This is a genomic window from Adlercreutzia aquisgranensis (assembly GCF_943193145.1).
Taxonomy (GTDB): Bacteria; Actinomycetota; Coriobacteriia; order Coriobacteriales; family Eggerthellaceae; genus Xiamenia; species Xiamenia aquisgranensis.
In genome coordinates this window covers 1-57,671 of the sequence record NZ_CALPDA010000013.1, presented here as the reverse complement: position 1 = coordinate 57,671, position 57,671 = coordinate 1, and the positions used below count along the sequence as shown (strand labels likewise).

The following is a 57,671-nucleotide window of genomic DNA, read 5'->3' as shown; positions in this document are numbered from 1 at the left end:
CGTCCGAACGGCCCAGCGGGCACGAGGTCCGCGTCGGGGTGCATCTCGTCGAGGACCGGCTTCACAGGATAGCGCCGGTGCTGATCGGAGTCGTCCTGTGCTGCTCGCTTGTGCCTAATGCGATATCGCTTATCGTCGATAGTCCCTACGGAAGTCGGGGGCCGGAAGGATACTCCGAGGGTCGGCGACCTGTTTCCTCGGTCCTGGGAGAGGGTTGCACCATTCCCCCCAACAGTACGGTGGCATGTTTCGTGGACGCTCCGTCCGGCCTCGCCTATTTCGTGGCACTGTACGAGACGGAGGGAGCTGTGGTTCAGCTGACCTCGCAGGACGAACCAGCTGCGGCCACCGGAGCGCTCGAACGGTGCCAGTACCTTGCGTTCCTGGGCGAGGACTGGGATGCGTTCGAAGCGTTCATAGGGGAGTGTGGCGCCTCGTTTACCGAACCGCCGAACCCCGATCGGCGGTGTTTCCGGATCTCCGTCGAGGATGGGGGGATGAGGCTGGCGCCGGTATAAGGGTTGCATCTTGCGTTGTCGACATATCAACGCCCCGCATATTTGCCAATCGGTGGTTTAGGATGCCTCGTGCGCCCGAATGATGCCGGAAGTCGCTCGGCCCAATCGCGGCGAAGTAGGCCGTGGCGCTACAGAGTGTGCACTGCTTGAGTGCGTTTTTGTGTTAATATTGCACTCAAGTAGTGCAATATGGGAGGCGGTGAGCCGATGCAGCGGCTTTTCGAAACGATGCAGCGCATGGTGGATGGAGTCCCTACCGGCTTCAAGCGATATCTTTATCCGCAGATAAATTGGGAAAACAAGATGCTTGGCCTGGTTGGGCCGCGGGGTGTGGGGAAGACCACCCTCTTCCTCCAGCGCATCAAGGAGCGCGGTTCTGCCGAGAAGCCGCTCTTTGTTTCCGCCGACAACCTCTACTTCGCGGATCATACGCTCTACGACACGGCCGAAGGGTTCCTCAAGATGGGAGGGACCCATTTCTTCATCGACGAAGTCCACAAGTACCCCGGTTGGTCCCGGGAGCTCAAGATGATGTACGACATGCTTCCGGGCCTGCATGTTTTTTTCACGGGCTCGTCGGTGCTTGATATCGAGAAGGGCGAGGCCGACTTGAGCCGGCGTGCCCCGCGTTACTTGTTGCAGGGGCTGTCATTCCGAGAATATCTGGCTATGCGCCATGGAATAGAGATGGAGCCGTTGTCCCTTGACGAGATACTGGGACAGCAGGCGCTCTTGCCCGGGATCGACCACCCTCTGCCTCTTTTCCATGATTACCTGCGGACAGGCTATTATCCGTTCGGCGTAGACCCTGATTTCGATATGGAGCTGGGGCAAGTGGTGGTGCGAACCCTCGAGGTCGACATCCCTTCCTTTGCCTCCATGACGGTCTCGACAGGGCGGAAGCTCCGGAAGCTCATGGCGTACGTGAGCGTCCTTTCGCCGTTCAAGCCCAATTTCGCTCAGCTAGCCGGTCAGGTCGGCGTGAGCCGCAACAACGTGGAGGAGTATCTTCTGCTCATGGAGAAAGCCGGCATGATCGCCCAGTTGCGGACGAAGGTTACGGGGCTGAACTCGCTCGGCAAGGTGGAGAAGGTCTATCTGGACAACACCAACATTCTGTACGGTCTCAGTGACGGCTCCGAGAACGTGGGTTCTGTACGGGAGACGTTCTTCTTCAACCAGATGCGTGTGAACCACAAAGTGACCGCCTCTCCTTTGGCCGACTTCGAGATCAACGGCATCACCTTCGAAGTGGGCGGTCGAAGCAAAGGGCAGCGCCAGCTCGCGGGGGCCGCACGTGGTGTGGTGGTGAAGGACGACATCGAATATGGGTTCGGCAACACAGTGCCCCTGTGGGCGTTCGGGCTGACCTACTGATAGTTCCCGACGGACGCTTCTGAATCCCGCATAACCGCATGCTCGCAAGCCTCTCTTGCGCCAATCTGTCGATTGTGCGGGATTGGGCGGGTCACGGCTGTGCCGTGCGGGGCGCTTTTGCCTGCTGCCGCTGTGGAATTCGACCTTGCGGCGAAGAATTGCGTTAACATACGTTGTTATCGAAAAAACCAGGACGGACGGTGCTCCCGTGCGTTCTGCGCATTCGGGCGGACGACGGAAGGGCAGTTAGCATGGCCATTGCAGAGGAAGTAGCGGCGCTGCGCGACAGCACGCTGGCGGCGGTTGCGGGAGCGGCGGACACGTCTGCGCTCGAGCAGGTGCGCGTGGCGGTTCTGGGCAAGTCCGGGACGCTCACGGCGTATCTGCGCCAGATGGGGCAGGTGCCGAAGGAGGAGCGGGCGGCTGTTGGCAAGGCCGTCAACGATGCGCGCGTGGCGGTGGAGGAGGCCCTGGCGAAGGCCAAGGAGTCCCTGGCTGCCGCCGAGCTGGAGGCGGCCATCGACGCCGCGGCCGTGGACGTGACGCTGCCCGGGCGTGCCCAGCAGATGGGCACGCGCCATCTGATCAGCCGTATCACCGACGAGATTGCCGAGGTGTTCTTGGGGTTGGGCTACACCGTGGCCAGCGGCCCGGAGGTGGAGACCGACTACTACAACTTCACGGCCCTGAACGCCCCGGCCGACCACCCCAGCCGTTCCATGCAGGACACCTTCTACGTGCGCGACCTGTCCGGAGACGAGGCGGCGGTGCGTGGCGAGTCCGACGTGCTGCTGCGCACCCAGACCTCCGGCGTGCAGGTGCATGCCATGGAGGACCAGCCTCTGCCCATCTACATCATAGCCCCGGGCAAGGTGTACCGCCGCGACGTGGCCGACCCCAGCCACTTGCCCCAGTTCCATCAGATCGAGGGCTTGGTGGTGGACGAGGGTATCACCTTCGGAGACCTGAAGGGCACTCTCGACTACTTCTGCAAGGCCATCTTCGGGCCTGAGCGCAAGACCCGCTTCCGCGCCCATTACTTCCCGTTCACCGAGCCCTCGGCCGAGGTGGACGTGAGCTGCGCGGTGTGCCACGGCGAAGGCTGCCGCATGTGCAAGGGCACCGGGTGGCTGGAGCTTCTGGGCTGCGGCATGGTGGACCCCAACGTGCTTTCCATGTCGGGCATCGATCCCGAGAAGTACTCCGGGTTCGCCTTCGGCATGGGGGTCGAGCGGGCCGCTTGCCTGAAGTACAACGTGCCCGACCTGCGCATGCTCCTGGAAGGCGACATGCGCTTCCTCCGTCAGTTCTAGTTCCGCGGCCCGCGCAAGAGCAAGAGAGAGACAGATATCATGAGAGTATCGTTGAAGTGGCTTTCCGAATACGTGGCGGTGCCGAAGGATACGAAGGCGTTCTGCGACAAGCTTGACCTGACGGGTACCGGCGTCGAGGGCGTGGAGACCGTGGGCGAGGGGCTTGGCGGCGTGGTGGTGGGCTTCGTAGAAACCTGCGAGCCGCATCCCGACAGCGACCACATGCACGTGGTGACCGTGGACGTGGGCGCCGGCGACCTGGTTCAGATCGTATGCGGCGCCCCCAACATCGCCGCCGGCATCAAGGTGCCCGTGGCCTGCGTGGGCGCGGTGCTGCCCGGCGACTTCGCCATCAAGAAGAGCAAGCTGCGCGGCGTTACCAGCTGCGGCATGTGCTGTTCGAAGCGCGAGCTGGGCTTCGGCGCCGACCACAGCGGCATCTGGGTGCTTCCCGAAGACGCGCCGGTGGGCATGGCGATCGCCGAGTACCTGGGCCTAGGCGACACCGTGCTCGACCTGGAGATAACCCCGAACCGCCCCGATTGCCTGTCCATGGTGGGCATGGCGCGCGAGGTGGGCGCCATGTACCAGGAGGACGCAAAGAACCCGCTTGGGGCCATGGCCGCCAAGCTTGCGGACGTGACGGCTGGTGCGCCTGTGGCCGATACGGTCTCCATCGACATCATGGATGCCGACCGCTGCCCGCGCTACACCGCCCGCATTATCGACAACGTGAAGGTGGGGCCCAGCCCCGAATGGCTGGTCGAGCGCGTGACGGCCGCCGGGTGCCGCTCCATCAACAACGTGGTGGACGTCACGAACTACATCATGTTCCTGTTCGGCCAGCCCCTGCATGCCTTCGATGCGGACCGTCTGGCCGAGCCCGACGGGTCGGTGCGCATCGTGGTTCGTCCGGCTGCCGACGGCGAGCGCTTCACCACGCTGGACGGCCAGGAGCGCGTGCTTAGCGCCGACACCACCGTCATCGCCACCCCCGAACGCGCCGTGGCCCTGGCCGGCGTCATGGGCGGTCTTGAGACCGAGGTGGAGGACGGCACCACCTGCGTGCTGCTGGAGGCTGCCGCTTTCAACCGCTCGCACACCTCGCGCACCAGCCGCAACCTGGGATTGATCAGCGAATCGTCCATGCGTTACGAGCGCGGCGTGGACGACAACCCGGTGGAGGAGATCTCGCAGGCTGCCGCGGCGCTTCTGGCCGAGGTGTCCGGCGGCACCGTGCGCCCGGGCGTGGTGGACGTCTGGGAAAGCCGCACCATGCCGGCCGAGCTGACGTTCCGCATTTCGCGCTTCAACGCCATGATGGGGGCGAGCATTCCCGCCGAGTTCATCGTAGACATCCTGGGCCGTCTGGGCTGCAAGGTGTCGGCTACTAGCGACCCCGCGGTGCTTTCGGTGGTAGCCCCGACGTTCCGTCCCGACCTGGAGCGCGAGATCGACCTTTACGAAGAGGTGCTGCGCCTGTGGGGCATGGACCGCATCGAGCCTACGCTGCCCGGCGGTCGCGGGCGCGTGGGCACCCGCTCTGCGCGCGAGCACGTGGTGGACGTGGTCAACCACACCCTGCGCGCCAGCGGCATGAACGAAACTATGACCTATTCCTTCGCCGAGCCGGGCGATATGGACCGCCTGCGCATGACCGGCGAGGAGGCCGGCAGCGCGGTGGAGCTTCTGAACCCGCTGAACTCCGAGCAGTCGGTGATGCGTCGCAGCATCATCCCCGGGCTTCTGCGCTCCGTGGCCTACAACCAGAGCCGCGGCGTGGCGAATGTGCAGCTCTACGAGGTAGGCACCGTGTTCTTCGCCCGCGAGGGCAAGAAGAGCCCCAAGGAGCGTACCTACGTGGCCGGCGTGCTGGCCGGCGCTATGGGGCAGGAGGGCTGGAACGCCCGCCCCGAAGCCTTCGACTTCTTCGACGCCAAGGGTGTTGTGGAAAGCCTCGCCCGCGAGCTGGCGCTGCCGAAGCTGCGCTTCAAAGCGCTCGCTGCCGACGAGGCGCCGTGGCTGCAGCCGGGCCGTGCCGCCCAGGTGCTTTCCGGCGGCACGGTGCTCGGTTGGGTGGGCGAGTTGCATCCCCTGGCCGTGGCCGCCTTCGAGGCCCAGGCTCCCGTGGCCGCCTTCGAGCTTACGCTGGACGCCCTGCAGAAGAGCGCCCGTCCTGCTCGCGACTACGTGGAGGTGCCCACCTTCCCGGCCGTGAGCGTGGACGTGGCTTTCGTGGTGGACGAAGGCGCCAGCCACGAGAAACTGATGCAGTGCATGAGCAGCGCCGGCGGTAAGCTTTTGGAGGATGCGCGTTTGTTCGACGTCTACCGCGACGATGCGCGCGTGGGGGCCGGCAAGAAGTCCATGGCCTACGCGCTCACCTACCGTGCCGCCGACCGCACTCTGTCCGGCGACGAGGTGGAGCGGGCCCACGAGCGCCTGGTCAAGAAGGTGAGCGCCGCCACGGGTGCCGAGGTGCGCGGCTAGACGACGGCGCCGTCTGCGGGCGGCGGCTGGCGAGATTCGTTCGGGGCGGTGCCGGTGCGCGCCGCCCTTCTTCAGGAAGGAAGCGAAGTCCATGTACGACGGCGAAGGGCGTCCGGGCCGCAACGACGAGTGCTGGTGCGGTAGCGGCAAGAAGTACAAGAAGTGCCACCTGGCCGAGGACGACCGGCTGCAGGCGCTCTACGAGGCCGGCTTCGAGGTGCCGGCCCGCGGGCTGTTGAAGACGGCGGAGGATGTGGAGGGTATCAAGCGCTCGGCCGCCATCAACGTGGGCGTGCTCGACATGGTGGGGCAGCGCATCGGCCCCGGCGTGACCACCGAGGAGATCGACCGGTGGATCTACGACTACACCATCGAGCACGGGGCCGTTCCCGCCGATTTGGACTACGAGGGCTACCCCAAGAGCGTATGCACCTCCATCAACGAGGTGGTCTGCCACGGCATCCCCTCGCCTGACGACGTGCTGAAGGAGGGCGACATCGTCAACGTGGACTGCTCCACCATTTTGGACGGATACTTCTCCGACAGCTCGCGCATGTTCTGCATCGGCGAGGTGTCGCCCGAGCGCCGGCGCCTGGTGGAGGAGACGAAGCGCGCCATGGAGGCCGGTCTTGCGGCCGTGAAGCCCTGGGGGCTTCTGGGGGATGTGGGCGCGGCGGTGAACGAGTACGCGAAAGCCCAGGGCTACACCGTGGTGCGCGAGTTCGGCGGCCACGGCATCGGGCTGGAGTTCCACGAGGACCCGTTCGTGAGCCACGTGTCCGAACCGGGCACGGGCATGGTTCTGGCGCCGGGCATGGTGTTCACCATCGAGCCCATGGTCAACGCCGGCGGCTGCGAGATCGACATGTCCGACCCCAACGGCTGGACCGTCCGCACCGCCGACGGCTCCGACACCGCCCAATGGGAGATTCAGGTCCTGGTAACCGAAGACGGCGCCGAAGTGCTGTCCTGGTAGGAGCGCCGCCGCCGGCGTTGGCCGACGAGACCGCCGCCGCAGGGGCTACCTTACGCCGTCGTGTGCAGGCGCGACTTCCTCGCCGTATTCGTAGACGGCGTCGCTTGGCAGGTCGATTTCGTCGTTCCAGAACACGCAGGTCCGGCTTTGGTCGAGCTGGACCTGGCCGAAAAGCCCCGGGACGGTTTCAAGCGGGGCGTAGGCGGGGATATCCCGCACATCTTCCGCAACGTCGTAGAGGACGACTCTGCCGTCGTCGAAGGATACCCTCAGTTTCAGGGGCAAGACCGGATCGATATGCTTGATGCGTCGGATGGCCATGCGGTTACTCCAGCGGAGGAAGCTTCTCGATGGTCTGGGTGTCCCACATCCTCTGAAGCTGGTCGGCGTGCAGCCCAAGCCATTCCGTGACCAAAGCCTGGGCCTTCTGGGGAAGGTCGCCCTCCGTCATCTCGAGCGTCCTCAGGTTGAACTCACCTACGTACTCTCCGTAAAGGGCGTGAATATGGCTGGGCTCGTGTTCCTTCGGCTTGAAGAACATCTTAATGACTATCCCGTAAAAGCGGCTGATCTCGGGCACGACGCCTCCCTCGGTTGCGTTTTGCCCAGTATAGCATCCAGATGCCACTGTGGTTTCGGAAGGCGCGGCACCTGCGGCCACCTGGTGCTGCTTCGAGCGGGCTTTTCTTTCGCGGAAGACTGTTCTTGCCGCAGGTGTAAGCGATGTGCGATATACTGTCGTGCTAAAGTTGCGGTTTGCGAGACGGGCAAGGGGTGACTAGCCTTCGGAACCAGGGGCTTGCCGCACAAGGAAGCATGGGATGAGTTATGGGTATGAGAAAGATTGTGCAGGGGGGGGGCTCTCTCTAACGCCTCTCTTCTAGGGTCTTGCGGCTCGGGTGAAACAGAACGCGCCAATATTTCGGCGCTTGGACAACGAGCCAATTTCTTGAGACGATTCGTTATAGCGTGTGTCGCAGCTGCGTGCGCCAGTGTGGTGTGCCTTGCATTCGCCGGTTGTAGCGCCGGGTCTGCTGCCTTGGACGGGGCGCAGGAAGAGGCGCCTGAGGAGCCGATTGCGGTTGCTGATGATTTTGGCTTGGATGCAAGCGTCACCGTAAACGGTTTGACCGTCGACTATCCGTCGGAGTGGAAAACCCAGCCTGACACGAATATGGGCGATAAGGGCGTCGAGGCAGTCGACATCCTAGCTGGTACATACGGTATCGTCGGCATCATGGCGTCTCCTGCCCCATCCGAATCGGGGAATTTCGAGAGCGAAACGGAGGCGGCCGCCCAAGAGATTGTCGAAAAATACCGAAGTGACGAAAACTATCAGTTTGTATCTGCCTTGGAGGAAGCCAATATAGGGGCCGCTCGCAACTGGGGTGCGCGCATTCTCTATCAGGAAAAAAACCGGGGCTTTTTTAAACTAGTGTTTAGCGATGGCTGGGTTTGGACCATCGTGGCTTTTGGTGAGGTAGGCAAGAACAGCTACGAATACCAGCAGCTCGAGGCCATCACGAATAGCTTCAGGATCGAGAAAGGCTCCCCTGTTGGCGCTTCCGTGGAGTACGGGGAAGGAGAAGTCGTCGACTATAAGCTAGTCGATTTCGGCAATGGCGGCGCCTTGAAGATAAAGGAGCCGACCATGCCCGAAGGGGAGCGTATTACCGGTTGGGAGGTGGAGGGCGACAGCAAGGCTGCTGTCGAGCGCCGAGACGGCTATATCGTGCTAACTGGTGCGACGAAAGACGTGAAGCTTACCCCGGAAATCCAGCATGCGATGCGTGTCACGTTTGAGGACGGGGCGGGGAACGTCCTCGCCGAGGTGCCCGCATTCAGCGCCTCGGAAATTAAGGCTCCTGACGATCCGGAATGGGAGGGCTACGAGTTTGCCGGCTGGGACACCGACCTTTCGACCATTGTTGAAGATGCAACGGTGAAGGCGATGTGGAAGAAACTTTGCAAAGTGACGTTCACCGATGGCAACGGCAGCGAAATTCAGAGTTCGTACGTCAAAGAGGGCGAGGCTGCAGAGGCGCCGAAGAGCCCCAAAATGGATGGCATGGATTTCGTCGGTTGGGACGTGGATTTCTCCAGTGTAACCGAAGATCTCACGGTGAACGCCACATGGAAGGCCAAGCCTACGACTAGCCAAAGCAACGCGGTTCGGACAGCTAAAGACTACATCAAGTACATGCCGTTTTCCTATACCGGCCTGATCGGGCAGCTGGAGTACGAAGGCTACTCCACGGAAGACGCAACCTACGGGGCCGACAACTGCGGCGCCGATTGGTACGAGCAGGCGGCTAAGAGCGCCCAGGACTACCTTGTTTTCATGGGGTTCTCCCGTAGCGGCCTCATAGACCAGCTCCAATACGAAGGCTACACCTACGACCAAGCCGTCTACGGCGTGGACTCGGTTGGGCTGTAAAGGTTGCTTCTGGAATGGGACAGAACGAGTGTGGGGAGGAACGAGGGACGTCGTTGATGGAATGTCCGGGATGCGGGAAAGAGATTTCGGATAAAACGGGTGCGTGTATACACTGCGGGGCGGTTATTGAAAGGCTACCGGAATCCAAGAGGTGCCCTGAGTGCGGGGCGATTGCGGAAGAGGGGGCTGCATTATGTGGGAAGTGCGGCTACCCTTTCGAGAAAACGACAGACGCGGAATCTGAGAAAAAGGCCGCTGTGGGTCCTCATCGAGAGTCATCTGGAGCGCTTGTTAAGGCTCTGATTGCCGTTATCGCTCTCGTAGCGCTTCTCGTTGCTAGTTATCTGGTCTACGAGAACATACAAGCACAAAACAAAGAGAAGCAGATGGCGGAGGCCAGGGCCTCCTACGCATCGAAGTATGAGGCTGTCGCTTACAGCATGCTAGAGGGCGCCGTTACCGCGGAAGAATGCGGCAACCTTATCAAAAGCGTTTGGTACAACACCATTTTCGAGGAAGAGGACGAGGAGACGGACAAATTCACGCAGACAAAAGGAAAGTTCAACGAGGATTTCAATACATCCATCGCTGCTTTGTTCGCCGATGACGATTTTTCGAAGAAGGTGGCTGCCGTGGAATCGAACAAGGCTGCCGTCGATTCCATGATGAAGGATCTTCGGAATCCTCCCGATGAATGGAAGGAAGCCTATGACGAGCTCAAAGAGTACTACGATGCATACGCTGATTTAATCAAAATGGCTGTTAGCCCTAGTGGGTCTTTACAAACATATTCCGAGGACTTTAGCGAAACGGACTCCGAAGCCGCCAAGTGCTTTGACAAGGTGAAGCAGTTCTTTGGGTAACCGCTGTCGCGAAATGCCGCTAGAAGGAGAAGCGTCCTGTTGCGATCAGGGCGTTTCTCCGGATTCGCTCTACAAGAAAAAACCGAATCGCCTTCTACGTCATCGACAACGTGCAACTTTCTGCGGCTGGAGCGCGTTCGTTGCCCTTCTTCAACCTCAACGGAGTCGTGGCGGGTTGCATCTGGCGTTGCCGCCCGCGGTTGTAGGTGGTACACTTGTTCGCCTATCCGGCGGGACCTTCGGGGCTCTCGCCGCAATGCGAACGGAGGGCCGTGCCAATGTCCAGCCACTTGAAGAACATCGAGGGCATGCAGATGGAAGGGAAGCTTCCCGAGGTGCGCCTGGCCAACACGCCTTTCCGCGTGATGGCGCCCTACGAGCCCTCGGGCGACCAGTCCCAGGCCATAGAGAAGCTGGCCCGCGGCATCGAGGAGGGCCTGCGCTACCAGACGCTTCTGGGTGTCACCGGGTCCGGCAAGACCTTCACCATGGCCAAGACCATCGAGGCGGTGCAGAAGCCTACGCTGGTCATGGCGCCGAACAAGACCCTGGCCGCCCAGCTTGCCGCCGAGCTCAAGGAGTTCTTCCCGGATAACTCGGTGGTCTACTTCGTCAGCTACTACGACTACTACCAGCCGGAAGCCTACGTGCCCTCGTCGGACACCTTCATCGAGAAGGACGCCTCCATCAACGAGGAGGTGGAGAAGCTGCGCCATGCGGCCACGAGCGCGCTTCTGTCCCGGCGCGACTGCATCGTGGTAGCGTCGGTCAGCTGTATCTACGGCATCGGCAGCCCTATGGACTACGCAGGCATGGCGGTGTTTCTGGACAAGCAGAAGGAAATGGACCGCGACCAGGTCATTCACGAGCTCATCGACATCCAGTACGACCGCAACGACTACGAGCTCAAGCGCGGCACCTTCCGCGTGCGCGGCGACGCGCTGGACATCTTCCCGCCCTACGCCGACAACCCGGTGCGCGTGGAGTTCTGGGGTGACGAGATCGAGCGCATCGCAGAGGTGAGCTTCGTCACCGGCGAGGAGCTGGCCGACTTCGAGGCACTGCCCATCTGGCCCGCCTCCCACTACGTCACCGCCCGCCCGAAGATGGACCGGGCCCTTACTACCATCCGCGACGAGCTGCGAGACCGCCTGCAGCAGTTCAACGAGGAAGGCAAGCTCCTGGAGGCCCAGCGCTTGGAAATGCGCGTGCAGTACGATCTGGAGATGCTTGAGACCATGGGTTTCTGCAGCGGCATCGAGAATTACTCGCGCCATTTGGACGGCCGGCAGCCAGGCGAGCCGCCCTACACGCTCATCGACTACTTCCCGGACGATTTCCTGTGCATCATCGACGAATCCCACGTCACGGTGCCCCAGATCCGCGGTATGCACGAAGGCGACCGCTCCCGCAAGGTCACGCTGGCTGAGCACGGGTTTCGCCTGCCCAGCTGCCTGGACAACCGTCCCCTTCGCTTCGACGAGTTCGAGGAGCGCATCCCGCAGTTCGTCTACGTGTCGGCCACCCCGGGCGACTACGAGGAGAAGGTGAGCCAGCAGCAGGTGGAGCAGGTGATTCGCCCTACGGGCCTGCTGGACCCCCAGATCATATTGCGCAGCAGCGCCAGCCAGATAGACGACATCATCGACGAGGCCAAGGAGCGCGCCGCCCGCGAGGAGCGCGTGCTCATCACCACCCTTACGAAGAAGATGGCCGAGGACTTGACCGACCACCTGCTCGACCAGGGGGTGCGCGCCCGTTACATGCACTCCGACATAGGAACGCTGGAGCGCGTGGACATCCTGCGCGATTTGCGCCTGGGCAAGTTCGACGTGCTGGTGGGCATCAACTTGCTGCGCGAGGGCCTGGACCTGCCCGAGGTGTCGCTGGTGGCCATCCTGGACGCCGACAAAGAGGGCTTCCTGCGCAACCACCGCAGCCTTATCCAGACCATCGGCCGCGCGGCGCGTAACGTGTCGGGCCAGGTGATCATGTACGCCGACAAGACCACCGACTCCATGGACCGCGCCATCAAGGAGACCGCGCGGCGCCGGCGCATCCAGGAGGCCTACAACGCCGAGCACGGCATAGAGCCCAAGACCATCCGCAAGGCTATCAACGACATCATGAGCTACGTGACCGACGAGATGGGGTCGACCACCGCCGAGCAGGTGAACCGCGAGTTGGCCGAGCTGTCGCGCGAAGAGGTGCTGCGCATCATCGGTTCCATGGAAGACGACATGGCCGAGGCCGCGCGCACCATGGACTTCGAGGAAGCCGCCCGCCTGCGCGACCAGGTGGTGAAGCTGCGCGCCAGCTTCGAGGGGGCGCCGGAACAGGACGTGCTGGCCAGCCTGAAGAAGACGGCCCGCAAGAAGACGAAGATGCCCGGGCGCGTGTAGGGCGCCCGCCTGCCGCCTGCCGGCGGACGGTCTCCCCGTTCGCGCCCGAAGAAGGGCGTGCCGGCGACGGGGCGGCACGGCTTATCGTCGCGGCCTGGGCGAGGGTCCCTCCGGGCAGGCCGCTTTCCAGTGCGGGCGGCGGTCGGCTTTCCGTTTGTGCGCCGCGCTGGCTTGCGGCTTTCGCCCGCAGCGGCCAGAGCGGCGCGCCAAGGGTTGGAAGGATTGTCGAAAGCCTGAAAGAAAACTGAAAAAAGGTTCATTGATGTGGTCATTTATGCTGTTTATATGCAACGGCGGAGGCTTTGTCGACAAACGGTGTCGCAATGGGCAAAATGTATACGAAAAGGCTAGGCTTTCTAGGGATTGCTGCGCTTTCGGGTCTTGGCGGTCCGTCTAGCCGAGTCTATGGTACAAGAGAAGGGATTGCTTCTATGAAGAATCTTCGCCGTTTGAAGGTCGCCGGCCTGACGGCCATGGCGGTCGCCCTTGGCGGGTGCCTGTACGCCTGCGGGGGCAACAATGGTGGCGATGGTGGCGATGGTATCGAGAACACCTCACAGGGCACTGCGGCTACGGTTTCCGTGGAGGTCAACGGGGTTTCCAAGAGTGGCGTGGTGGGCGAGAAGGCCGTAACCGACTACGTGGCCGACTTCCGCACCGATACCGGTTTGGAGTCCGACGAGGCGTGGGCCGAGTGGATGGTCACCAACGGCTACACCCCCGAGACGGTGCGCGACGACGTGGTGAACTACTACGTGCGCGAGCTGCTGCTCGACTACGCTGCCGAGGCCTACAACGTCTCCGTGACCGACGAAGAGGTGGCCGAGCAGCTGGATCTGGCTAAGTCGCAGTTCGAGTCCGACGAGGCATGGGCTGCCGCCCTCGAGGCCTCAAACCTGACCGAAGAGACCTACATGGAAGAGGTTATTCGCCCCAACCTGCTGCAGCAGAAGCTGTCTGCCGAGCTGGAGGCCCAGGAGAGCGCCGGCGCCGAGCCCGTTGACGAGGACGCTCAGGTTCTCGAGCTTGCCAACGCCAATGCCGACTACATCGACGGCGCGAAGCGCTCCAGCCATATCCTGTTCCTGACCAAGGACGAGAACGGCAACGATCTGTCTGCCGAGCAGAAGGCTGAGCTGCGCGAAGAGGCCGAGGACCTGCTCGCCCAGCTGCAGGCCGGCGAGATCGAGTTCGCCGACGCTGCCGCCCAGCACTCCGACGACAGCTCCTCCACCAGCGGTGGCGATGTGGGCTACGACAAGCTGGGCGGCGGCTTTGTGACTGCTTACCAGGACGCCCTTGACGAGCTGTCCGTGGGCGAGATGAGCGGCGTGGTGGAGACCGACTACGGCTACCACATCATCCTGTGCACCGACGAGCTTTCCGTGCCTGCCGGCGGCTACACCTCTGTCGATCAGATTCCCGCCGACCTGCTGTCCTCGCTGCAGGGTCAGGTGAACAGCAGTGCTTCGACCTTCGACTTCTACACCTGGTTCGCGAACCTGCAGGAGGCCGCCGTCATCGAGATCTCTCCGATGCCCGAGGGACTGCCCTATGACATCGACCTGTCCGCCTACAACGTGTCCTCCGCCGACGACGTGACCCTGACGGCGCCCGAGACCCCCGACGACACCACCACCCAGGGCGAGCCAGCTCAAACCGAGGGCCCTGAGCCCGCGGCCGACGGCGAGCCGAAGGCTGATGGCTCCGAGCCTGCGGATAGCGCCGGTCCAGATGCGGCTGACGAAGATGCCGCTGCCAACGGTGCCGGTGCCCAGGGCAACGCTGGCACCAACAACCAGTAAGCCCAATCGGCTTCGGCTTTCGAGCCCGGCTGCGAATCGAACCCGAGCGTCCCGCTGCTGTGTCGGCGGGACGCTTTTCTATTCGCGCGTGCGAAGGCTTTGGTACAATAGCGAGCCGCGCATGCCGCCGGCGCCGATCCCGGCCTCGGCAGAGGGCGCGGCGCCAACCAACGTATCCCAGAGAGGTTTTCCATGGCTGACTACATAGAGGGCAAGCGCCCGGTTATCGAGGCGTTCCGCGTGGGAGTGCCTCTGAAGCGCATACTCATCGGCGATTTCGTGAAGCGCGACCCCATGATCGAGGATATCATGCGCAAGGCTCGTCGCTTCGACGTGCCTGTGAAGATGGTTCCGCGCAAGACTTTGGACGACCTGTCGGCCCGGGGCAGCCATCAGGGAGTGGCGGCCGAAGCGGCTCCGTTTCCCTATGTGGGCATCGGTGAGATTATAGACGCGGCCCAGGGGAAAGCTGAATCCTGCGACGGGGCTGCTCTGGTGGTGCTGTGCGATCACATCACCGATGCCGGCAACTTCGGAGCCATCGCCCGCAGCGCCGAGGCAGTAGGGGCGGTGGGCCTGGTGGTGCCCAACAAGCGCTCCGCCCGCGTGGAGGCCTCCACCTACAAGAGCTCCGCTGGCGCCATTGCCCATATGCCCGTGGCCCAGGTGTCGAACATGGTGCAGTCGATCGGCCGCCTGAAGGAGGCCGGCTTCTGGGTAGTGGCCGCCACCGAGCATGCCGAGCCCGTGGCCTGGGACGTGAACATGAAGGGCAAGATCGCGCTCGTGCTGGGCAACGAGCAGGAGGGCGTCTCGCGGTTGGTGCTCGAGCACTGCGACCTGTTCGCACGGCTGCCCATGAAAGGCGACATCGAGTCGCTCAACGTGGCCCAGTCCGCCACGGCCCTCATGTACTTCTGGCTTCAGCAGAACTCCTAGGGCCGTCCCCATGACACGCCAGCGGAAGCGGCTGCTCATCGTCGACGGCTACAATGTGCTGCGCAGCGGCAGCCGATACCGTCTGAGCAGCAGCGAGGACTACACCGACGATGCGTTCAACAGCGCTCGCGACCGCCTCATCGACGACGTGGTGAGTCTGGCCGGGCGCGATAGCAGCGCTATCATCGTGTTCGACGGCGCCGGCAACCAGTTCTCAACTGGCCAGCCCACGGTGGTGGGCGGCGTGCGCATCGTGTTCAGCCCGGCGGGGCAGTCGGCGGACAAGGTGATCGAGAAGCTGGCGCGCGATGCGCGGGAGCGCGGCGTGGAAACCATGGTGGTGACCAGCGATGCCTCCATCCAGAACACCGTGTTCGGCTACGGCGTGGACCGCATGAGCGCCGACGGGTTCTCCCGCGAGGTGGACTCCTACTACGAGCAGGCGAAGCTGGACGATTCGCCGAAGGTGGCAGTCAAAAACACTCTGGCCGAGCGCATCAGCCCCGAGGCTCTGGCGAAGTTGAGGGCGCTGCGAGATTCCTGATTCTCCGTTTGCGGTTGGGGGGCACATGGCGCAGGGGTCCGTGCTCGGACAGTCCTGGGCTCGCGCCCGAACGCTTCGCGTTCCGCGCTCGTGCGGAACTGCGCGCGGACCCCTGCACCATGTGCCCGTGCAGCTCACATGAAGCTTGCGCTCGGCAGTCCTGGGCTCGGGCTCCGAACGCTTCGCGTTCTGCCCTCGTGCGGAACCGCGCGTGGACCCCCGAGCCGTGAGCCCGTGCAGTTTGTGCGGGCTAGAGGCTTTCCAGGTCGGCTAGCGTTTTGCGCTGGGATACCAGCTCTTCCAAGGGGACCAGGTGCCCCAGCTCGCCTTGCGCGAGTCCCTGCTTGGCCAGGGCGACTACGGTATCTGCCAGCTCGGCGGCGATGCGGCCGTAGATGATGCCGTCGTAGCCGTTCTGCATGAGGCTTTCCTGGGCGGCCACGTAGTCCTCGTCGGTCACCGTGCCCAGAAGCTCATCGAGAGCTTCCAGGTTCTCGTCGCTGTAGAAGACGCCCTTCACCAGCGCGGCGTAGGCGATGGCGAAGGGGATGGGCATGCTGTCGGCGGGGCGGATCTCCACGTAGTTCTTCAGGCGCACGTCGGTGAAGAACATAGAGACCGCGTGCTCCACTTCCGCCGGCGTCATGGTGCGGTTGGCGTAGATCTGGCCGAAGGTGCGGTCCTCGAAGCACCATTGGTTGGTGGTGCACGATACCAGGATGGCGGGCGTGTCCAGGATGTAGCTGGCATAGTCCTCCAAGGTGAACGCTGGGTCCAGCGCGCCGGGGACGAGCCCGCAGCGGTCGGGGTCGGTGTGCTGCCACATGGAGGTGCGCATCATCTGGTGGGTGCGCGGCTGTCCCTCGAACATGGGCGCGTTGTCCGCCATCAGCGCGAACAGGGGGCACAGGCTGAAGGCCAGCCGCAGCTTGCGCAGGCAGTCCGGCACGCTCACGAAGTCGATGGACACCTGGGTGCTGGCGCTTCCTCGCATCATGCACACCCCTTCGCTGTCGCGCTCTCCCAGGTACATGTTCATGAACTGGTAGCGGCGCTTGGGGATGAGCTCCAGGCTGCGGGCCTTGGCGGTGGGGTGGTAGCCCACGTTGCAGAGGCGCTCGCCCCACGGACTCAGGATGGCGTCGACGTGCTGCTCGAACGAGAGGAAGGCGGCGCGCGCGGTGTCCAGGTCGGAGAAGGGACCAGCGGAAAGCTCCAGCTGGGCTGCGGGCTCTATGGTGACCGCTTCGCCGGGCCGCGCCACGCCCAGCAGATCACCCTGGGGGTCGCAGGTGGTGCGCGGGTACTCCTTCACAAGGAGCCCCAGCAGCTCCTCCACGCCGTGCTCGCCGCTGTAGCTCACAGGCCGGCCGTCGTCGTGGACGATGATGTGTTCGAGCTCGATGCCGATGCGCTCGTCGGCGCCGCTGGGCTTGATGCCGCTTTCGTAGAACGACACGATGGCCGCTATGTTGCTCGCGCGGGCCGGCTGGTCGGGGCGCTGCGGGTTCTCGCGGGTTGCCCGGCGCTCCTTCGCGGCTATGCGCGAGAGGGTATCGGCGTAGGGTTGGGGAAAGGCCGTCATGGTCAGCTCCTCGGTGAGGGTTGCGGTGCGTATCTGTTCCGAACCATCTTATCCTAGTCGACAAGAGGGACGCGCTACCGTAGCTGAGTCGTTTCGTCGGGAAATCGACATGGGCGCCTTCCGCGGCGCCGGCTTGGCGCCCCGTCGGCCGCCGAGAGTTGTCTGCTCCTGAGAAATTCGCATGGAATCGCGCTTCTATGCAGTTTCATGAGTAAAATACCAAGGATACGCTCAATACAAGCAGCGGGTGCGTCATGCGCTGAATCCCTTTCGGGTGCCGTGCGCAAGGGTGGCGCGCAGTCGGCTGCGGGATAGTTGGAAGGTTGGGAGGTCATGGGCAAAACGGTTGCGGTCGTCGGTGCGGCGGGGTTCGCGGGCATAGAGCTCGTCCGCGTGATTCTGGGGCACCCCTCCTTCACGCTGGTGGCCGCCACGTCCAACGAGCTTGCGGGCGTGCCCGTGGCGCAGGAGTACCCCGGGTTCGCCGGCAGCACGGACCTTGCGTTCTGCTCCCACGACGATGCCGCCGTGGCCTCGGCCGACGTGGTATTTCTGGCGGTTCCCCATACGGCGGCGCTCGCCATGGCCCCGACCCATGTGGCCCGGGGGGCGGCGGTGGTCGACCTGTCCGCCGACTTCCGCCTGAAGGACCCGGCAGTCTACGAGCAATGGTACAAGGTGCCCCACACGGCGCCCGAGCTGCTCGGACGGGCGGCGTTCGGCTTGCCGGAGCTATTCGGCGACGACCTGGCCTGCGCGCGCGAGCGCTACGAAGCGGGAGAGGGGGCCCTTGTGGCCTGCGCCGGCTGCTATCCCACCGCAACGTCGCTGGCCGCGGCGCCGGCGGTGCGGGCCGGCCTTGTGGCGGACGGCATGCCGGTGGTGGTGGACGCCATCTCGGGTGTTACCGGGGCGGGGAAGAAGTGCTCATCCCGCACCCACTTCTGCTTCGCCGACGAGAACGTAGAGGCCTACGGCGTGGGTTCCCATCGCCACACCCCCGAGATCGAGCAGATCCTGGGGCTGCCGGGCCGGGTTGTCTTCACGCCGCACCTGGCTCCCGTCAACCGCGGGCTGCTCTCTACGGTCACCATGGTGCTTGCCCCCGATGCACCTCGCAGCACGTCCGAGGTCCTGGACCTGTATCGGCGCGCTTACGAGGGCTCTCCGTTCGTGACGGTGCTGCCCGAGGGCCAGCTGCCCAAGACCTCGTCGGTGGTGGGCACCAACTGCGCTCATGTAAGCGCGGTGGTCGACGAGCGCACGGGCGTTTTGGTGGCGATAGGCGCCATAGACAACCTGGGCAAGGGGGCGGCTGACCAGGCAGTGCAATGCGCCAACATCCTGTGCGGCCTGCCGCAGGACGCCGGGCTGTGCCGCATAGCGGTGCCCGTGCTGTAAGGTATGCGACGCGCGCGATGAAGGCGATCGGATCGAAAGAGGGCTGTGCAATGGGCACGCAAGCTGAGGTGGAGCAGGGCGCGCCGACCGGCACGCAGCGGCGGGTCGCGTCTGCTGCCGAAGTCAACATGGACGAGCTGGCGCAGCGCTGCGGCGTGCCGCCCTTGGTGCGCTTCTCGTTCGTGGAGGGCGGCGGCGTTACCAGCGCGAAGGGCTTTTCGGCCGCAGGCGTGCATGCGGGCTTTCGCGACGATCCGCATAGGCTCGACATGGCCCTGGTGGCATCCGGGGATCCCTGCTCCTGCGCTGCGACGTTCACGCGCAACGTGTTCTGCTCGGCGCCGGTGCAGGTAAGCCGCGCCCATCTGGGAGGGTGCGGTTACGGAACGGCCCGGGCCGTGGTGGTCAACTCCGGAAACGCCAACGCCGCCACGGGCGAGCAGGGACTGCGTGCCGCCCAGGAGACGGCGCGGCTGGCGGGCGAGGCCGTGGGCTGCCCGGCTTCCGAGGTGATGGTTGCCTCGACGGGGGTCATCGGCGTGCACCTGCCGCTTGGGCCCTTCGAGTCCGGCCTACCCCGGGCGGTCTTACAGCTGTCGCCGGAAGGTGGGGCGCGTGCCGCGCGGGCCATCATGACCACCGACACGGTACCCAAGACCGCAGCCGTGCGCTTTCCCGGCGACGCCGTGGGGTATCCCGGCGCCACCTTCACGGTGGGGGGCATGGCCAAGGGGTCGGGCATGATCATGCCGAACATGGCCACCATGATCGCCGTGGTCACCACCGACGCGCCGGTGCGCGACGACATGCTGCACCGCTGCCTGGTGCGCGCCGTTCAGGGCAGCTTCAACAAGGTCACCGTGGACTCGGACACCTCCACCAACGACAGCTGCTTTCTGCTGGCAAGCGGCAAGGCGGCCGATGGCCAGCCCTGCTTCTCCGAAGGCTCGCCCGCCCTCGCGGCCTTCCAGTGCGCGCTCGACGGCGTGTGCCAGAGCCTGGCGCGTCAGATGGCCGCCGACGGTGAAGGGGCCACACGCTTGGTCACCGTCACCGTGAGCGGCGCAGCCAGCGTCCAGGATGCCGATGCCGCCGCCCGCACCGTGGCGAACTCCCCGCTTGTCAAGACGGCCATCTTCGGCCATGATGCCAACTGGGGCCGCATCGCCGCCGCCCTCGGACGCTCCGGCGCTGCATTCGCCCAGGAGGACGTGGCCATATCCATCATGGGAATTCCCGTCTGCCGGTGCGGCCTGACGGTGCCCTTCGACGAGGACGAGGCCCTGCGACGTTTCCAGGCGCCCGAGGTGGTCATCGAAGCCGACCTGGGCGCCGGAGAATGCAGCACCACGGTGTGGACCTGCGATTTCACCCACGACTACGTTTCGATCAACGGAGATTACCGCTCATGAAGTACGCAAAGGAGACACGGCCCAACGGAGTGGACGCCCGCGCGGCGGAGCTGCTCGTAGAGGCGCTTCCCTGGATCAAGCACATCACCGGCAAGACGGTGGTCATCAAGTACGGCGGCGCCGCCATGGTGGACGAGACGCTGCGCGCCGACGTCATGGAGGACATCGTGCTCTTAAAGCTCATCGGCGCGAACCCGGTCATCGTCCACGGCGGCGGCAAGGCCATCAACCGCGCCATGGAGAGTGCGAACCTGCCGGTGGAGTTCCGCGACGGCCAGCGCGTGACCACCCCCGAGACCATGGAGATCGTGCGCACGGTACTTACGGGCGAGGTCAACCAGGAGCTGGTGGCGGCCCTGAACGTGCACGGCAACTTCGCCGTGGGCATATCCGGGGCCGACGGAGGCGTGATCGTGGCCAAGCAGAAGTCGCCCGAGCTGGGTCGGGTGGGGGACGTGTCCCGCATCAACCGCGCGTTGCTGGACGACCTGGTGGCCAGCGGCTACATTCCCGTGGTGGCGACGGTTGCCCTGGGCGAGGACGGCGGCTTCTACAACGTGAACGCCGACATGGTGGCGGGGCATCTGGCTGGCGCCGTGGGGGCGCACAAGGTGATGTTCCTCACCGACGTGGACGGGCTGTACGAGAACTTCCAGGACAAGGATACGCTCATCTCGAACCTCACGCTGTTCGAGGCCCAGTACATGGTGGAGAACGAGACAGTGTCCACCGGCATGATCCCCAAGCTGCAGGCCTGCATCCAGGCGCTGCAGGACGGGGTGTTCCGCGCGCACATCATCAACGGCACCACGCCCCACGCGCTGCTTTTGGAGCTTCTGACCAGCACCGGCGTGGGCACCACCATGCACACTACCGATGAAGCCTGCACCTACGATGCGCACCCGCTGGGCAAGTTCGCGTCGAAGCTGCTGGTGAACTGCGAGAACTAGGGAAGAGGCGCTGCCATGTCCTTGGAAACGGAAACGCACCTGGAATCCGAGTACGTCATGGGCACCTTCGCCCGCAAGCCGGTGGAGTTCGTCGAAGGTGCGGGCATGTACCTGCGAGACGATGCGGGCAGGGACTACCTCGACTTCCTCTCGGGCATAGCCGTGTGCTCGCTGGGGCACTGCCACCCGGCGCTGGTGGCTGCTCTGCAGGAGCAGGCGGCCAAGCTTATGCACGTGAGCAACTACTTCTACATCGAACGCCGCGGCGAGCTGGCTCGGCGCCTGTCCGACTTGCTGAGCCGGGGGGAGGGCGACGGCGCGCAGCCGTGGAGGACCTTCTTCGCGAATTCCGGCGCCGAGGCCAACGAGTGCGCTATCAAGCTGGCACGGCTGTACGCCCGCAAGCGGGCTGCCGCCGACGCCGTGGCTGCCGGCGCCGACGAGCAGGGGGTTGCCGAGGCGGAAGCGGCGGCGCCCCGGCTTATCGTGACCTTGCAGAGAAGCTTTCACGGTCGCACCCTGGCCACGTTGGCCGCCACGGCCCAGCCGGCCAAGCAGGAGGCGTTCCAGCCGCTGCCCGAAGGGTTCGCGGCCACGCCCATCAACGATTGCGAGGCCCTGCGCTGCCTTTTCGACGAGCGGGGGCCCGAAATCTGCGCGGTGCTGGTGGAGCCGGTGCAGGGGGAGTCGGGGGTTCACCCGTGCACGCCGGAGTTTATGGCGCAGATCAGGGAGCTGACCAGCCGCTGCGGAGCCCTTTTCATGTGCGACGAGGTGCAGACGGGCATCTTCCGCTGCGGCGAGGCCTTCGCGTTCCAGCGCTTGGGTGTCCTCCCGGACGTGGTGACCATGGCCAAGGGGATCGGCGGCGGCATGCCCATGGGCGCCTGCGCGGCGAGGGACTCGGTGGCTGCGGCCTTCGCGCCGGGCGACCACGGCACCACCTTCGGCGGAAGCTGCCTGGCCGTGGCGGCCGCCCATTGCGTCTTGGACGTCGTCGAGGAGGAATCCCTCGCGCAGCGCGTCGTCGAGACGGGCGACTACCTGCGCCGACGCCTGGCGGAGCTTCCCGCCGTGGCCGAGGTGCGGGGCCTGGGGCTTTTGGTGGGCGCCGACCTGACGGCCGGCCTGAGCGCCCCGGCGGTCGTGGCCGCCGCCCTGGAGAGCGGGCTTGTGCTCAACGCCACGGGCCCGTCCACCCTGCGCTTCGTCCCGCCGCTTATCTGCACCCGCGAGGACGTGGACGCCATGATGGGCATCCTCGTGCGCTGCATCGACGCGGCCTAGGGCCGGAAGCCCTCCGCCTGGGCGTGCGCGGCCGCATTGGCCGGCCGGCAGCGTTTCGGCTGCCGTTTGGCTCCCGAAAATGTTTCAACTTTGTGTTTCTGGGCGGCACTGGCGAATGTTGCGCTAGACTACGCTGCATATTTTCGCGCTGTGCGCTTACGGGAATGCATCACGGCACCCGAGTTTGCAGCTTTGCGGAATACGGAACAGGTTACGAGCGACGAAAGGTGCACCCGGCCCCATGAAGAAGCGGCAACAGCGTCACGACGCCATTCGCGAGATCATTCGCGAGCGCGCGGTCAAGACGCAGCGCGACCTTGCCTTTGAGCTTCAGCAGGCCGGCTACGAGTGCACCCAGGCCACCATCTCCCGCGACATCATGGACATGGGCTTGCTGAAGTCCCCGGACGGCTGCTATCTGCTGCCGGAGGAGGAGCGGCTGCAGCGCATGGTGTCCGAACTGGTGGAAGAGGTCCATGTAACCGGCAACATGGTGGTGGTGAAGACGTTCCCCGGCGGTGCCGCCGGCGTGTCCGCTGCCATCGACAACGCGCACCTGGCCGGTGCGCTGGGCACCGTGGCGGGCGACAACACCATCTTCGTGGCCGCCACCGACGGCGAGGCTGCCGAAAGCGTCGGTCGGGCCGTCGACCGCCTGCGACGACGATAGTCGCCGTCTTCCACCTGCGCGCGGGGCGCTCTCCCCGCAACCCTTCCGCACCAACAGCATTCGAGCTGAGCCGAACCGCGCGGCGAAGCCGACGACGAGCGCGCCGCCCGTCCGACCTCCTTGCGGGAAGCCCTCGCGAACCGCATGCGGGGCCGACCCGGGCAAGGGCGCGAGTGCGGCCCTGTCGGAAGGGATGTTACCTGGGAAGACGGCAAACATGCGGGAAAGACCACCGCTCAGCGCCTGCAAGGGCCGCTGCGCGTAACGAGAGACGAGCGAAAAGGGAAGGAACAACCCATCATGGCAGAGCAGAAAGACAAGGTAATCCTGGCATATTCCGGCGGTTTGGACACGTCCTGCTGCATCAAGTGGCTGCAGGAGGAGAAGGGCCTGGACGTGGTGGCCGTAGTGGGGGACGTGGGACAGGAGCACGACGGGCTTGAGCCCATCCGCAAGAAGGCGCTCGCCAGCGGCGCCATCGACTGCCAGGTGGTGGACATGCGCGACACCTTCGCCAAGGAGTACCTGACCCGGGCCTTGGCCGCCAACGCCATGTACGAGAACAAGTACCCGTTGGTGTCGGCCTTGTCGCGCCCCCTCATCTCGAAGCACCTGGTGGACGCCGCCCATAAGTACGGCGCGCGCTACATCGCCCATGGCTGCACCGGCAAAGGCAACGACCAGGTGCGCTTCGAAGCGTCCATCACCATGCTGGACCCCACGCTGGAGATTCTTGCCCCGGTGCGCGAGTGGGACCTGAAGACCCGCCCCGAGGAGATGGACTGGGCGCGCGCCCACGGCATCCCCGTCCCCGCCACCAAGGCCTCGCCGTACTCCATCGACGACAACCTGTGGGGCCGCGCCATCGAGTGCGGCGTGCTGGAGAACCCCTGGACCGAGCCGCCGGCGGACATCTACACCATGACCGCGGCCCCCGAGCAGGCGCCCGATGCGCCGGAGTACGTGGAGGTCTCCTTCGCGCGCGGCGTACCCTACATGCTCGACGGCAAGCAGATGAGCTACATGGGCATCATCTACGCCCTGAACGAGATCGCCGGGCGCAACGGCTACGGCCGCATCGACATGATCGAGAACCGCCTGGTGGGCGTGAAGAGCCGCGAGTGTTACGAGGCCCCGGGCGCCCTGGCGCTCATCACCGCCCACAAGGCCCTGGAGGATTTGGTGCTCGAGCGCGAGGTGCTGCACTTCAAGCTTGACATGGAACAGGCTTGGGCCCGCTGCGTGTACAACGGCCAGTGGTTCAGCCCGCTCAAGGAGGCGCTGGACGCCTTCATGGCCTCCACGCAGCGCTGCCTCTCCGGCACCGTGCGCCTGAAGTTCTACAAGGGCAGCTGCACCGTGGTGGGTCGCAAGAGCGCCTACTCGCTCTACGATTACGCCCTGGCCACCTACGATGCCGACGACCAGTTCGACCACAAGGCCGCAGCCGGCTTCATCAAGCTGCAGACCCTGTCCACCAAGACCTGGGCCGCCAACCGCCGCCAGGAGGGCGCGCCGGCTGACGTGTTCGACGCCCAGAAGCAGGAGGGCCCGCTGAAGAAGGAGAAGTGGAGCTAATGGCGCTGTGGTCGGGAAGGTTCACCCAGGACGTCAGCGAGTTCACCCAGCGCTTCGGCGCGTCGCTGCCCGTCGATAAGCAGCTCTACGCCCAGGACATCGCGGGATCGAAGGCCCATGCGGCCATGCTCGCCCAGGTAGGCGTCATCTCCCAGGAGGACGCCCGGATCATCCGCCAGGGGCTCGACGACGTGCAGGGCGCCATCGAGGCGGGCGAGTTCGCCTTCGACATCAACGACGAGGACATCCACATGTCCGTGGAGAAGCGCCTGACCGAGCAGGTGGGACAGCCCGGCGCCCGCCTGCATACGGGCCGCTCGCGCAACGACCAGGTGGTCACCGACACGCGCCTGTTCGCCAAGGAGCGCGCGCGTGCCCTCATGGAGGCGAACCTGCAGCTGCGCGAGGCGCTTGTCGCCCAGGCCGAGGCCAACCGCGACGTCATCATGCCCGGCTACACCCACATGCAGCATGCCCAGCCGGTGCTGTTCGGGCATCATCTGCTTGCCTACGTGGCCATGCTGGAGCGCGACTTCGGCCGGCTGCAGGCCGCCTACGACGCGGCGGACGCCTCGCCCTTGGGGGCGGCGGCCCTGGCGGGCACCACCTACCCGCTCGACCGCTTCATGACGGCCCGCGAACTGGGCTTCTCCCGGGTCATCGGCAACTCGCTCGACGCGGTGTCCGACCGCGACTTCCTGCTGGATCTGCTCTACGCCTGCAGCGTGTCGTGCATGCACCTGTCGCGCCTGTGCGAGGAGCTGGTGCTGTGGTCCACCTCCGAGTTCGCCTTTATCGAGCTCTCCGACGCCTTCTCCACGGGAAGCTCCATCATGCCCCAGAAGAAGAACCCGGACTTCGCCGAGCTTATCCGCGGCAAGTGCGGGCGCGTGGTGGGCGACTTGGTGGCGCTGCTCGTCACCATGAAGTCGCTGCCGTTGGCCTACAACAAGGACCTGCAGGAGGACAAGGAGGGGGCAATCGACGCGGCCAAGACGCTGGAGGACGGCTACCAGTGCGCCGCCGGCATGATAGCCACCATGACCGTGAAGGCCGACAACATGCTGGCCCAGGCCCAGAAGGGCTACCTCGCCGCCACCGACGTTGCCGACTACCTGGCCAAACGCGGAATGCCCTTCCGCCAGGCCCATGCGGCGGTGGGGCATCTGGTGCACCTGTGCGAAGAACGGGGCTGCGATTTGTGCGATCTGTCGCTTGCCGACTTCAAAGCCGAGAGCGACCTGTTCGAGGCCGATATCGTGGGTGCTCTGGACCTGAGGGCCATCGTGGAGGCGCGCACCACCTACGGCGGCACATGTCCTTCCGAGGTGGCCCGGCAGCTGGCGGAGGCGAAGGGGAAGATCGCGTCGGATAGCGAGACGGCGCGCCCGGGTACGCGGGCCTAGCTTTCAGGTAACGGCAAGGTATCGGCGCTTCTTGTGTGGGCGCCCTGCTCGCGCGGGGCGCTGTGGTACCATGGGCACTCGATTATCCTGGAGGTGACCTGTGGCTTCCCGTTCCATAAAGAACCGCCCTTCCATAAAGAAGAAGCACCCCTTCGTGGCGGTGCTCTACGTGCTGACCATCCTCTTTGCCGTTACCGTGGCAGGAGCCGTGGGCGTCTACGCGCTGGCGGCGTCCTGGATCGAGGGTCTGGACGAGATCGACGTGACCCGGGTGGAGGACATGAACACCGCCCGCCCCTCGGAGATGTACGCCGCGGACGGCACCACGCTCCTTGCCCGCTTCCAGCTTGAGAGCCGCGAACCGGTTGGCCTGTCCCAGATTTCCGACTACGTGAAGGAGGGGACGGTCGCCACCGAGGACGAGCGCTTCTACGAGCACAACGGTTACGACCTCAAGGGCATCATGCGCGCCGCCTACGTCACCCTGACCGGCGCCGGGCGCGAGGGCGCCTCCACCATCACCCAGCAGTTCGTGCGCAACACGCTTCTGGCCGACGAGATGAACGACATCTCCCTGAAGCGCAAGATGCGCGAGATCTACCTGGCCGTGAAGATGGAGGAGACCTACTCCAAGGACTCCATCCTGCTCATGTACCTCAACACCATCAACTACGGCAACGGCACCTACGGCATCCAGGCCGCCAGCCAGCTGTACTTTTCGAAGAACGCCTCGGACCTGACCCTGGCCGAGGCCGCGGCGCTGGTGGGCATTCCCCAGTCGCCCACCTACAACAACCCCTTCTACAGCATGGACAACTGCATCGAGCGGCGCAACCTGGTGCTCAACCGCATGTGCTCCAACGGCTACATCAGCGTTGAGGAGCGCAACGCCGCCCAGGCCGAGGAACTGGTGCTGAACCCGTCGCTGCCCTCTACCACGGGCATCATGAAGTACCCCTATTTCACCAGCTACGTGCGCGACCTGGTGTCGAACAACTACCAGCAGATAGACCTGTTCACCGGCGGCCTGCGCATCATCACCACCTTGGACGTGGACACCCAGGAGGCGGCCGAGAACGCCATCCGCACCAAGGAGGAGTCCATCAGCCCTGCCATCGCAGGCGCTCTCGTGGCTATCGACCCGGCCAACGGCTACGTGCGCGCCCTGGTGGGCGGCAAGGACTTTGAATCATCCCAGACCAACCTTGCCACCGGCGCCGGCGGCGGGGGAGGCCGCCCCTGCGGCTCGTCATTCAAGACCTTCACGCTGGTGGCTGCGCTGGAGGAGGGGATCAGCCCCGAGACCATCGTGGACTGCACCTCGCCTGCCGACATCCCCGAGACGGAGTACAAGGACGATAAGGCGCTGAAGAACATCGACAACATCAACTACGGCTACCGCAGCATCAAGCGGGCCTTCGCCGTGTCGTCCAACACCGGCTTCGTCCGCCTGCAGGAGGCTATCGGTCGGGCGAAGGTGCTGGCCACGGCCGAGAAGATGGGCGTCACCTCCGATTTGGGCGCCTACGCGTCGCTGACTTTGGGCGAGCAGAACGTCACTATGCTGGAGATGGCCGACGCCTACGCCACCCTGGCAAACGGCGGCATCCACTACGATGCGCAGCCGGTCTACCAGATCTACGACTACCAGGGCAATCTGGTGGTGGACAATTCCAACCCCGAAGGCACGCGGGTGCTCACCCAGGAGGTGGCCCATGCGGCGGTGGAGGTCATGAAGACCGTGGTGAGCACCGCCGAGGGCACCGGCCGCAACGCGTCGCTTCCCAACGGGCAGCCGGTGGCGGGCAAGACCGGCACCTCCACAGACTACTACGACATCACCTTCTGCGGCATCACGCCCCAGATGTCGGTGGCCATCTGGTTCGGCGACCCGCTCAACCAGGAGGCCCTGCCGGCGCACCTGGGCGCCGACGATGTGTTCCGCACGTTCATGTCGACGGTTCTGGAAGGCCAGGCCGCCCAGGAGTTCCCCACGGCGAAAGACCCCGAGTACAAGAAGGACTACAACAACGCCACCTACCACGTGGGCACTGTGACGCCGCAAACCCAGCAGCCGACGGTGACCGTGCCCGTCACCAACGACCCAGCCGCCGACCCCGATGACGACCCGGATAATCCGGACAAGAACGGCGAGGGCAACGAGGGCGGCGAGAACTCCAATCCGTCAACAAACGCCCCCGGCAACTCCGGCAACGGCGATAATAACGGCGAGAATCCGAACCAGCCCGGCAACTCCGGCGACCCGGGGGATACGCCTCCTCCCTCGGGCGGTGACGACCCCGGAACCTCCCCGGATCCCGGGCCGACGACGCCCGAGCCCGAGCCGCCTGCCTCCAACGGCGGCGACGGGTCGTCCGAGGACTGATGAGAATCGAGTGGTGAGAGAGCTATGAGGAACACGATGAAGGCGAAAGCGGCGGCTTGCGTGCTGGTGTGCGCGCTGGGCAGCACGGCCCTTGCCGGCTGCCTGGGAGCGCCAAGCGCCACGATGACCGAGGAGCAGGCGAGCAACCGCCAGTTCATGGCCCAGGTCAACCAAACCATGGTGGACTTCCAAGACCGCATAGACGGCTTCAACGACGCCGTGTCGGCGGGTGATTTGGTGGGCATGCGCACCCAGGCCGACAACGCGTTTCGCGTGCTGGACGCTTTGGAGAAGCTGGAAGCGCCTGAGGCCCTGGCCGACGTGAAGCAGGGCTACGTGGACGGCTGCGCCGCCATGAAGGAGGCTCTGAGCGATTACGTTGCCCTGTACGGCGACATCGAGGGCGCAACCGAGGCGGATCCTTTCGACTGGGGCACCTACGACAGCCGCATCGCCGAGGTGAAGCAGGCCTACGACGACGGTCTTGCGAAGCTGCAGGCGGCGGACGAAGCGGCTGCAGCGAAGGAGTAGGCCCGGCGCCCGACGCCTTCCGCAGGGGAGGAAGCGGGAAGCAAAGGGGCGCGACCGGGTGGTCCGGTCGCGCCCCTTCCTGTTTGTCGGCTGCGCACGTCGTCGCGCAGCATGGGCGGAGGTTCGGCGGGCAGGATTGCGGCACGCGGCGATCGCGTTGCGTCGCGAGCGCCGCGTGCTTCGCTGCGGCTATTCGGGGCCGAGGGATACCGTGATGACCACCATGTTGCCTTCGACGGCCTGGCTGATGACCGTTCCAGCGGGCACGGTGTCGGAGTGCTCCTCGTAGTAGCCGGCCTCGTAGTCGCGCAGCAGATCGATGGCCTCGTCGAAGGTGAGTCCCACCACGTTGGGTGCGCTGTAGGGGTCGGTGCCGGGGTCGGGGGCGGGAGAGCCCGGATCCTCGCTGCCCGGATCCTCGTTGCCGGGCTTGCTGCCGTTCTCCTCCTCTTCCTTCTTCTTGGCCTCCTCTTCCTCCTGCTTCTTCTTCTCCTCTTCCTCCTCCTTTTTCTTCTCCTCCTCTTCCTTCTTCTTTTTCTCCTCTTCCTCCTTGGCCCGCTTTTCGGCCAAGTCGGAGCCGGTGCCGCCATGGGCCTGCTTCATGCGGTCGTTGAAGGGGTTGTTGTACTCGGGCGTGGCGGTCTCGGGGAAGGATACGAGCGGCTCGTCGGCGCAGGCCTGGCTCATGAAGTCCTTCCACAGCTGGTTGCAGGTGATGGAGGGGTCGGTGCTGATGCGGCCCGCCGGATTGCCGATCCAGGTGGCGCAGGACAGATAGGGGGTGTATCCCACCAGCCAGTGGTCGGCGAAGTCCTCGGAGGTGCCGGTTTTGCCGGCGACTACTTGGCCGTTCGAAGGTCCGCAGCCGTAGGCGGTGCCGGCGGCGTCCTCGAAGACCGTTCGCAGCACCTTGGTGGTGGCGCCTGCCACCTCGTCGGAGATGACGCGCTTCTCCTCCTGGGGCGCTTCGTAGACGATATCCCCGTCGCGGTTCACGATCTTGGTGATGACGATGGTGGGCCGATACACGCCGCCGGAAGCCAGGGTGGCGTAGGCGCGGGCCATATCCAGCGGCGTCACGTCGGCGGTGCCCAGCGTGGTTGAGGGAACCGCCATCAGCGGCGAATGCACGCCCAGGGCTTCGGCCATGTCAGGGCAGCGGTCAAATCCGATGGCCTCGGACAGGCGTATGAAGCCGGTGTTCGACGAGACGGCCGTGGCCTGCTGGATGGTCTTCACGCCGTAGTTGTAGTTGTCGAAGTTCTCGATGCGGGTGGTGACGCCGTCGAGGGTGAGCGTCATGGGGGAGGAGCAGTCGATGCGCGTCTGGGGATTCACGCCGTCCTCGATGGCGGCGGCCAGGGTGAATGCCTTGAAGGTAGAGCCCGCCTGGCGTCCCGATCCGCCGCTGCCGGTGGCCAGGTTGTACTTGGCGTTGCTGTAGTCGCTGCCGCCCACCAGGGCTTTCACATGCCCGGTGTTCACGTCTACGGCCACAAGCGATGCCTCCAGGTCGTCGGCCATGCGCTCGCGCTGGGCGGCGCAGGCGGCCTCGGCCTGCTGCTGCATAGTAACGTCCAAGGTGGTGTATATGGTAAGGCCGCCCTTGAACAGGTCGGCGTAGGACACCTCGTAGGGGCTGTTCTCGTCGAAGAGCAGCTCGCGGGCGTAGCTGGTGAAGTAGGGGTAGGCGAAGATGCCCTCGTCGGGGGCGGGCGGCGCCGGATTCAGGTCGAGGTCCGTGGCTTTCGCCGCCTCGCACTCCTCCTGGCCGATGTCGCCGGCGGCCTCCATGCGGTCGAGCACGAGGTTGCGTCGGGCCAGGCAGTCCTCCGGGTAGAGCTTGGGGTTCAGGAAGGTGGGGGATTGGGGGATGCCTACCAGCGTGGCCGCCTGGGTAAGCGTCAGGTCAGCCGCGGATACCTGAAAGTAGTTCTGCGCCGCCGCCTCGATGCCGTAGCAGCCGTCGCCGTAGTTGATGGTGTTCAGGTACATGAGCAGAATCTCGTTTTTGGAGTACAGGGTCTCCATCTGCAGGGCCAGGTTCGCCTCGCGGATCTTGCGCTCGATGGATATCTCGGTGGCCTCGCTGGACAGCAGCGTGTTGCGCACCAGCTGCTGGGTGATGGTGGAGGCGCCTTCCAGGCTGCCACCGCGCATGTTGTTGTAGATGGCGCGCGCGATGCCTTGGAAGTCCACGCCGTGGTGCTCGTAGAAGCGGATGTCCTCGGTGTCAACGGTGCCCTGGATTACGTAGGGGCTGACCTGGTCGTAGGTGACTGGGTCGCGCTTCTCCAGCTGGAACTGGGCTAAAAGCGTGGTTCCGTCGGCGGCGTACATGGTGGACTCGTGGGAGTTGTTGGTGAGGGCGGCTTCCTGGATGGAAGGGAGGTCGACGGCCCATCCATCCATGACGCGGATCACCCCGGCTACGGCCCAGTAGCCCACGAACACGGTGAGAGCTGTTGCCACCAGTACGGCCCAGGCGAGCCCGTGGGTGCGCATTTCGCGCTGTTTTCTGCGTGTTTTCATAGTTCGACTATACTACCATAGCGCCGTTTGGGGCGCCTGCGGTCGCGTGCGCGTCCGTAAATCCGCCATCACGGACAAGCAGGGTCACCGCTTCGCCCGCTTGCCTTTCCTATCAGGGGGAACTTCCTATGTCATCCTGCGATTTCGCCTTGCCCGAGCTTCTGGCCCCGGCCGGCAACGAGACCTGCCTCCACGCGGCCGTGCAGGCGGGGGCCGACGCCGTGTACCTGGGGCTCGACAGCCTGAACGCTCGTCGGGGGGCCGATAATTTCACGTTGGAGACCTTGGGCGACGCCTGCGACTACGCCCATCTGCGCGCAGCGCGCGTGTACGTGACCATGAACACGGTGGTGCTGCAGTCGGAGTTCGCGCGGGCCATGGAGACGGCCCGCCAGGCCTACCGGGCCGGTGCCGACGCCTTCATCGTGCAGGACCTGGGGCTGGCCTCGGAGCTTTCCCGCACCCTCCCTCAGGCGCGCTTGCACGTGTCCACTCAGATGAACATTCATAACGTGGCTGGCGTGCAGGCATGCGCCGAGCTGGGGGCGGCCCGCATCACGCTTGCCCGCGAGCTGTCGCTCGAGGAGGTGGCGGTGCTGGCCGATGCGGCGGCGCAGCTGGGCATGGAGGTGGAGACCTTCGCCCATGGCGCCCTGTGCGTGTGCTATTCCGGCCAGTGCCTCATGTCGTCGCTCATCGGCGGGCGCTCGGCCAACCGGGGCATGTGTGCCCAGGCCTGCCGGCTTCCCTACGAGCTGCGCAACGTGGCCCTGGCCCGCAAGCTCCCGCAGCCGGGCGAGCACCTGCTCTCGCCCCAGGACCTGTGCGCTATCGACCTTCTGCCCCAGCTTGCGCGAGCGGGGGTGGCGTCGTTCAAGGTGGAAGGGCGCATGAAGTCGCCGGAGTACGTGTTCGCCGTGGTGTCGGCCTACCGCCGGCAGCTGCAGCGCATGGCGGTCGACCCCGAAGGCAGCCCGAAGGCCGCAGACGGCGACCGGCAATCGCTTTCCGAGGCGTTCTCCCGCGGGTTCACCACGGCCTACCTGGAGCGCAAGCGCGGCAACGACATCATGAGCTACGGGCGCCCCAACAACCGCGGCGTGCTGGCGGGGCGGGTGGCCTGGGTGCGCGACGGGCGGGCCGGCATCGATACGGTGCTTCAGCTTGCCGAGGGCGACGTGCTGGAGTTCTGGACGAACAAGGGGCATTTCGCCCATACCGTGAGCTCGCTTGCGACCGACGGACGCGGCTGCGCGGTGCTGGCGCCCGCGAAGCCGGTGGGCAAGGGCGACCGGGTGTTCCGCGTGCGCAGCGCTGCGGCGGCCTTCGTTGACAACCCGCTGCTGCCCAAGGTGGCGGTGGACGGCTCCGCGTCGCTCGTCGTCGGCCAGCCGCTTTCCATGAGCTTCCGCCTGGCGAGCGGCGAGGGGTCCGTTGCGGCGCTCGACGAGGGCCGCGGTGCCGACTCCGCGCAGTCTCATCCGTTCCCTCCCGCCGTCGATCCCGCAGCCGTCGGGTCGTTCGAAGGCCAGGAGGTGGAGGCGGCGCGCACCCGCGCTGTCACTGCCGAGGACGTGGGATCGCATGTGGACCGGCTGGGCCAGACCGAGTTCGCCCTCTCCGCCCTGGACGTCACTGTGGCAGGCGATCCCGGCATCGGCTTCTCCGCCATCCACAAGGCGCGCTCTGCCGCCCTGGACGATCTGCGTCGAAACTTGCTGGCGCCTACCCGCGCGCGCGTGCTTGAGCGCAGCCCCGAGCGGCCCTTCCAGCCCGCGGTGCGCGGGCGCGGCATGAAGATCGCCGTCTGGGCCACCAACCCCGCCTGCGCCCGTGCGGCCAAGCGGGCCGGCGCCGACCTCATCTACGTGCCGGCGCTCAACTACAAGCGCGGCGAGGCGGTAGTGGCCGGCCAGCGCAGCGCCACGGCCGAGCAGGCGGGCTACCCCAAGCAGGCGGTCATCGCCCTGCCCGTGGCCGAGCACGATCTGGTGGACGGCACACGCGAGGCGGCTCGCGGGTTCGACGCCTGGTCGGCGGTACACCCCGGCAAGCCCGTGTACGTGGAGAGCCTGGGGCAGCTGTCTCGGGCCGCCGACATGGGCGCGGTGCCCCACGTGGGCTCGCACCTGCCGCTGACCAACCCCTACGCGCTCGACGAGGCGGCGGCTTTGGGGGCGCAGCTCGCATGGCTCTCGCCCGAGCTCACCTTGGGCCAGATCGCCGACTTGGCGCAAGACGCCCCGTGCGAGCTGGGGCTGACCATCATCGGCGCCCAGGAGCTCATGGTTACCGAGCACTGCCTGCTCATGAGCGAGGGCCCCTGCGACGAGCGCTGCGACGTCTGCCCGCGGCGCAAGAGTCCCCACTACCTGCGCGACCGCAAGGACTACGAGTTCCCCGTGATCACCGACTGCATGGGCCGCAGCCACCTGTTCAACGGAGTGCAGCTCGACGTGGCCCATGCCATGCCCGACCTTATGGCGGCGGGGCTTTCCTGGGTCATGGTGGACACCACGCTCATGACCTCCGCCCAAACATCCGAGGCGGTGGCTCGGGCCGTGCGCGCCCGCAGCGTGGCCCATGCCAGCGGCAACGCCATCGGCAAGGCGGCGGGCACTACGGCCGGCCACCTTTACCGCGGGGTTTCCTGATTCGCCGCGCCCTTGTGCTAGAATGCCGAACACCCATCGAACCGAACGAGGAAGAGTCCCTGCCATGCTTTCACCGGAAGAACAACTGCACATCATCGCGTCGGGCGCAGCCCAGATCGTGCCCGAATCGGCGCTGCTGGAGAAGCTCAAGCGCGGCGTGCCGCTGAACATCAAGCTGGGCGTCGACCCCACGGCCCCCGACATCCACCTGGGACACGCGGTGCCCCTGCGCAAGCTGCGCCAGTTCCAGGACCTGGGCCATCAGGTAACGCTCATCATCGGCGACGGCACGGCGCTCATCGGCGACCCGTCGGGCCGCAACTCCACGCGCCCGCAGCTTTCCCGCGAGCAGATCCAGGCCAATGCGCAGACCTACGTGGACCAGGCATTCAAGGTACTCGACCCCGAGAAGACGGTGCTGCGCTACAACTCCGAATGGATTCTGGATCTGGACATGGAGGGCCTGCTGAAGCTTCTGGCCCACTTCACCGTGGCGCGCATCCTGGAGCGCGACGACTTCCACAACCGCTACACGTCGGGCCAGTCCATCAGCCTGCACGAGTTCCTGTACCCGGTCATGCAGGCCTACGACTCCGTGGTCATCAAGGCCGATGTGGAGCTGGGCGGAACCGACCAGCTGTTCAATCTGCTGGCTGGCCGCGAGCTCATGGAGAAGATGGGCATGGAGCCCCAGGTGTGCCTGACCCTGCCGCTTCTGGAGGGCACCGACGGCGTGAAGAAGATGTCCAAGAGCTACGGCAACTACGTGGGGCTCACCGATGCGCCCGACGACATGTTCGGCAAGGTCATGTCCATCCCCGACGAGCTGATGGTGAAGTACTACCGGCTTGCCTCTACCACCCCGGTCGACCAGATCGACCAGGTGGAGGCCGGGCTTGCGTCGGGCTCGCTGCATCCCAACAAGGTCAAGCGCGCCCTGGCGGCCAACATCGTGGCCTCCTACTACGACGAGGCTGCGGCCGTGGCGGCCGAGGAGGCCTTCGACCGGGTGTTCCGCAACCACGAGGCGCCCGAGGACGTGGCGGAGGCAGCGGTCGACCTTACGCCCAACCAGGAGGGAACGGTCTACGTGGCGAAGGTGCTGGTGGACGCGGGCCTGGCTGCGAGCGCCGGCGAGGCGAGGCGCCTCATCGACGGCGGCGGCGTGAAGCTGGACGGCCAGCCGCTGGCGGCCAAGGAGTACAACGTGGCTCCCGAGCGCCTGCGCGGGGCCCTCGTGCAGGTGGGCAAGCGCAAGTTCGCCCGCATAGCGGGGTAGGGCGCGGCGCCCCTCAATGTGGTACCATGCAGGCCCGGAGCGCATCGGCTCCGGGCCTGTTTGCTTGGAGGGACCTATGGCCAACATCGCGCTTACCCATAAATGCAACCTTCGCTGCCCCTACTGCTTCGCCGGGGAGTTCGTGGGCGAGGCGGACGAGTCCATCTCGCTCGAGAGCTTCGACGCGGCCGTGGAGTTTCTCACCCGCCGTGGTCCGGCCACCATCGGCATCATCGGGGGCGAGCCCACGCTGCATCCCGACTTCGGCACCATGCTGCAGCGCCTTGCGGACAACCCCCGCGTGGCCGGCGCCACCGTCTACACCAACGGCATACTGCTCGACCGCAGCTTCGGGCTTGTCGAGCACCCGAAGCTCTCCCTTCTGGTGAACTGGAACTCCCCGGACATCATCGGACAGAAGGCCTTCGCTAAAACCATGGAGAACGTCGACGATCTGGTATTTCGCCGCGGAATGGAAAAGCGCATCAACCTGGGGCTGAACCTGTACGACACCACCATGGACTACGGCTACATGCTCGATCTGCTGACGCGCTACGGCTTCGACAAGCTGCGCATCTCCATCACCGTGCCCGACTTCTCGAAGGAGGAGCCCGGGGACGTGATGGCCTACTTCCAGGAGAAGAAGCCCTTCCTCATGGAGCTGTTCCGCGCCCTGGACGGCATCGGGGTGCTGCCCTACTACGACTGCAACCGCCCTCCGTCGTGCATCTGGAGCCCCGAGGAGCTGGCATGGCTTCAGGACTACGCTGCGCGCCACGGCAAGCCCGACAGCTCCATCGCCCATACGAAGTCGTTCTGCCGCCCGGTGATCGACATCCTGCCGAATCTGCAGGCCATCCGCTGCTTCGGGATGTCCGAGTTCGCCAAAGCCGACATCCGCGAGTTCGCCGACGCCGAGGCGCTGACGGCGCATTTCATGAGGATCGTGGACAGGCCGTCGTTTCGGGTGTTCGCGAAGCCGGAATGCGAGAACTGCTACCTGCGCCGCCAATGGCTGTGCACCCAGGGCTGCATCGCGTTCAAGGCGGGTAAGCTGGAGCAGGCGTGAAAAAAGCCTCATCCCTGGCCGAAAGGATGAACCCACCTGGTCAGGTGGGTGCTCGCAGCGCGCTTCCCGGCTTTCGCATCAACGGACGCGAATCCCCGTTCCACGGGCAATCTAGAGCTCCCTTTTGAAATGCATCGGTCCATCGCAAAGACCGGCATCAAGGATGAAGCTTGGTTCGTAGTATAGCGAATCAAGCGCGCCTGCGCGACTGCGGCGCCAAATCGTTTCCGTAGGTTGCGCGAACGGCAGGGCCACAAAGGGTTACATCAAATAGCATCTGGCCAGAGTGCCAGGGGTTGCATCAAATAGCACCTGGCCAGAGGCTAAAGCGCCTCGTCGAACAGGGCGCTTCCTCTTTCGATGACGAAGGACCGCATCAAGCGACCCCTGGCAGAGGTGCACCGCTTTTTTTTGGCTGGTTTTTCCGCTTTTGCATCGGCGATGGCTGAAAAAGACGGTTTTGCATAGCCTGGTGGCTGATTTCTCCGGTTTTGCATGCTAACGCAGCCTTGCCCTTATGCAAAGCCGGCGATTTCAGCCAAAAAGGTGGCGCAGCGATTGCGCTTGCGTGTGTCACCGCCCTGCCACCCTCAGGACGTCTCGTTGAACAGGGCCCGGGCCTCTTCTTTCGAATGGATGCCCATCTTGGCGTAGCCGTGGCGGATGTGGGTCTTCACGGTGTTCTCGGAAAGGAACAGCTCCGCCTCTATCTGCGCGCGCGTCTTGCCCTGGGCCACCAGCAGCATGATCTCCTGCTCGCGGCGGGTCAGATCGAAACGGCGGCCCAGCTCGTCGGCACGCCGCTCGATGCGCTCGGCCTCGGTGGGGGTGTGCACGCTGCCCTCGATGGTCACGCCCGCCGCACCCCAGTCGTCGTTGACGGACTTCTCGCTCTTCCAGATGAGGATGCATATCAGAAGCAGCACGATGCCGCCCAGGCACATGGCCACGCGCACGGTCATGTCGGAAACCAGGCCGCTGCCCATCAGCCAGCGCTGGGCCAGCACTCCCGCCAGTAGCGGCAGCTCGGTGAAGAAGCGGGTGAGGGCGAACAGGCGCAGGCTGGGTACCGAGAAGCGGTGCACGATGCGCGTCATGATGAGCAGCATGAGAAACGTGAAGAAGATGAATGCCAGCTTCGCCAGGAACGACACGGCGTAGGCGAACCACCCTTCGGCGAAGGGGATCAGCAACAGCGAGGCCAGCGCGATGGGCACCGTGATGACGGCCAGCATGCGGGCGTCTTGGCGCTTGCGGGACACGGCCACCAGGCCCAAGGTAAGCACGCCGAAAAGGCCCGTGGCGGTGATGCGGTGGATGGATCCCATGTAGGCGACCGTGGGCATGAACGAGCCGGACACGCCGCTGATGAGGCCGCCCAGGGCCATGATGGCGAACAGCTTCCAGGGCAGCGGGTAGCGTTGGCGCGCATCGGCGGGGTGCTCGGGCGGCAGCTGGCGGACGCTTGCCAGGGCGCATCCCAGCGACAGCAGCGGAAAGGCCGACGTGGCCACGATGGCGAAGGGCTCGCGCATGGTGTAGACCAAGGCCGATGCCGCCAGCGCCGCCACGCAGGACAGGGCTCCGTAAGTGATGGCCTGGGTCTTTCCCATGCAGCTGTAGATCTGCCCCCACAGGCAGAAGAGAAACGCCCCTCCCACAGCGGTGAGGGCGGAAACGGCCAGGTTCAGCGGCTGCGAGCTTGTGGCGGGCAGGATCCACAGCCCCTCGGCCAGGCTTCCGGCGGTGCATAGTCCCACCGCCAGCCAGAGCAGCCGCGGGTGGTCGGAGAGCACTCCCAGCCGGCGCGCGGCCAGGGCCAGCACCACGAAGGTGGTCAGGTCTCCCAGGCGCATGCCCAGGTCGAAGTTGTTGCGCATGGCAAGGTCGGCGTCGGGGCCGGGGAAGATGAGGGATATGTGGGTGCAGGACAGCCAGGCGATGAACAGTCCCATGCCCAGAAACCTCAGCGGTATGGAGGCGGCGGGCTCAAGGGGTGCGCCAAGCAGCGCCCCGGAACGCCCGCGCCCGCCCTGCTGGGCCGATTCCTTCTCACCCGCCATCGACTCCCCCCTCGCCTCCGCTTGGCTTCCTGCGCATGCCGCTTTCGGTCGAAAGTATAGCATGCCATCACCTGACGTGCGAAAACGCCGATGGCTCTGGCGGAGCGGAGAGAGGGTGAGAAGGGGGTGAGAATCCATTTCGCCTTGGGCGCCGCCGCTTTCACCCGCGACAGCGCTTCCCAGCCGGTGCCATCATGGGGACGCGGCAGGACCGGTCGCCGGAAGGGCGATGCTCCGGACCTGCCTTTAGGGAGGATACACGAACGGAAAGGATCTGGACCTATGGGAGAGCTTACCCAGAGTCGTCGGGATTTCCTGAAGGCCAGCGGCATCGCCATGTTGGGCGCCGCTGCGGCCGCGGGGGCCTTCGGCGTGCAGGCGGCCCATGGCGAGGAACTGGTCGCCCCGGGTACGGGGGAGGGCCAGCCCACGCGCGGCGTCACCAACTTCAGCGAGACCGACGGCATGTACGCCGACGTGTTCCCGCAGAAGGTGCGCTACATCCCCGTCATCGACGCCCCCACCGACATGCGTCGCCAGGGCAGGGTGGCCTTCGAGATGCGCGACATCGCCGCTGACGAGATCAAGCGCACGGAAGACACCGACGTGCTGGTGGCGGGTGCAGGCATCACGGGCACCTGCGCTGCGCTCTCGGCCTCCGACGACGGCACCACCCGGGTGCTGTGCTTGGAGAAGATGACCAAGGGCCGCGGCATGTTCGAGGGCATGGGCGTCACCGGCGGCAAGGCCATGGCCGACGCCGGCTACGAGTGCAACGTGCCCGAGGCCATGGACCGCATGCGCCTGGCGGGCCTGTACCGCATGCCGGTGGACCCCATCATGCTGTGGGGGCGTCGTTCCGGCGAGGCGGCCGACTGGCTGCAGGAGAGGTTCGACGAGGGCGACGGCCAGATCACCGAGGGCTTCAAGATCAACAAGGAGAACGCGCACCACTTCGAGGTGCCCCAGACCGAGGTCACCTTCTCGAGCCCCCAGTGGTCCGAGCAGACCATCAAGAACGCCGGCGGCGCGGGCATCTACATCGTGGCCGACCTGGCCAACACGCTGTCCAAGCGCCCCAACGCCGAAGTGCGCTACAGCAATCCCGTGGTGAAGCTGGTGCGCGACAACGGCGGGCGCGTGACCGGCGCCATCTGCAAGGATTCCGACGGCTATTACCAGGTGAACGCCAAGAAGGGCGTCATCCTGGCCACGGGCGGATTCGATGCGAACCCGGCCATGCTCAAGGCCTGGTGCCGCCCCGAGGACATCGCCAACGCCGCCTCCTGGTGCCCCAACTACGGCACCACCGGCGACGGACAGCTCATGGGACTTGCCGTGGGCGGCCAGATGGACCCGCTGCCGGCGGCGGTCATGAACTTTGACTTCGGCAGCCCTGACTCGTTCTACTCGTCGAACCTGGGCATCACCAGCCTGGTGTCCGGCGGCCTCATGATCAACGAGAAAGGCATCCGCTTCGCCTCCGAGGCGCTTCCCTTCGAAGCGCGCAGCAACGCCATCACCGCCCAGTGCCATTACGGCGAGAGCTGCTGGCGCGTGGCCAGCTCGGCCCAGGTGGTCAACGAGTCCGTCCTGGAGGCCCTGAAGGCCTTCGAGGAAAAGGAGTGGGCGTTCCAGGCGCCGACGCTCGAGGAGCTGGCGAAGAAGATGGACGTGCCCGCCGACACGCTGGCGGCCCAGGTCGAGCGCTTCAACGGCTTCGTTGACACCGGCATCGACGAGGACTTCAACCGCCCCATGGAAGGCGTGAAGAAGATCGAGGGCGACGTCTACTACGCCATCAAGCACCAGTCGTCCATCCTGTCCACCGTGTCGGGTTTGGTGGTCGACTACAACTGCAACGTGCTGGACTACGACGACCAGCCCATCCCGGGCCTGTACGCTGCCGGCAACGCGTCGGGCGGGTTCTTCAGCAACAACTATCCGCGCCATATCTTCGGACCGTCCATCGGGCGCTGCGTCACCTTCGGTTACGTGTCCGGCCAGAGCGCCGCAAAGGAGGCTTAAGTCAATGAAGAAGATCGCGAACGCGAAGAGGCTCGTCGCCCTGGTGGCGGCTGCGTCCCTGGCGGCCTGCTTGGCAGCTGGCTGCGCGCAGAGCTCCGGTGCCGGGTCGGGAGAGCAGAACCCGCAGCAGCCTGCGACCGGGTCCGGCCAGGAAGCCGAGACCTCCCAGGGCGGCTTCGACATGGCCTCCTATCCCCAGCATGCCGCAGCCTGCGAGGGCGCCGACAGCCTTGCGGGCTTCCATATGGCGCTCGGCCAGGACTGCGAGAGCTGCCATACCGGCGATTTCGCCGAGCAGCTGGTCGTAGTCGGCGTTGAGGGCGAGCCGGAGATGAGCAGCCTCTACTACACCGACACGGCCACGTGCCTGGGGTCCGGCTGCCATGTGAGCTGGGAGAACCTTGCCGAAAAGACGGCCGACCTGGGCGAGTACAACCCGCATGACTCCATCCACGGCACTATCGAGGACTGCAACGAGTGCCACAAGGGTCACAGCGAGCAGGTGGACATCTGCGGCCAGTGCCACCCCAACGGCGGCCAGACGATGAAGCGCTAAGCCGCTCAGGCAAACGCCAAAGCAGCAGCAACGAAGGAGCGAGCCGGGACCCAACCCCCGGCTCGCTTTGTTTGCAAGCGCCCAGCCAGCTCGCTTGGGCCCTGTCCGCTTCCGAGCGCAGCATCGCTTGAAAGCGCCAAAGGGGAGTGCGTAAGGTGCGTTCGCCGCTTGAAGGCACCTGCATCAAATGGCACCTTCGGCGCCCGCTTCTCCGGTGACAAAAGGTTAAGCGGCAAAGGGTTGCATCAAATGGCACCTTCGGCGCCCGCTTCTCCAGCGCCCGCTTCTTAGCGATGCGCGATGGCTTTTTGGCTGGAATTTCCGCTTTTGCATCGGCGATGGCCGAAAAATCCGGTTTTGCATGGCCTGGTGGCTGATTTCTCCGGCTTTGCATGCGAAAGCAGCCTCGTCCTCATGCAAAGCCGGCGATTTCAGCCAAAAAGTTGCGCGAAGGCGGCGTGGAGGCGGGCCAACGGGCGTCAGGGCGGGTGCGCCAACGGATGTCAAGGGGTGCGCCAGCGGGCGGCGTGGAGGCGAGCCAACGGGCGTCGTGGCGGGTGCGCCAGCGGGCGTCGGGGGCCGAGCCGGCGGGCGTCAGGGGGTGCACCAATGTCTTTCGCAGGTTTCGCCCCGCTTCGGCATTTGCTATTCCAAACATGCGTTCGATGAGTTAGAATGTTTTCCTATGAATACGTTGTTCACCGACATGGAAAACTCCCGCCGGGCCTCTGTGGCCCCTTTGGCCGTGCGCATGCGGCCCCGCACGCTTGACGAGGTGGTGGGGCAGACCCAGGCCGTAGGGCCGGGCAGCTGGCTGCGTAACGCCATCGAGACCGACCAGCTGAGCTCGGTCATCCTGTTCGGGCCGGCGGGTACGGGCAAGACCTCCATCGCCCACGTGATCGCCGAATCCACCAAGGCCGCCTTCGTGGAGGTATCGGCCATCGGCGGAACTGTGTCCGACCTGCGCCGCGAGATTGATGCTGCCGAGAAGCGCCTCATGATGAGCAGCACGCGCACCATCCTGTTCGTCGACGAGATCCACCGCTTCAACCGCAGCCAGCAGGACGCGCTGCTGCACGCGGTGGAGGACCGGGTGGTGGTGTTGGTGGGCGCTACCACGGAAAACCCCTTCTTTGAAGTGAACTCGGCCCTGATCAGCCGCAGCCGCGTGGTGGAGCTGCAGCACCTGACCGACGGCGAGGTGGCGCGCCTGCTGGACAGCGCAGTCGCCGACGAGCGGGGGCTTGCAGGCGCCTACGTGCTGGATGCCAAGGCGCGGGCCGCCATCGTGCTTCTGGCCGGTGGCGACGGGCGCGGGGCGCTCACCACGCTGGAGCTGGCGGCGGGCATGGTGGAGCCGGGCACCAGGGAAAACCCTGCGCCCGTAACGGAAGCGGACGTGACCGCGGCCACCCCCCACCGCAGCCTGCCCTACGACAAGAACAAGGATATGCACTACGACGTCATATCCGCTTTCATAAAGTCCATGCGCGGGTCCGACCCCGACGCCGCTCTCTATTGGCTGGCCCGTATGATCGATGGCGGGGAGGACCCGAAGTTCATCGCCCGTCGCATGATGATCCACGCCTCCGAAGACGTGGGCAATGCCGATCCGCAGGCGCTGCTCGTCGCCCATGCGGCCTTCAAGTCCGCCGAGGTCATAGGGTATCCGGAATGCCGCATCATACTGGCTCACGCCGCTACTTACATTGCGCTTGCTCCCAAAAGCAACGCGGCGGAAGCCGGCATCGACGCTGCGCTGCGTGAGGTGCGAAACGGTCCGGCCCGCCAGGTGCCCAGCTACCTGCGCGACCGGCACCGTCCCGGTTCGGAGAACTACGGGTCGTATCTGTATCCCCACGACTTCCCGGGGGCTTGGGTCGACCAGCGCTATCTGCCCGAGGGGTTGGAACGGGGCTGCTTCTACCGCCCCAGCGAGCGCGGCTGGGAGGCCTACCGGGTGGAGGCGACCCAGCGCGACCGGCGCGCGGGCTGTCGGGTGCAGGCTCCCCAGCCCGCATCCGCGCCGACTGCCGATGATGGAGCGGCGCCTGCGCGTAATGCCGACGGTAGTGCAGCGTCTGCGCCGACCGCCGATGGGGATGCGGTGTCCGTGCCAGCTGCCGACGCGTCGCATCCGGGCGCGCCGTCGGATGTCACCTGCGCCCAAGCGAGCGAGGAGGCGGGCGGGCGGTCCGCAGGTTCCCATGTTTGACGCCCTGGTCATAGCTTATCTGTTTCTGGGCGGCACGGGGGCTGCCCTGGGCGGTCTGCTGGGGCTGCTCACCCTTGGGCAGGTGCTGGGCCTGGGCGAATCGGGCCGCAGCCAGCACTTAAACGGACTCTCGTCGGGCCAGCACCGGCGCTTTTTCGGCTTCGGCAACGTGCTGGCCGCCGCCGTCTGCCTGCTGGGCGCGGTCTGCCTGCTCTTCGATATGGAACGCCCTGACAAGGTGCTGGTGCTTCTGACCAGCCCCAACACCTCTCTGGTGGCCATGGGGGCCTATTCGCTGGGGGCTGTGCTGCTCCTGAGCGCGCTGGCGGGCGTGCTGCACCTGCACCGCCGCACGCTGCCTCCGGCGGCGGGCGCCCTGCTCTGCGCGGCGCAGCTGGTGGCTGCCTGCGTGACCATGACCTACACGGCGCTGCTGCTCATGGGCTTTCGGGCGGTCGCCTTCTTCCAGACGTGGGCCCTCGTGGGCCTGTTCTTCTGCTCGTCCGCATCGTGCGGCTTGGCGCTGGCCACGCTGACGGGCATGGTTTTGCGGGTGTTTCCGTTGGAGCGGGGCCACGAACGCACCGCGGCGGCCGAGGCGGCCCTGTCCGTGCTGGAGGGCCTGTTCCTGGTGTTGTTCATGATCCATGCCCACTATGCGGCCCCACAGGCGTTTGCGCAGCTTGCAACAGGGCCGCTCGCATGGGCGTTCTGGACGGTGGTGGTGGGGTGCGGGGTGGCGTCTCCGGTGGCGGCCTGGGCGCTGCCCCGGTTCGTGAGGGGCTACCGGCTCCATGGCGGGCTGTCGCCGGCTTTGGTGCTTCTGGCCGGTTTCGCCCTTCGGTTCTGCGTGATTGCGGTAGTATAGGCAGCCGGCGGGCCTTCGGGTCCGGTGCAGGCGGGGCGGGGTTTCAGGGAGAGGCCGGGCGTGTTCGAGTTCGAAAAAGACGAGCAGAGCGGGGTGCCGTTGTGGGTGCAGCTGCGCAACCGCATCGTCTTCCTCATCAACTCGGGCGCCTATGCGTCGGGCGACCAGCTGCCCACCATCCACGAGCTGGCAAGCCAGCTCTCCATCAACTACAACACGGTGTCGAAGGTCTACACCAGCCTGGCTAACGACGGCTACATCACAGCCAAGCGGGGCGTGGGCGCTTTCGTGAACGGCTACGACGGCGAAGAGGCCGAAGCACAGTCCGACGCCGTGGGCCAGGCCCTTTCCGAATGCGTGGCCGCCCTGACCGACCTGGGGCTGTCCCATTCGGATATAGAAGCGGCCATGAGGGCCCACTTGCGCAAGCTCGAGCTTTCGGAAGGCGGCCGCCGTCGGGGCGGGGCCTAGGGCCGCAGGGATTCGGGCGCCGTCGGTTCGTCTCGGCGCAGAAGAAAGGGGAGGGGAGACGATGTTCGGTTCTCGGAAGGCGTCGCAGGAGCAGGGGCGTCCCTCGCGGGTGGTGTCGGCCCAGCAGTCCAGCGACGACCCCATGCAGCGGGCCTCGCGCAACGGCGTCTACTTCCTGCAGGCAGGAGCCGTAGCCGTTGTGTTCCTGGCGGTGTGCGCCTTGTGGTGGGCGGTGGCCCAGCGCATCGACTTCTTCACCGTGGTCGCAGCGGTGCTGGCGTCGGTGCTGCTGGCCTCGTCGATGCACGTAGCCCAGCAGTGGGAACGCATGGTGGTCATGCGCCTGGGCAAGTTCAAAGGCGTGAAGGGCCCGGGCCTGTTCTTCACCATGCCGTTTGTCGAGTACTCCACCATGCGCGTGGACACCCGCGTGCGCTCCACCTCGTTCGGGGCCGAGGAGACGCTCTCGTGCGATCTGGTGCCTCTCGACGTGGACGCGGTGGTGTTCTGGATGGTCCACGACGCGGAGAAGGCGTGCTCCACCGTGGACGACTACGCCCTGCAGCTGCTCTATTCCGCCCAGACCATCCTGCGCGACGCCATCGGGCGAGCCAGCGCCGCCGAAGTGGCCAGCCGCCGCGACCAGCTGGACCGCGAGCTCAAGCGCTTGCTGGAAGAGAAGGTGGCCCCTTGGGGGCTGACGGTGCTTTCCGTGGAGGTACGTGACATCCTGCTGCCCGAAGCGCTGCAAGACGTCATGTCGGCCGAGGCCCAGGCCGAGCAGCAGAAGAAGGCCCGGCTCATCCTCATGGAGGCGGAGACGTCCATTTCCGAAATCATCGGCGATTTTGCCCGCACTTACGACGACGAAACGGCCCTCGACCTGCGCAAGATGTACCTGCTCTACGAAGGCATCAAGGAGGGCAAGGGCGCCATGGTGGTGCCCAGCTCCTGGAACGAGGGCTTCGCCGACAAGGTGGTAGAGGGGGCTGCCAAGCGCTAGCCGCACAGCAAAGCGGGGCAGAATGACAGCGCATGGTTGTACTAGGGGCGGGCGCAGCGGCAGGTCTGGCGTCACTCAGTGTGTCGCGCTAGTGACGCCCCGAGTTTTATCCTCAACATAGATAAGACAGAAGCCTCCGTCCTCCTTGACTTTTCCTATGAAAAGAGTTTTCATATGAAAATAGAGGGGAAGTCGACTACCCAACTGAAGAGTGTGTTTTACCTGCAATGACGCAAGCGCGTCTTCTGTTTGGCGTGCCGTACCGTCGGAAAGATACAGGCGAGTTGCGAACGACGCAGCGGTTCTTTGAGCTGTTTGCCCGACAACATCGCAAATCGGCCTTGGCGGGCGAAAGCGGCGCAATCGAAACGGCAGACGCGCGCCTTGAGAGGGGGAACTATGCACGCACGCACGGAGCATCGCGGCCTCAGCCGCCGCAGCTTCCTGAAGTCCGGCGCCGTTGTGGCCGGTGCTGCCTGGGCCGGATGCGCTCTGGGGTGCTCGAAGCCCGAGCCCGAAGCGCCCGCGACCGATCCGGTGGTGGCCGATGCCGAGCAGCCCGGCGGAAACGACGGCAGCCAGCAGCAGTTCACGAAAGCCTCCGGCACCGACCAGACCTTCAACGTCTGCTGCCGCCCCAACTGCTTCAATACCTGCATGATGACTGCGACGGTGCGCGAGGGCAAGTTGGTGAAGACCGCTCCAGCGAACTTCGACGACGCACCGGAGTTCAACCGCATCTGCTTGCGCGGCCTGGTCAGCAACGAGAACATCTACAACCCGGAGCGCGTACTCTATCCCATGCGCCAGACCGGCGAGCGGGGCAGCGACAACTGGGAGAAGGTCAGCTGGGACGAGGCCATCGCCGACATCGCCGAGAAGATGAGCGGCTACATTGCCGAGTTCGGCGGATCGTCCATCTTCAAGGCTTCCGGTTCCAGCGTCTACCATGCCACCAGCGGCACGCCGGGCAAGTGGCTGGGAACCATCGGCGGTTCCACTATGGGCGGCCCGCTGGACAACGGCAACATGTACGGCCTTATGCGCGTGTACGGTTACGGCGGCCATCCGTGGCCCGGCAACGACCCGCGCGACTATGTGAACGCCAAGAACCTGTTTCTGTGGTCGAACAACCTCACCGACGCTCAGGTGCATGACTGGCACTTCGTAGCCGACGCCATCGAGGCGGGGGCGAACGTCATCTGCATCGACCCCATCTTCACGCAGATGGCGGCTAAGTCCCATAAGTGGGTGCCTATCCGCCCCGGCGCCGACATGCCCCTTATCATGGGCATGATGAACGTCATGGTGGAAGAGGGCTTGGTGGATACCGATTTCGTCCGCGAACACACCTCTGCTCCCTTCCTGGTGAAGGAAGACGGCACCCTGGTGCGCATGAGCGACCTTGGCGTGGAGCCCACCGAAGGCCCCGTGAACCCCTTGACCGGTCAGCCTACGGTGGTCAACCCCTACGCCGTCTACGACGAGGCGGCCGGCGAGGCCGTGGAGCTGGGCGCTATTGCGTCACCTGCCCTGGAAGGCTCCTTCGAGGTGGCCGGCGGCACCGTGCGCACGGTCTACAGCGTGCTTCTGGACGAGATCGCCAAGTTCACCCCCGCCGAGGCCTCCAAGCTCTGCGACGTGGACGAGGACACCATCCGCGAGCTGGCGCGCCTGGCTTGCGACGGCCCGGTGACCCACCGCATCGGCTGGGGCTCCCAGGCCTACGACAACGGCATCGCCCCCAGCTCTTCCTGCGCCATTATGGCTGCGCTGGCCGGTCAGCTGGGCAAGCCCGGTGCCAACTGCTCGTCGGCGCCGTGGCTCATTATCGGCGTGGGCAACCCCGCCGTCCTTGCGGCGGCTCCGGCCGAGGGCGTGACTGCCGGCCCCACCATCGCCTATTGGAACATGCCGGCCGTCTTCGAGACCGGCGAGTACCTGGGCGCCCCCGTCACCCCCAAGGCGCTGCTCATCCACTCGGGTAACCCCATGTGCACCTGGTGCGACACCAACCTCATGCGAGACCAGGTGTTCGCCAACTTCGAGCTGATCGTGACTCTGGACTACATGATGACCGATACGGCCCGCTACTCCGACTACGTGCTGCCGGCGGCTCACTGGTTCGAGTACGAGGATGCCGTCACCATGGGCAACACCTACCATGTCATCCATTCCGAGAAGGCCATTGAGCCGTGCGGAGAGGCACTGCCCGACATGGAGATCATGCGCCGTTTGGGCGTGGCCATGGGCCTGGGCGACCTGTTCCCCGCCGACGGCGAGGCGTTCTTGCGCGAATACCTGGATAGCGATGCGGCGAAGGCCCTGGGCATCACCTATGACGAGTTGTGCAAGAAGCGCGCCATCCACGGTTTCGGCGGCCAGCCCTTCATGCAGTGGCAGGACCTGCAGTTCACCACCGGCTCGGGCCGTGCGGAGCTGTATCTGGAGAACCCTACCCCTTACGGCGTGAACTTCCAGGCGTCCAAGGCTGCCGACCTGAGCCGCGAGCACGTGCCCACCTGGTTCGAGCCCCGCGAGGCCTGGCCCACCAACCCCCTGGCGGAGAAGTACCCGTTCGTACTCATGTCCGAGCGTCCGCGCTTCCGCGTGCACGGCCAGTGGGCCTACAACCGCATCCTGCGCGAGCTCGATCCCGAGCCCACGGTGAAGATCAACCCCGCCGATGCGAAGGCCCAGGGGCTTTCCGACGGCGACATCGTGGAGTGCTACAACGACCATGGGCACGCGGTGGCCAAGCTGGTGTGCAACGAGGCCATTCGCCCCGGCACCATGGTGTACCCGAAGAGCTGGCAGTCCGACCAGCATATCGCCGGCGGGTGGTCTGAGCCGCTCTCCTGCGAGACCGACCCGGTGCTGTGCAACCAAAGCTTCATGGACTGCCTGGTGGCCGTCCGCAAGTGGGAAGGGGAGAAGTAACCATGACGCATTACGGAATGGCTATCGACGTCAAGCGCTGCATTGCCTGCAGCGCCTGCGTGACCGGGTGCAAGGTGGAGAACAACCTGCCCCAGAACATGTGGTGGAACAAGGTGGTCAACGTCGGCGGAGAAACCCCCGACAGCCCTAGCGGCACCTATGCCGCCCGCAACCTGAAGATGGAGTCCTACACCCTGTCCTGCCAGCACTGCGAGAATCCCGCCTGCGTGGAGGTGTGCCCAACCCAGGCTTCCTACAAGGACGCCGAGACCGGCATCGTGCTGGTGGACAACTCCAAGTGCATCGGTTGCGGCATCTGTCAGCAGGCCTGCCCCTACGGCGTGCGCGTGCTGCAGGAGGGCGAGCCGGTCTACTATGCCGACTTCGGCTTCGGCGCCGCCAACGCCCCGGTGCACGAGAAGGGCACCATGGAGAAGTGCACCTTCTGCTACCACCGCGTGGTGGAGGGCGACGTGCCCTTCTGCGTGGAGGTGTGCCCCGGCCGCGCCCGCACCTTCGGCGATCTGGACGACCCCGCTTCCGACATCTCGAAGCTTATAGCCGGTCGCACGGTGGAGCAGCTGGAAACCGACGCCGGCACCAACCCCAGCGTGTTTTTGCTGAAGTAGGACGCATGCACCATCGCGCGGCCGCCTAGCTCCGAGCCGCGCAATACCGATGCGCATTTCCCGCGTACGCCCCGCCCTGCCATCGACAGTCGCCCCCATGCTGTCGATAAGGGCGGGGCTTTCCTGTGCCCTGCGCCGCCGCACGAGGCCGGGCCCACGGTGCCAAACCGTGGCCAACTTGCTATGAAAGCGCGGTGTAAACCCGCGCCGCTGCGGCTAAAATGAAACCGCTCAATGCTATAGTTGCCCGAAAAGAAGTACGGGTACCACCGGAGGTCGTAGCTATGTTGGAAATCCTGCTCCCCATCGTGTACATCGTCGTGGGCGTGGCTTTGGTCTGGTTCGTCATCGAGCTGGTGATGACGGTGCGCAAGACCCGCTCCACGGTGGACTCCCTGCAAAAGCAGCTGGAGCCTACGCTTGACAGCGTGCAGAAGATTACCGCATCGCTGGAGCCGGCCGTGGCCAAGGTGGACCCGCTGGTGGAGCGCGTGTCCCTTACGGTGGACGCCGCCAACCTGGAGCTTATGCGGGTCGACCAGATTCTGGAAGACGTGTCCGACATCACCGATTCGGTGTCCAGCACCGTGAACTCCGTCGACACCATCGCCAGCGCCCCCATGGAGCTGGTCACCTCCGTGGCCTCCAAGGTGCGTACGGCGTTTCGTCCCAAGCGTGCCTCCGACGAGTCCGCCAAGCTGGGCGCGGCCAGGGCGGCCCAGGCTCAGCAGTCCGTCGAGAAGCCCAAGAAGACCTTGGGCGAGGTGGCCTCCACCGCCAAGAACGTCTCCACGGTGGCCCAGGGCGTTGCCAGCACCGTGGTGAGCGCCACCCAGGGCGCCATGTCCGAGCAGACCAAGAAGTTCGAGGACCGCAAGGCCGCTTCCGAGGCCAAGGCCGAGGCGCGCCAGGCGGTCATGCGCGAGGCCAGCGCCACTGCCGACGACATGATGAACGCGGTGACGGCCTCGGTCGCCGTCGACACCGCCAAGATGGACGCAGCCGACGTCCCTGCCGCGTCTCCCGCAGCTCCTGCCGCCCTTGACGGCGACGGTTCCGCCGAGGCCTAGGCCTTCGTCCGGGGCGGGCTGCTCGCAGTGGCTTCCAACGACAACCAGATGAAACCTGTGGCGTCTTCGCCTAGTGGCGAGGGCGCTGCGCCGTGCGGAGGAGACGTTGCGCCGGCCGCCGCGCGCCGTCGTTGGCGCAGCTGGAGCGAGGCTCTGGCCGCCGTGTGGACCATCATCGGCGTGATCGTGCTCACGGGCGTGCTCGTCTACCTGCTCAACGTGCTGTCCGTGCCGGTGGGCATGCTCATCTGGACCGTGGTCATCGTGTTCTGCTTGCGCGGCCAGGTGGCGGCCTTGGAGCGCCGGGGCGTCCCCCGCGCCGTGGGTACCACCATAGCTTACGTGGGCATGGCTCTGCTGCTGGGCTTGGTGGGGCTGCTTATGTTCTCGCCGCTGTTCGGCGTGGGCGACCAGTTCGCCAATCTCATCCACAGCATACCTGGCTATATCGACCAGCTGTCGAGCTGGTGGAACGACCTGTACGCCCGCTACGCAGACCTGCTGTCCAACGAGGACATCCAGCGGTGGATGAACAGCGCCTTCGCAAGCCTTTCTGGGTGGGCGTCGGGTTTCGCCTCGTCGTCAGCCGACGGGGTGGTGGCCTTCGGCACCGGCGTGGCCAACACCCTTATGACCATAGGCTTCGCCCTGGTCATTGCGTTTTGGATTCTCATGGAGCTGCCGGCGCTGGGCCGCGAGTGCACCCGTCTGGCTGGCCCCAGGCACAAGGAGACCGCCACCATGCTGCATCTGACCTTCACCCGGGTCATGGGCGGCTACATCAAGGGGACCCTCATCCAGTGCGGCGTGATTGGGCTGGCTTGCGTCATCCTGTTCGCCGTGGTCAAGATACCCAACTGGGCGGCCTTGGGGGTTATCGCCGGCATCCTCAACATCGTTCCGGTGGTGGGCCCGTGGCTGGGAGGCGCCCTGGCTGCCGTGGCTGGCATCTTCGTGAACTTCTGGGCCGGGGTCATAGCGCTCGTGGGCACCATCGTGATTCAGCAGGTGGTCTACACCTTCATATCGCCCAAGATCATGGCGAACTCCGTGGACATCCACCCCTCGCTCATGCTCTTCGCGCTCATGGCCGGCAGCGCCGTGGGAGGGGCCATGAGCGGCATCATGGGCTCGGTTGTGGGCATGCTGGCCTCCATCCCCCTTGTGGCGGTGTTCAAAAGCATCTTCGTGTATTATTTCGAGAAGCGCACTGGGCGGCAGCTCGTGGCTGTCGACGGGGTGTTTTTCAAGGGAACGCCGGCGCGCGAGGGAACCGTGGACCCCATGGGGGACGCGGTTTCGGGATGCGAGCCGCAGGACAGTTCGCAGGGGCAGGGCCACGGCGGTCGGGCGCGCTCGGGCAAACCGGGCATCTTCGACCGCATCGCGTCTTTTCTGAGGAAGCAATAGCCACAGGCTAGGAAGCAGGAGATTCATGGAGTACATGACCACAGCGGAAATCCGCGAGAAGTATCTGCGCTTTTTCGAGGAGAAGGGCTGCAAGCGCATGCCGTCGTCGTCGCTGATCCCCGACGACCCGTCGCTTCTGCTCACGAGCGCCGGCATGGTGCAGTTCAAGCCCTACTTCCTGCAGCAAAAGCACCTGGAGGCGCCCTACATCGGCACCACTACCGTGCAGAAGTGCGTGCGCACCAACGACATCGACATCATCGGCACCACGGGGCGGCACCTGAGCTTCTTCGAGATGCTGGGCAACTTCAGCTTCGGCGAGTACTTCAAAAGCGAGATGTGCGCCTGGGCCCTGGAGTTCTCCACCCAGGTGCTGGGGCTTCCGCTTGAGCGCCTGTACTTCACGGTGTTCGAGGACGACGACGAGACCATCGAGATCTGGAAGAACCTGGGCGTGCCCGAAAGCCATATCTCGAAGCTGGGCGAGGACGACAACTTCTGGCGCGCCGGCCCCACCGGCCCCTGCGGCCCGTGCTCGGAAATCTACTTCGACCAGGGTCCCGAATTCGGCTGCGGCAGCCCCGACTGCGCGCCGGGCTGCGACTGCGACCGCTTCCTGGAGTACTGGAACTGCGTGTTCACCCAGTACGACGGCCAGGAGGACGGTACCTTGAAGCCGCTTCCCAAGAAGAACATCGACACCGGCATGGGTCTTGAGCGCATGGCCGCCATCATGCAGGGCGTGCAATCCAACTACGAGACCGACGTGCTGCGCAGCCTGGTGGCGGTGGGAGAGAAGCTGACCGGGTGCGTGTACGGCGACGATCCGGCAGCCGACCTGTCCCTGCGCATCATGGCCGACCACAGCCGTGCCGTCACCTTCATGCTGGCCGACGGCATTCTGCCCTCCAACGAAGGCCGCGGCTACGTGCTGCGCCGTCTGCTGCGCCGTGCGGTCATGAAGGGGCATCTGCTGGGCTTGGACAAGCCCTTCCTGAACGACTACGTCGACCAGATCGTGAAGCTCATGGGGGACGTGTACCCTGAAATCGTGGAGAACCGCGAGCTGGCGCGGCGCGTCATCCTCTCCGAGGAGGAGCGCTTCGGCGCCACGCTGCGCCAGGGCCGCGCCTTCCTGGACGAGGCCCTGAGTCGCCTGGAGGGCACCGAGCTTTCCGGCGTGGAGGCGTTCACGCTGCACGACACCTTCGGCTTCCCGGTGGAGGTGACCCGCGAGCTGGCCGCCGAGCGCGGCGTCAGCGTCAACATGGCCGAGTTCGACCAGCAGATGGAAGCTCAGCGGGCCCGGGCGCGCGCGGCGAACACCAAGGACGCCGAAGCGGCCTGGTCCACCTACGGCGGCGTCATGAGCGAGATCCTGGAGGCGAGCGGCCCCACCATCTTCGACGGCTACGATCTGTCCGAAGAGGACGCCCGCGTGGTGGCCGTGGTGGTGGACGGCGCTTCGGTGGACGCGCTCGAAGCGGGGCAGTCCGGGCGCGTGGTGCTGGACCGCACCCCCTTCTACGCCGAGAAGGGCGGTCAGGTGGGAGATACCGGCGTGCTCGAGAAGGCCGACGGTGCGGCCACGGTGACCGACACCAAGGAGCCCGAGAAGGGCCTTATCGCCCATGCGGTCACCGTGGAGAACGGACGCATCGCCGTGGGGGATACGGTGCATGCCGCCATCGACGTGGCGCGCCGCGAGCGCATCCGCCGCAACCACACGGCCACTCATATCCTGCACTGGGCGCTTCGCCAGGTGCTGGGCGACCACGTGAAGCAGGCCGGCAGCTTCGTGGCCCCCAACCGCCTGCGCTTCGATTTCACCCATTACGAGGCCGTCACGCCCGGGCAGCTGGCCGAGGTGGAGCGTCTGGCAAACCAGAAGGTTATGGAGAACCATCCGGTCACCGCTACGGAAAAGCCCCTGGCCCAGGCCCGCGAGGAAGGCGTGATCGCGCTGTTCGGCGAGAAGTACGGCGACGTGGTGCGCGTGCTGGACACCGGCGGCTTCTCCCGCGAGCTGTGCGGCGGCACCCACGTGTCGGCCACCAGCGAGATCGGGCTTGTCAAGATCGTGGGCGAGTCCAGCGTAGGCGCGAACCTGCGCCGCATCGAGGCGGTCACCAGCTTCGACGCCCTGGAGTACCTCAACCGGGTGGAGGCGCAGCTCAAGGACGTGGCGTCCCAGCTGCGCGTGCAGCCCTTCGACGCCGCCGAGCGCACCGCCGCCAACCTCAAGCAGCTCAAGGAGCTGCAGGCGGCCAACAAGCGCATCCGCGAGGGCGCCGCGGCCGACGACACGGCCCGGCTGCTCGACCAGGTGGTGCAGGCCAAGGGCGGCTACCCGCTGCTGATCGCTCGCTTGGAGAACGTGGAGGGCGGCAAGCTGCGCAACATGTGGGACGTGGTGCGCTCGCGCCTGTCGGCCCCGGGAGCGGTCGTGTTCGCCGTGAACAACGACGGCAAGCCGCTGATCATGGCCGCCGGCACCGACGAGGCCGTTGTCGCCGGGTTCGACGCGTCGGCCATCATCAAGGCCGTATCGCCCTTCATCCAGGGCGGTGGCGGCGGCAAGCCGGTTATGGCCCAGGCCGGCGGCAAGAACGCGGCCGGGCTTGACGAGGCCGTGGAAGCCGTCCGCCAGATGCTGCTGTAGGCGTCCCTTCGCGAGCGGCGTGCGGGTTCTGGCGATCGATATAGGGGAGAAGCGCATCGGCGTGGCCGTGTCCGACCCGACGGGGAAGGTGGCCACGCCGGTGTGCGTGCTGCCCGCCGCCGAGGTGGAGGCGGCAGCTCCGTCGTGGCGGCGGGTGCTGGAGGACTGGGAGCCCGAATGCCTGCTGGCGGGCCTTCCCCTGTCCCTTTCCGGCGACGAGAGCGCCCAGACCGCCCGCGTCCGCGCCCGAGCCCGGGCCATCGCCTCCCGTGCCGGACTGCCGCTTTCCTTCGCCGACGAGCGCTTAAGCTCTTCGGAAGCCAAACGTATTTTGCATGAACAGGGGTTATCGGAAAAGGCGATGCGGGGGAGAGTTGATATGATAGCGGCATCTCTCTTTCTTCAGGCGTGGCTGGACGCCCGTCTGGAACGGTAGGTGGAAAGGGCTGCTATGGCGTTTCGGAGAAACCAGGTCACGTACTCGTCGCATCCAAACCGTGCCACCCGGGCGGCTCATCGCCAGGGCGACAGGCAGTTCCGCACCTACGACACCAGCTACATCCGCCCCAAGCAGTCCATCATCCCCGGCATTATCGCCGGCGTGCTTGCCTTGTGCCTGGTGGGCGGCGCGGCCTACTGGGTCACGAACATGTTCGGATTCCTGAAACCGGCCGTGCTGCTGGAGCAGGGGCAGAGCGCCACGGTGGAGATCCCCGACGGTTCCGACGCCGGGTCGATCGCCTCCATCCTGTATCAGGCGGGGCTTATCGAGGACGAGCGTGCTTTCTCGAACCGCGTGAACCAGCTGGGCGTGGCAAGCCAGCTCAAGCCCGGTACCTACGAGCTTGCCGGCGGCAGCTCGCTGGACACCATCATCAAGCAGCTGGAAGCGGGTCCGGGCATGCTCAACGCTCTCACCATCCCCGAGGGCTCCACCCGCTGGGGCATAGCCCAGGCGGTGGACGAGGCCACCGGCGGTCGCATCAGCGCCGACGACTTCCTGGCCGCCACGGCCGACGCCAGCGTCTACGCCGAGGACTATTACTTCCTGTCCAGCGCCGGCACCAACAGCCTGGAGGGCTACCTGTTCCCCAAGACCTACGACATTACCGCCGACGCTACGGCCGAGTCGGTGACGCGCCTTATGCTCGACCAGTTCAAGGCCGAGATCGCGGGCATGCAGTACTCCGATCTGGTAGCCAGCTACAGCTGGTACGACATCGTGAAGCTGGCCAGCATCATCGAGAAGGAGGCCCCCGACGACGAAGCGGTGCGCGCCGACGTGTCCGCGGTGTTCGTCAACCGCTTGAACAGCGAGGAGCTGGGCTACAAGCTGCAAAGCGACGCTACTACCGCCTACGAGGTGGGCCACGATCCTACCCCCGAAGACTTGCAGGCCGAAGGGGAGTACAACACCTACTTGAACGCCGGCCTGCCGCCCACCCCCATCTGCAATCCGGGCCTGGGCTGCCTGGAGGCCGCCTGCAACCCCAACCCCGAATCCATCGGCGTGCTCTACTACTTCTACTTCGAGCCCGACGAGAACGGGGAGATGCGCTACACCTTCAGCGAGACCTACGAGGACCACCAGCAGGCTTACGGCGGTTCCGGCGAGTAGCCGGGTCGCCAAGGCGCTGGCCGCACCATCATGGGCTTTCTGCAACCGGAGCGCTACTTCTCGCGCCTCAGCCGCGTGGACGTCGACGGCGATCTGCTGTCGCGCGGCTTTACCCACGTGCTGCTGGACGTGGACAACACCATCCTCACCCGTGATACCTCGGAAGTGCCCCGCGATGTGGGGCTGTGGCTGGGGCGCGCGCGCGATGCGGGCGTGTCGTTCTGCTTGCTGTCGAACAACTGGCACGCAAGCGTGCGCGAGCTGGCGGCCTCGCTCGGGCTTCCTATTGTCGACCATGCCGTAAAGCCGCTGCCGCCGGCGTTTCTGGCGGCCCGCGCCAAGGTGGGCGGGCGCCGCGCCGACACCGTGGTTATAGGCGACCAGTTGGTCACCGACGTGCTGGGCGCCCATTTCCTGGGCATGACCGCCTACATGCTGGCGCCGTTGGTGGAAACCGATTTGCCCCATACGCTCATCCTGCGCAACTTCGAGCGCCTGGTGATGGGCGATAGACGGCCCGAAGGCGCCCTGGTCCCCGAGGCCGCGGTCAAGAGCTGTGCGGAGCCGCAGCCATGCGCACCGCAGGGTAACCCGGGAGGCGATTCCAGATGAGCGAATCGGGCACTGGCCAGCAGTTGTTCGTTTTGGGGCACCCTGTGGCTCATTCCAAGTCCCCGGCGCTGCACAACGCGCTTTACCGCGCCATGGGGCTTTCCTGGGAGTACGGCCTGGCCGACCTGCCCACGCCCGCCGATGCCCAGGAGTTCCTGGCTGCCCGGCGCTTCCTAGGGGTGAACGTCACCATGCCCTACAAGCCCGTGGCCTTGGCCGAGGCCAATGCGAAGGCGTCGTCGGCAAAGCTTGCCTTGGGAGCGAACGTGCTGGCGGTGAAGGACGGGCGCCTTGTGGCCTACAATACCGACGGCCACGGTTGCGTCATGGCTCTTGAGCGGACGGGCTTCGGTTTCGAGGGAGCATTCGTGGCCGTGTGCGGTACCGGCCCCACCTCGCTTTCCATCCTGCACGCCTGCGCTGTCGCCGGCGCCAGGGACGTGGTGCTGCTCTCCCGCAGCAAAGACCGCGCCCAAAGCGAGCTGCAGGGCTACGCAGACCGACTCGAGCATCTGGCCCGGGCGGCATCGGCGCTGCCCACGGCCGCCTTGGGACGCGAGCGCTACGCACGCCTGCTGAAGGACGTGCGATTCCGGTTCGGAGCCTACGATACGTCGCGCCAGGCCCTGGAGGGAGCCGACCTCATCGTGAACGCCACGCCGCTGGGCATGGGCGAGGACGACCCGGCTCCGTTCGACACCGCGCTTCTGCATGGGGGCCAGACGGTTCTGCAGGCGGTTTACGGCCACGGCACGAGCGCGCTCGAACGGGCCGCGCGCCAGGTGGGCGCCGCCTTCTTCGACGGCCGGGGGATGCTCGTGGGCCAGGCAGTGGCCACCGCGCGCATCCTGTTCGACTTGAACGAGGTGCCCTGCGATCTTTCGGATGGCCAGATTTTCGACATCATGGCCCAGGGGGCGGGCTTCGATTTGTAACCCCGCTCGCGCATCCCCATCGCCATCACCCCCCTTGCCGCCAGCTTCCCCATTGCCGCCCCCCATTGCCGCCAGCCTCCCCATCGCCATCACCCCCCTTGCCGCCACCCATTACAGTCTGAATCGTAGTTGGTCCGACCGTTTAAGTCCCCTGCCCGGACAGTCGGATTACGATTGACATATG

43 protein-coding genes, 1 other RNA gene and 1 pseudogene (1 of these 45 running past the window's edge) are annotated in these 57,671 nt (G+C 65.4%); 38 read left to right on the top strand and 7 right to left on the bottom strand.

What is annotated here, in order from left to right; translation table 11 throughout:
* The 5 genes from NFR41_RS08945 to map form a co-directional block, all read left to right on the top strand.
* Window positions 1-518: the 3' portion of a hypothetical protein gene (locus tag NFR41_RS08945; RefSeq protein WP_251231571.1), read on the top strand. Its footprint begins 715 nt before the window's first position; only the last 518 of its 1,233 coding nucleotides appear in the window; its start codon lies beyond the left edge, outside the window; it ends in the stop codon at window positions 516-518.
* A 189-nt stretch (window positions 519-707) separates the two neighbouring features.
* A complete protein-coding gene (locus NFR41_RS08940) occupies window positions 708-1,895 on the top strand; it encodes an ATP-binding protein (RefSeq protein ID WP_251231570.1) in 1,188 nt (395 codons plus the stop codon).
* A 251-nt stretch (window positions 1,896-2,146) separates the two neighbouring features.
* Complete coding sequence (pheS, locus tag NFR41_RS08935) at window positions 2,147-3,208, top strand: phenylalanine--tRNA ligase subunit alpha (RefSeq protein ID WP_251231569.1); 1,062 nt, start codon at window positions 2,147-2,149, stop codon at window positions 3,206-3,208.
* Window positions 3,209-3,247: 39 nt separating this feature from the next.
* A complete protein-coding gene (gene pheT / locus NFR41_RS08930) occupies window positions 3,248-5,698 on the top strand; it encodes a phenylalanine--tRNA ligase subunit beta (protein WP_251231568.1) in 2,451 nt (816 codons plus the stop codon).
* Between the two features lie 91 nt (window positions 5,699-5,789).
* Window positions 5,790-6,674: a type I methionyl aminopeptidase gene (gene map, locus NFR41_RS08925; RefSeq protein ID WP_160212836.1), complete on the top strand. Its 885-nt coding sequence runs from the start codon at window positions 5,790-5,792 to the stop codon at window positions 6,672-6,674.
* A 45-nt stretch (window positions 6,675-6,719) separates the two neighbouring features.
* Here the strand turns inward: map and NFR41_RS08920 are convergent, their stop codons facing one another.
* Both NFR41_RS08920 and NFR41_RS08915 read right to left on the bottom strand, forming a co-directional pair.
* A complete protein-coding gene (locus NFR41_RS08920; RefSeq protein WP_160212835.1) occupies window positions 6,720-6,995 on the bottom strand; it encodes a DUF2442 domain-containing protein in 276 nt (91 codons plus the stop codon).
* Between the two features lie 4 nt (window positions 6,996-6,999).
* A complete protein-coding gene (locus NFR41_RS08915; RefSeq protein ID WP_251231567.1) occupies window positions 7,000-7,254 on the bottom strand; it encodes a DUF4160 domain-containing protein in 255 nt (84 codons plus the stop codon).
* Between the two features lie 369 nt (window positions 7,255-7,623).
* Here NFR41_RS08915 and NFR41_RS08910 point away from each other — a divergent pair, with 369 nt between their 5' ends.
* From NFR41_RS08910 to NFR41_RS08885, 6 genes are all read left to right on the top strand, one after another.
* Window positions 7,624-9,111, top strand: coding sequence for an Ltp family lipoprotein (locus NFR41_RS08910; protein ID WP_251231566.1), 1,488 nt, complete (start codon window positions 7,624-7,626; stop codon window positions 9,109-9,111).
* A 14-nt stretch (window positions 9,112-9,125) separates the two neighbouring features.
* Window positions 9,126-9,974 (top strand): zinc ribbon domain-containing protein, encoded by an 849-nt coding sequence (locus NFR41_RS08905; RefSeq protein ID WP_251231565.1) that lies wholly within the window; start codon window positions 9,126-9,128, stop codon window positions 9,972-9,974.
* A gap of 278 nt (window positions 9,975-10,252) precedes the next feature.
* Window positions 10,253-12,376: an excinuclease ABC subunit UvrB gene (gene uvrB / locus NFR41_RS08900; RefSeq protein WP_285833871.1), complete on the top strand. Its 2,124-nt coding sequence runs from the start codon at window positions 10,253-10,255 to the stop codon at window positions 12,374-12,376.
* Between the two features lie 431 nt (window positions 12,377-12,807).
* Window positions 12,808-14,181, top strand: coding sequence for a peptidylprolyl isomerase (locus NFR41_RS08895; RefSeq protein WP_251231564.1), 1,374 nt, complete (start codon window positions 12,808-12,810; stop codon window positions 14,179-14,181).
* A 192-nt stretch (window positions 14,182-14,373) separates the two neighbouring features.
* Window positions 14,374-15,120 (top strand): 23S rRNA (guanosine(2251)-2'-O)-methyltransferase RlmB, encoded by a 747-nt coding sequence (gene rlmB, locus NFR41_RS08890; protein ID WP_160212829.1) that lies wholly within the window; start codon window positions 14,374-14,376, stop codon window positions 15,118-15,120.
* 10 nt (window positions 15,121-15,130) lie between these two features.
* On the top strand, window positions 15,131-15,664 hold the full coding sequence (locus NFR41_RS08885) for an NYN domain-containing protein (protein WP_251231563.1): 534 nt from the start codon (window positions 15,131-15,133) through the stop codon (window positions 15,662-15,664).
* A 250-nt stretch (window positions 15,665-15,914) separates the two neighbouring features.
* Here the strand turns inward: NFR41_RS08885 and NFR41_RS08880 are convergent, their stop codons facing one another.
* On the bottom strand, window positions 15,915-17,249 hold the full coding sequence (locus tag NFR41_RS08880) for a glutamate-cysteine ligase family protein (protein WP_251231562.1): 1,335 nt from the start codon (window positions 17,247-17,249) through the stop codon (window positions 15,915-15,917).
* Between the two features lie 333 nt (window positions 17,250-17,582).
* Between NFR41_RS08880 and argC the strand changes: the two genes are divergently transcribed.
* The 9 genes from argC to NFR41_RS08835 all read left to right on the top strand — a co-directional run bounded on the left by argC (window position 17,583) and on the right by NFR41_RS08835 (window position 28,870).
* Window positions 17,583-18,650 (top strand): N-acetyl-gamma-glutamyl-phosphate reductase, encoded by a 1,068-nt coding sequence (argC, locus tag NFR41_RS08875; RefSeq protein WP_251231561.1) that lies wholly within the window; start codon window positions 17,583-17,585, stop codon window positions 18,648-18,650.
* A gap of 50 nt (window positions 18,651-18,700) precedes the next feature.
* A complete protein-coding gene (gene argJ / locus NFR41_RS08870) occupies window positions 18,701-20,062 on the top strand; it encodes a bifunctional glutamate N-acetyltransferase/amino-acid acetyltransferase ArgJ (RefSeq protein ID WP_251231560.1) in 1,362 nt (453 codons plus the stop codon).
* Window positions 20,059-21,012 carry an acetylglutamate kinase gene (gene argB, locus NFR41_RS08865; protein WP_251231559.1) on the top strand — a complete coding sequence of 318 codons (954 nt, stop codon included), beginning with the start codon at window positions 20,059-20,061 and terminating at the stop codon, window positions 21,010-21,012. Before argJ ends, argB begins: the two co-directional genes overlap by 4 nt.
* A 15-nt stretch (window positions 21,013-21,027) precedes the next feature.
* On the top strand, window positions 21,028-22,299 hold the full coding sequence (locus tag NFR41_RS08860) for an aspartate aminotransferase family protein (RefSeq protein ID WP_251231558.1): 1,272 nt from the start codon (window positions 21,028-21,030) through the stop codon (window positions 22,297-22,299).
* Window positions 22,300-22,540: 241 nt separating this feature from the next.
* On the top strand, window positions 22,541-22,969 hold the full coding sequence (locus tag NFR41_RS08855; protein ID WP_251231557.1) for an arginine repressor: 429 nt from the start codon (window positions 22,541-22,543) through the stop codon (window positions 22,967-22,969).
* A gap of 300 nt (window positions 22,970-23,269) precedes the next feature.
* Window positions 23,270-24,547: an argininosuccinate synthase gene (locus NFR41_RS08850; protein WP_251231556.1), complete on the top strand. Its 1,278-nt coding sequence runs from the start codon at window positions 23,270-23,272 to the stop codon at window positions 24,545-24,547.
* On the top strand, window positions 24,547-25,953 hold the full coding sequence (gene argH, locus NFR41_RS08845) for an argininosuccinate lyase (RefSeq protein ID WP_160212822.1): 1,407 nt from the start codon (window positions 24,547-24,549) through the stop codon (window positions 25,951-25,953). The genes NFR41_RS08850 and argH overlap by 1 nt, the downstream gene beginning before the upstream one ends.
* Before the next feature lie 100 nt (window positions 25,954-26,053).
* Entirely contained in the window at window positions 26,054-28,339 is a 2,286-nt protein-coding gene (locus tag NFR41_RS08840) for a transglycosylase domain-containing protein (protein ID WP_251231555.1), read from the top strand.
* Window positions 28,340-28,375: 36 nt separating this feature from the next.
* On the top strand, window positions 28,376-28,870 hold the full coding sequence (locus NFR41_RS08835) for a hypothetical protein (protein ID WP_251231554.1): 495 nt from the start codon (window positions 28,376-28,378) through the stop codon (window positions 28,868-28,870).
* A 189-nt stretch (window positions 28,871-29,059) separates the two neighbouring features.
* Here the strand turns inward: NFR41_RS08835 and NFR41_RS08830 are convergent, their stop codons facing one another.
* Complete coding sequence (locus tag NFR41_RS08830) at window positions 29,060-31,402, bottom strand: transglycosylase domain-containing protein (RefSeq protein WP_251231553.1); 2,343 nt, start codon at window positions 31,400-31,402, stop codon at window positions 29,060-29,062.
* A gap of 128 nt (window positions 31,403-31,530) precedes the next feature.
* Here NFR41_RS08830 and NFR41_RS08825 point away from each other — a divergent pair, with 128 nt between their 5' ends.
* The 3 genes from NFR41_RS08825 to NFR41_RS08815 all read left to right on the top strand — a co-directional run bounded on the left by NFR41_RS08825 (window position 31,531) and on the right by NFR41_RS08815 (window position 36,404).
* Window positions 31,531-34,056 carry a U32 family peptidase gene (locus tag NFR41_RS08825; RefSeq protein ID WP_251231552.1) on the top strand — a complete coding sequence of 842 codons (2,526 nt, stop codon included), beginning with the start codon at window positions 31,531-31,533 and terminating at the stop codon, window positions 34,054-34,056.
* Between the two features lie 64 nt (window positions 34,057-34,120).
* Window positions 34,121-35,335, top strand: coding sequence for a tyrosine--tRNA ligase (gene tyrS, locus NFR41_RS08820; RefSeq protein WP_251231551.1), 1,215 nt, complete (start codon window positions 34,121-34,123; stop codon window positions 35,333-35,335).
* A gap of 76 nt (window positions 35,336-35,411) precedes the next feature.
* Window positions 35,412-36,404 (top strand): radical SAM protein, encoded by a 993-nt coding sequence (locus NFR41_RS08815; protein WP_251231550.1) that lies wholly within the window; start codon window positions 35,412-35,414, stop codon window positions 36,402-36,404.
* On the opposite strand, the gene ssrS is transcribed toward NFR41_RS08815, so the two are convergent.
* From ssrS to NFR41_RS08800, 3 genes are all read right to left on the bottom strand, one after another.
* Window positions 36,404-36,579, bottom strand: a non-coding RNA gene (gene ssrS, locus NFR41_RS08810) — 6S RNA. The two genes, NFR41_RS08815 and ssrS, sit on opposite strands and share 1 nt — an antisense overlap.
* Window positions 36,580-36,727: 148 nt before the next feature.
* Complete coding sequence (locus NFR41_RS08805; protein ID WP_251231549.1) at window positions 36,728-36,901, bottom strand: hypothetical protein; 174 nt, start codon at window positions 36,899-36,901, stop codon at window positions 36,728-36,730.
* Between the two features lie 93 nt (window positions 36,902-36,994).
* Window positions 36,995-38,467 (bottom strand): helix-turn-helix transcriptional regulator, encoded by a 1,473-nt coding sequence (locus tag NFR41_RS08800; RefSeq protein ID WP_251231548.1) that lies wholly within the window; start codon window positions 38,465-38,467, stop codon window positions 36,995-36,997.
* 282 nt (window positions 38,468-38,749) lie between these two features.
* Here NFR41_RS08800 and NFR41_RS08795 point away from each other — a divergent pair, with 282 nt between their 5' ends.
* From NFR41_RS08795 to NFR41_RS08725, 15 genes and pseudogenes are all read left to right on the top strand, one after another.
* The gene (locus tag NFR41_RS08795) at window positions 38,750-40,495 is read left to right on the top strand and encodes an FAD-dependent oxidoreductase (protein ID WP_251231547.1); all 1,746 of its coding nucleotides are present in this window, start codon (window positions 38,750-38,752) and stop codon (window positions 40,493-40,495) included.
* Window positions 40,496-40,499: 4 nt separating this feature from the next.
* Entirely contained in the window at window positions 40,500-41,051 is a 552-nt protein-coding gene (locus NFR41_RS08790; RefSeq protein ID WP_251231546.1) for a cytochrome c3 family protein, read from the top strand.
* A gap of 685 nt (window positions 41,052-41,736) precedes the next feature.
* A pseudogene (locus NFR41_RS08785) lies at window positions 41,737-43,038 on the top strand (replication-associated recombination protein A); the annotation flags it as partial.
* A gap of 223 nt (window positions 43,039-43,261) precedes the next feature.
* A complete protein-coding gene (gene nrfD / locus NFR41_RS08780; protein ID WP_251231544.1) occupies window positions 43,262-44,137 on the top strand; it encodes an NrfD/PsrC family molybdoenzyme membrane anchor subunit in 876 nt (291 codons plus the stop codon).
* Between the two features lie 60 nt (window positions 44,138-44,197).
* Window positions 44,198-44,608, top strand: coding sequence for a GntR family transcriptional regulator (locus NFR41_RS08775; RefSeq protein ID WP_160212812.1), 411 nt, complete (start codon window positions 44,198-44,200; stop codon window positions 44,606-44,608).
* A 61-nt stretch (window positions 44,609-44,669) separates the two neighbouring features.
* Window positions 44,670-45,611: a slipin family protein gene (locus NFR41_RS08770; RefSeq protein WP_251231543.1), complete on the top strand. Its 942-nt coding sequence runs from the start codon at window positions 44,670-44,672 to the stop codon at window positions 45,609-45,611.
* Window positions 45,612-46,010: 399 nt separating this feature from the next.
* Window positions 46,011-48,551, top strand: a complete 2,541-nt coding sequence (locus NFR41_RS08765; RefSeq protein ID WP_251231542.1) for a molybdopterin-containing oxidoreductase family protein — start codon at window positions 46,011-46,013, stop codon at window positions 48,549-48,551.
* A gap of 2 nt (window positions 48,552-48,553) precedes the next feature.
* A complete protein-coding gene (locus tag NFR41_RS08760; RefSeq protein ID WP_251231541.1) occupies window positions 48,554-49,180 on the top strand; it encodes a 4Fe-4S dicluster domain-containing protein in 627 nt (208 codons plus the stop codon).
* Window positions 49,181-49,464: 284 nt separating this feature from the next.
* On the top strand, window positions 49,465-50,250 hold the full coding sequence (locus NFR41_RS08755; protein WP_251231540.1) for a DUF948 domain-containing protein: 786 nt from the start codon (window positions 49,465-49,467) through the stop codon (window positions 50,248-50,250).
* Between the two features lie 48 nt (window positions 50,251-50,298).
* Window positions 50,299-51,660: an AI-2E family transporter gene (locus tag NFR41_RS08750; protein WP_251231539.1), complete on the top strand. Its 1,362-nt coding sequence runs from the start codon at window positions 50,299-50,301 to the stop codon at window positions 51,658-51,660.
* Between the two features lie 25 nt (window positions 51,661-51,685).
* The gene (gene alaS, locus NFR41_RS08745) at window positions 51,686-54,322 is read left to right on the top strand and encodes an alanine--tRNA ligase (RefSeq protein WP_251231538.1); all 2,637 of its coding nucleotides are present in this window, start codon (window positions 51,686-51,688) and stop codon (window positions 54,320-54,322) included.
* A 19-nt stretch (window positions 54,323-54,341) separates the two neighbouring features.
* Window positions 54,342-54,758, top strand: coding sequence for a Holliday junction resolvase RuvX (gene ruvX, locus NFR41_RS08740; protein ID WP_251231537.1), 417 nt, complete (start codon window positions 54,342-54,344; stop codon window positions 54,756-54,758).
* Window positions 54,759-54,773: 15 nt separating this feature from the next.
* Window positions 54,774-55,940: an endolytic transglycosylase MltG gene (gene mltG / locus NFR41_RS08735; protein WP_160212805.1), complete on the top strand. Its 1,167-nt coding sequence runs from the start codon at window positions 54,774-54,776 to the stop codon at window positions 55,938-55,940.
* A gap of 30 nt (window positions 55,941-55,970) precedes the next feature.
* Window positions 55,971-56,552 carry a YqeG family HAD IIIA-type phosphatase gene (locus NFR41_RS08730; RefSeq protein ID WP_251231536.1) on the top strand — a complete coding sequence of 194 codons (582 nt, stop codon included), beginning with the start codon at window positions 55,971-55,973 and terminating at the stop codon, window positions 56,550-56,552.
* The gene (locus tag NFR41_RS08725) at window positions 56,549-57,487 is read left to right on the top strand and encodes a shikimate dehydrogenase family protein (protein ID WP_251231535.1); all 939 of its coding nucleotides are present in this window, start codon (window positions 56,549-56,551) and stop codon (window positions 57,485-57,487) included. Before NFR41_RS08730 ends, NFR41_RS08725 begins: the two co-directional genes overlap by 4 nt.
* Window positions 57,488-57,671 lie beyond the last annotated feature (184 nt).

What these genes read in the sequence shown, in the direction of transcription:
- NFR41_RS08940 (WP_251231570.1), top strand. Translation starts at nt 708, where the DNA reads ATGGGAGGCGGTGAGCCGATGCAGCGGCTTTTCGAAACGATGCAGCGC.
- pheS (WP_251231569.1), top strand. Translation starts at nt 2,147, where the DNA reads ATGGCCATTGCAGAGGAAGTAGCGGCGCTGCGCGACAGCACGCTGGCG.
- pheT (WP_251231568.1), top strand. Translation starts at nt 3,248, where the DNA reads ATGAGAGTATCGTTGAAGTGGCTTTCCGAATACGTGGCGGTGCCGAAG.
- map (WP_160212836.1), top strand. Translation starts at nt 5,790, where the DNA reads ATGTACGACGGCGAAGGGCGTCCGGGCCGCAACGACGAGTGCTGGTGC.
- NFR41_RS08920 (WP_160212835.1), bottom strand. Translation starts at nt 6,995, where the DNA reads ATGGCCATCCGACGCATCAAGCATATCGATCCGGTCTTGCCCCTGAAA.
- NFR41_RS08905 (WP_251231565.1), top strand. Translation starts at nt 9,126, where the DNA reads ATGGGACAGAACGAGTGTGGGGAGGAACGAGGGACGTCGTTGATGGAA.
- uvrB (WP_285833871.1), top strand. Translation starts at nt 10,253, where the DNA reads ATGTCCAGCCACTTGAAGAACATCGAGGGCATGCAGATGGAAGGGAAG.
- NFR41_RS08895 (WP_251231564.1), top strand. Translation starts at nt 12,808, where the DNA reads ATGAAGAATCTTCGCCGTTTGAAGGTCGCCGGCCTGACGGCCATGGCG.
- rlmB (WP_160212829.1), top strand. Translation starts at nt 14,374, where the DNA reads ATGGCTGACTACATAGAGGGCAAGCGCCCGGTTATCGAGGCGTTCCGC.
- NFR41_RS08885 (WP_251231563.1), top strand. Translation starts at nt 15,131, where the DNA reads ATGACACGCCAGCGGAAGCGGCTGCTCATCGTCGACGGCTACAATGTG.
- NFR41_RS08880 (WP_251231562.1), bottom strand. Translation starts at nt 17,249, where the DNA reads ATGACGGCCTTTCCCCAACCCTACGCCGATACCCTCTCGCGCATAGCC.
- argC (WP_251231561.1), top strand. Translation starts at nt 17,583, where the DNA reads ATGGGCAAAACGGTTGCGGTCGTCGGTGCGGCGGGGTTCGCGGGCATA.
- argJ (WP_251231560.1), top strand. Translation starts at nt 18,701, where the DNA reads ATGGGCACGCAAGCTGAGGTGGAGCAGGGCGCGCCGACCGGCACGCAG.
- argB (WP_251231559.1), top strand. Translation starts at nt 20,059, where the DNA reads ATGAAGTACGCAAAGGAGACACGGCCCAACGGAGTGGACGCCCGCGCG.
- NFR41_RS08860 (WP_251231558.1), top strand. Translation starts at nt 21,028, where the DNA reads ATGTCCTTGGAAACGGAAACGCACCTGGAATCCGAGTACGTCATGGGC.
- NFR41_RS08855 (WP_251231557.1), top strand. Translation starts at nt 22,541, where the DNA reads ATGAAGAAGCGGCAACAGCGTCACGACGCCATTCGCGAGATCATTCGC.
- NFR41_RS08850 (WP_251231556.1), top strand. Translation starts at nt 23,270, where the DNA reads ATGGCAGAGCAGAAAGACAAGGTAATCCTGGCATATTCCGGCGGTTTG.
- argH (WP_160212822.1), top strand. Translation starts at nt 24,547, where the DNA reads ATGGCGCTGTGGTCGGGAAGGTTCACCCAGGACGTCAGCGAGTTCACC.
- NFR41_RS08835 (WP_251231554.1), top strand. Translation starts at nt 28,376, where the DNA reads ATGAAGGCGAAAGCGGCGGCTTGCGTGCTGGTGTGCGCGCTGGGCAGC.
- NFR41_RS08830 (WP_251231553.1), bottom strand. Translation starts at nt 31,402, where the DNA reads ATGAAAACACGCAGAAAACAGCGCGAAATGCGCACCCACGGGCTCGCC.
- NFR41_RS08825 (WP_251231552.1), top strand. Translation starts at nt 31,531, where the DNA reads ATGTCATCCTGCGATTTCGCCTTGCCCGAGCTTCTGGCCCCGGCCGGC.
- tyrS (WP_251231551.1), top strand. Translation starts at nt 34,121, where the DNA reads ATGCTTTCACCGGAAGAACAACTGCACATCATCGCGTCGGGCGCAGCC.
- NFR41_RS08815 (WP_251231550.1), top strand. Translation starts at nt 35,412, where the DNA reads ATGGCCAACATCGCGCTTACCCATAAATGCAACCTTCGCTGCCCCTAC.
- NFR41_RS08805 (WP_251231549.1), bottom strand. Translation starts at nt 36,901, where the DNA reads ATGCAAAACCGGAGAAATCAGCCACCAGGCTATGCAAAACCGTCTTTT.
- NFR41_RS08800 (WP_251231548.1), bottom strand. Translation starts at nt 38,467, where the DNA reads ATGGCGGGTGAGAAGGAATCGGCCCAGCAGGGCGGGCGCGGGCGTTCC.
- NFR41_RS08795 (WP_251231547.1), top strand. Translation starts at nt 38,750, where the DNA reads ATGGGAGAGCTTACCCAGAGTCGTCGGGATTTCCTGAAGGCCAGCGGC.
- NFR41_RS08790 (WP_251231546.1), top strand. Translation starts at nt 40,500, where the DNA reads ATGAAGAAGATCGCGAACGCGAAGAGGCTCGTCGCCCTGGTGGCGGCT.
- nrfD (WP_251231544.1), top strand. Translation starts at nt 43,262, where the DNA reads ATGTTTGACGCCCTGGTCATAGCTTATCTGTTTCTGGGCGGCACGGGG.
- NFR41_RS08770 (WP_251231543.1), top strand. Translation starts at nt 44,670, where the DNA reads ATGTTCGGTTCTCGGAAGGCGTCGCAGGAGCAGGGGCGTCCCTCGCGG.
- NFR41_RS08765 (WP_251231542.1), top strand. Translation starts at nt 46,011, where the DNA reads ATGCACGCACGCACGGAGCATCGCGGCCTCAGCCGCCGCAGCTTCCTG.
- NFR41_RS08760 (WP_251231541.1), top strand. Translation starts at nt 48,554, where the DNA reads ATGACGCATTACGGAATGGCTATCGACGTCAAGCGCTGCATTGCCTGC.
- NFR41_RS08755 (WP_251231540.1), top strand. Translation starts at nt 49,465, where the DNA reads ATGTTGGAAATCCTGCTCCCCATCGTGTACATCGTCGTGGGCGTGGCT.
- NFR41_RS08750 (WP_251231539.1), top strand. Translation starts at nt 50,299, where the DNA reads ATGAAACCTGTGGCGTCTTCGCCTAGTGGCGAGGGCGCTGCGCCGTGC.
- alaS (WP_251231538.1), top strand. Translation starts at nt 51,686, where the DNA reads ATGGAGTACATGACCACAGCGGAAATCCGCGAGAAGTATCTGCGCTTT.
- mltG (WP_160212805.1), top strand. Translation starts at nt 54,774, where the DNA reads ATGGCGTTTCGGAGAAACCAGGTCACGTACTCGTCGCATCCAAACCGT.
- NFR41_RS08730 (WP_251231536.1), top strand. Translation starts at nt 55,971, where the DNA reads ATGGGCTTTCTGCAACCGGAGCGCTACTTCTCGCGCCTCAGCCGCGTG.
- NFR41_RS08725 (WP_251231535.1), top strand. Translation starts at nt 56,549, where the DNA reads ATGAGCGAATCGGGCACTGGCCAGCAGTTGTTCGTTTTGGGGCACCCT.